Genomic DNA, 57,671 nt, shown 5'->3' on the forward strand with positions numbered 1-57,671 from the left:
TCGTGGTGAGTCGTCCGCAGCCGAAAGCACGACATAAAGTCCCGAGCTTCCTTGACAATCCGGCGGGTGCGGCGTTAAGAGCGCCACCCCGTTTCCATCGTCGTAACCTGTTCGCTGGAGTACTCCATGGCCGTCGTCCTCCGTCTTGCCCGCGCGGGCGCCAAGAAGAAGCCCTACTACCACGTGGTCGCCACCGACTCCCGCAACCCGCGGGATGGCAAGTTCATCGAGGCCGTTGGCGCGTACGACCCGAACATCACCCCCCCGAAGGTGGAGTTCAACGAGGAGCGGCTGAACTACTGGCTGAAGACGGGCGCGACGCCGTCGGAGACCGTGGCGGACCTCATCAAGGTCGCCGCGAAGGCTCCCAAGTCCACCCCCGCGGCTTGATCCGCGACCGCCTGTACTGAGCGGACGTGGAGCAACTCCTCACGTATCTGGCGCGGGCCCTGGTCGATCAACCGGACCAGGTGGGCCTGCGCATCTCCGAGGTGGACGGCACGCGGCTCTATGAGCTGAAGGTCGCCCCCGAGGATGTTGGCAAGGTCATCGGCCGTGATGGGCGTACCGTGAATGCCCTCCGGACGCTGCTCAATGCCGCGGCCCAGAAGTCAGGCCAGAAGGTTCGTCTGGAGATCCTCGACGACCGGCGCAATGCGGCCAGCGGTCAGCCCGCCGCCGCACCGGACACGTCACGGTGACTCCGAACCCCTTGCTTGAGCTGGGCTTCATCTCGCGCGCGCACGGACTGCGCGGCGAGGTGGCCGTGCGTCCGTTTGATCCAGGATCGGAGACGCTCGCCACCGTCGAGCGGGTTCGCATCCGCACCCGGGCGGGCGTGGAACGCGACCTCAAGATGGAGGAGCTGCGGCCCACGCCGAAAGAGGACATCGTCGCCTTCGAGGGCGTGGAGACGCGCACGGAGGCCGAGTCGCTCGTGGGCTCGACCGTGTTCGTCTTCCGCGAGGACCTGGAGCCGCCCGAAGAGGGCCAGTTCTTCCAGGGCGATCTGGTGGGCCTGTCCGCCGTGGACGAGGCCGGCACGCCCCTGGGCACGGTGGAGGAGATCTGGGCCACCGGCGAGGTGCCGAACCTGGTGATCCGCGCCGCGGGGCGGCAGGAAATGGTGGTGCCGTTCGCGGATGAGTTCGTCCCCACCGTGGACATCGCCGCGCGGCGCATCGTGATCCGCCCTCCCGAGTACGTGGAAGTCGGCCGCCGCGACGCGGACAAGGATGCGCCCGACGGGTCCGAGCAGTGAGTCCGCCGTATCCGGTGGAGCTGCTCACGCTGTTCCCCGGCATGGTGACCGGCTACCTGGGGGCCAGCATCCTCGGCAAGGCCCAGGAGAAGGGCCTGCTCTCCACCACCATCACCGACATCCGCGAGTACGCGGAGGGCAAGCATCGCGTCACGGACGACGCTCCCTACGGGGGCGGGGCCGGGATGGTGATGAAGCCCGAGCCGCTGATCGCCGCGATTGAAGCCGCGCGGGCGCGACTGCCCGGCGCGAAGGTGCTGCTGATGAGCCCTCGCGGCGTGACGTTCACCCAGGCCGCCGCGCGTGAGCTTGTCTCCCACACCGCGGGGTTGATCCTCGTCTGTGGTCGCTACGAGGGCGTGGACGAGCGGGTGATGAGCTACCTGGATGGGGAGCTGTCCCTGGGAGACTTCGTCCTCACCGGTGGGGAGGTCGCCGCGATGGCGGTGGTGGACGCCGTGGCGCGGCTGGTCCCCGGGGTGCTGGGGAATGTGGCGTCCTCGGTGTCGGAGAGCTTCGAGGAGGGCACGCTGGAGCATCCCCAGTACACGCGCCCGCCTGTCTTCCGGGAGGTCGAGGTGCCCGCCGCCCTCCAGTCGGGAGACCATGCCCGCATCGCCCGGTGGCGCCGTTGGAAATCGCTGGTGCTCACACGAGAGCGCCGGCCCGACTTGTTCTCCCGCCTGACGTTGTCCAAGGCGGATCAAAAACTGCTGGCTCGCCGCGAGGAAGACCTGTAACCCTGGGGGTTCTCAGTGGATTGGGCTTCAGCGGGCTTGTCCGACACCATTCTCTCTGGTAGTACGGCCCGCTCTTTCACGCGTTCATCGTCGCGTTAGCTTCCGCTTTACTGGAGTCTGTCATGCGTAACAGCGCCATTCAGCACGTCGAGGCCAAGTACCTGCGCCAGGACGTCACCTCGTTCCGTTCTGGTGACTCCGTGCGCGTCTTCTGGAAGGTGAAGGAGGGCGAGAAGGAGCGCGTCCAGGCGTTCGAGGGCACCGTCATCCGGAAGACCTCGGGCAGCCACAGGGCCACCTTCACGGTCCGCAAGGTGTCCTTCGGCGTCGGCGTGGAGCGCATCTTCCCGCTGCACAGCCCCCGCTACGAGAAGATCGAGGTCCTCTCGCGTGGCCGCGTGAACCGCAGCCGCCTGTTCTACCTCCGCGACCTCAAGGGCAAGGCGGCCCGCGTGGACGTGCAGGAAGATCCCGACAGGGCCCCCAAGGCCGCCAAGGCCTCCTGAGCGCCTGAGTCCTCGTCGGCCCACGGGCCGTCGTGAGAAGGAGCGTCCGATCCCGGGCGCTCCTTTTTTCATTCGCGGTAACATGCGCCGGCCATGCAATTCGTCGAGGTCGCCGTCCAGAATGTCCGGGGCTTTACTCCCGCGGGCCGCTTCTCGCTGAAGTCCGGGTACCTTGTCCTCAAGCCGCCCTCGGCCGAGGCGAGCCCGTTCGCGGGAGTCCTGCTCGCGCTGCTCTTTGCGGACGGTCGGGGCGGAGACGCCTCCTTCATCGCGCCCGGTGCGAAGTCCGGCAAGGCCGCGCTGACCTTCCAGGGCGTGGATGGTGCGACGTACCGGGTCCTGCGGGAGCTGGGCGGCTCGGGGACGCTGCACCGCTTGAACAAGGCGACGCAGCAGCCGGAGCTGGTGTCTTCGGATGCCTCGGAGATGAACCAGTTCATGCGCGGGCAGGTGGGGCTGCCTCCGCGGACGACCTTCGAGCAGCTCTACTGCCTCCAGGTGGGGCAGCTTCCATCCCGGCGTCCGCGCAAGGCCGCGGCCAAGGCCGTGGATCCCAAGGCGTCCGGCAAGTTCCCCTCGCTGGCGTCCGCCTCCACCGTGGCGCCCTCCGACGACATCGCCGCATCCGAGGCGAAGGCGCGCGCGTTGGAGGCGGAGTTCATCTCCGCGCGCGAGGTGGATGGGCTCCAGTTCAAGGTGGACGGGCTGTCCTCGCAGATCTTCGACGCGGATCAGCGCCTGAAGGGCACCGAGGGGCTGAAGGTGGCCATCCACGACGCGGAGAATGCGTGGCGGGCCGCGCCGACGCCGCAGACGCTGGGGCTTCCCCAGGACATCCTCAACCGGGTGCAGCGCTATTCCAAGGTGGTGGCGAAGCGGGACGATGCGCTGGTCCGGCTCGGCGCGGACCGGGATGCGGACGCGGCGGACGTGCCGGACTCGGTGGATCCGCTGACGGAGGACCGTGGCTTCTGGGTCGGCATCGCCGTGGGCGTGCTGTTTCTCGGGCTGGGGTTGGGTCTGGGGCTCGGCATCGACAGCACGTTCCGCTACCTGGCGCTGCTGGACATCCCCGCCTTCGGCTTCTCCGCGTTCGTCGCGCTGCGCTACGTGGATGAACTCCAGAAGTCCTCGCAGCGAGGCAGCAAGGAAGGTCGCTTCGACGCACGCGAGAAGAAGATCCACGAGGAGTTCGAGGCCGAGGCCGCGCCGGTGCGCATGGCGCAGAAGGCACTCGGCGTGGAGAGCCTGGACGAGATTCCCGCCGCGCTGGAGCGCAAGGAGCTGCTGGCCGCTCGCGTGGTGGAGCTGAAGGATCAGCTTGCGGCGGTGGAGGCGGACCCCGAGTTCGTGGCCGCGTCCACGCAGCGCCAGGCGCTGAAGGACCAGCTCGAGGCGCTCAACGCGGAGCTCATCCAGAAGGGCTCCTACGTGCGCGACATTCGCGAGGTGGAGCGGGAACTCGGCCGGGTGAAGGAGTCCATCGCGCTGGCGAAGGCGCCACCTCCGCCGGCCGCCGCCGGGCCGGATGGTGCCCCCGCGCCCGCGGAGCCGCTGGAAGATCCTTCCCCCGCGCTGCTGGCACAGGCTGCGGACATCTTCACCACGGACGTGCTGAGCGTGCAGGCCATGCTCAAGGATCGCTGCGTCCAGTACCTCACCGCGCTCACGGACCGCCGCTACCAGGGCGTCGAGTGGGACAAGGAGGGTCGGGCCTTCGCGCTCGCGGGCGGGCGACGGGTACCGGTGGGCGAGATTCCGCCGAAGGACCTGGACCTGTATTACCTGGCGCTGCGGATGACGGTGGTGGAGAAGGGGAGCGCGCGCGTGAAGCGACCCTTCGTCCTCGAGGATGTCTTCGCCGGCGTCGAGGAAGTGAAGCTGCCGCTCATCGCCCGGATGCTGAAGCACCTGGGCACGCTGACGCAGGTGCTCCACGTCACCCCGCACCCTGGCTTCGCCCAGATGTCGGACGGCACGGTTAACGTGTAGTCCGATGTGGAAGGTGTCCTCCGTGGGGGAGGACGGTGGGGGTATGGGGATGGGGCGTGGGGTGCGGCGGGAGTTCGGGGATGAGGCGGAATCGGTGGCGGTGCGGTACCTGGAGGAGCGGGGCTGGCGGGTGAGGGCGCGGAACTGGCCGTGTCGTTACGGCGAATTGGATGTGGTGGCCGAGCGAGAGGACACCGTGTGCTTCGTCGAGGTGCGGATGCGCTCCTCGGCCGTATGGGGAGACCCGGCGCACACCGTGTCGTTCGCCAAGCAGCGTCGGGTGGTGAAGGCGGCGCTGCACTATCTCTTCGCTCATGACCTGCGTGAGCGGATGATGCGCTTCGACGTGATTTCCGTGGTGGGGCGTGGAGCGCGCGCCACCGTGGAGCACATTCCCGGCGCCTTCGATGCGGGCATGTAAGGGGAAGGCATGGCTGGAACGCTGTACCTGGTGGCCACGCCCATCGGGAACCTGGGTGACATCTCTACGCGCGCGCTGGAGACCCTCCGCGCGGTGCGCTTCATCGCCTGCGAGGACACGCGGCACTCCCGTGTGCTGCTCGACCACTTCGGCATTGGCGGCAAGGACCTTGTCAGCCTGCCCGCCTTTGCGGAGGGGCAGCGGGCCGGGCGAATCCTCGATCGAATCGCAGAAGGGGATGACTGCGCGCTCGTCACGGACGCGGGCAGTCCGGCCATCAGCGACCCCGGAGAGCGACTGGTGGCGGAGGCGCTGGAACGAGGGCTGACGGTGGTTCCAATCCCGGGCGCCACAGCTCTCATCGCGGCCCTGAGCGCGTCCGGGCTGCCCACGGGGCGCTTCCACTTCCTGGGGTTCCTGCCCCGCAAGGGCGCCGAGCGGCGCGCCATGCTGGAAGAGGTGGCCGCGCTGTCCGCGACGCTGGTGCTCTACGAGTCTCCGCGCCGTCTGGGAGAAACGCTCCCGGACCTGCAGGAGGCCTGGGGGGATCGCCGTGCGTGCGTCGCCCGCGAGCTGACCAAGCTGCACGAGGAGTTCGTGCGAGGGCCGCTGTCAGAGCTGTCCGCGCGCTACGCGACGGAAGAGGCCCGGGGTGAGGTCGTGGTGCTCGTGGAAGGCCGCACCGGAGAGCGCCGCTGGTCCGAGGAGGAGCTGCGGCGCGGGCTCGAAGAGGGGCTTGCTCGCGGCGAGAAGCTCAAGCCCCTGAGCACCGAGCTGGCGCGTCGTGCGGGCTGGTCGGGACAGGACGTCTACCGACTCGGGCTGTCGCTGAAGCGGTGAGTCGAAGCGGGTCCCAGGAGGAGCGTACTCCCTCCTGGCGTCCGCGTTGCTGCTGCCCGCGACACCGGGAGGCAGGCGGTGGATGCCGCGCCTCCCGGGTGTCACCTGCCGCTAGAAGTTGAACGAAGCGCTCAGGTCGAAGCGGAACGTCGTGCTGCCGATGGCGCGGAAGCGGCGGGAGACCAGGTCGTAGCGCCAGTCGAACGTCGGGTTGAGCTCGGGCGAGCCCACCGCCGTGTCGACCTGACCATCACCGTTGAGGTCCTGGCCCATCTCCTCGTTCGTCAGCGTGTGGTCCGTGTTGTAGAGGAACGTGCCCGACGCGCGAATCTTGAAGGTGTCCGACGCGCTCGCGGTGGCGCCGAGCATGCCGCCGACCTGGAAGTACTCCTCGGAGGTGAGCAGCTTGCGAAGCGCCGCGCTCAGCTCGTTGTTGTACCGGCCCGCGCCCACGTAGTTGCCGATGGCCCGCAGGTCCAGGGTGAACTTCTGGTGCTTCTGAGGCCTGTCGAACGGCACCAGCTCCACACCGGCGACCATCCCCAGCATCTCCGGCGACTTGATGCCCGTCTCCTTGCGGTTCCACGGACCTTCACCGCAGTTGCCAGGAGCACCCAGGTTCGTCGGGTTCGACGTGCGCTGGTCGCAGTTCGAATAGAAGAGGGGGCCTCGGACGGGGATGGTGTAGCTGGCCTTGAAGTACGGCTCGGCCACGCCCATGCGACGCGAGAACGCCGTGTAGAGCTGGTACTTGTGGACCCGGTCGCCGATGTTGCCGCGCTCGTCCGAGTTCGTGGTGTCCACGCTCGGGTCCCTCACCTTCGCGGTGGGGGCCTCGTAGTCGATGCCGACAATCCAGGTGGGCTTGGTCTCGTCCTTCGCCTGGTTGAAGAAGGCGTAGGCCAGGCCGAAGTGGAGGTTGCCCAGTCCGCCCCGGAAGCTCTCCTGCGGCACGCCGAAGAGCGGCACACCGTTGGTCTGCGGGTCCGAGAGGCATCCCGCGATGGTCGAGCCATCCGCGTTGATGCAGTTGTTGGTGATGGTGGAAGACTCCTGGGACGACTGGGAGGTGAAGTCCCATCGCTCGTTCTGCTGGAACACCAGCGGGAGCGTGAAGGACAGCTCCAAGTCCCTGTAGAGACCCACCGCCAGCCTCAGGTTGAGGCGGGCATCGACGCCCTTGTACCAGAGCTCCGCGGCGTCACCGCGCGTGGCTGGTGAGCCATCCTCGTTGGGCGGCGTGCCCGCGGGCGCGAGCTGCTCGCGGACAATCTTCGCGCGAGTCTGCGTACGTTCGAACCCGACGTCGATGAACAGGTCGAACGGATCGTCATCCTCGAAGGAGGAAGCGATCCGGGTGATATCTGCCGCGCTGGCGGCGAACGGCGCGCCCAGCGTCAGCGCGGCGAGTACGACGCGAAGCCTGTGCATCCGACCTCCGACGGCGAAACGAGCGGGCCTTCCGGCAAGCCCGGGGGCTTCCAGCTAGCCGCGCCGTCGAAGGAGTGTCAAGAATCGGGTTGCTTTTACTTCCCCGCGACGGAGGTTCCGAGCAGCCCTTCCAGGCGCCGGACCTCGTCATCGAAGCCCGTCTTGTGGCCGGCCGCCATGGTGCGGCGGTAGGTCTTGTGCTGGTCGAAGGGGTCCAGCACCCGGTCGTCCTGGGTCATCAGCTGGTAGTGGAGGTGGGGCGCGAAGGAGCGGCCCGTGTTGCCGCTCCGGGCGATGACCTGGCCCACGTTGAAGCGCGAGCCCGGGTGGATGTCCTTGGACACCTCGTCCAGATGCAGGAAGAGGGCGCGGCGGCCACGGCCGCCCGTCTCCACCAGCTCCAGGCAGTTGCCGTTGCTGCCCCAGTTCCAGTTCTTGCGCTTCACCACGCCGGCGAAGGGCGCCTTGACGGGCGTGCCCACCGGGGTGCGGAAGTCCACGCCCTTGTGGCGGCGACCGTCGCGCAGCAGGGACGTCACCTGCTCGTAGTCGTCCAGCGGCGACTTCTCCAGGCGAAGCTCCAGCTCCTCGCCCGTGGACAGGTAGTAGCGCGCTGCGCCCTCGGTTCCGGCCTGGTAGCGGTACGCACTCAGCGTCTTGCCCAGCTTGGCGCTGGTGAAGCGCACCGCGTGGACCAGGGGCTCCTCGTTGGGGCGGCGCTGGAAGAGCACGTCAAGGGTGTCGCCGCGCAGGATTTCACCCGGAACCTCCACCCACCACACCAGCGTGCGCGTCACCACCTGCGCCAGGGCCGGGCCCACGTCCGCGCCAGCGGAGTTGTTGAGGGCCGTCTCCAGCGGGCCCTCGATGCGCATCGACGCGCGCTCCAGGCCCGCGGCCTTCACCGGGTCCACGGGAACAGGCGCGGCGAGAGGGGCCGCCGCGAGGGCGCCCGCATCCGCGGGGCCGGTGGCCTCGGCGACAGGCTGGTGGATGGCGGCCTCGCCCGTGGCGTTCGCCATCCGTTGCTTCCACCACCACACGCCCCCGGCGGCTCCGCCAAGGATGAGTGACACGGCGACCACGGGCCCGATGGGGCTGCGCTTTGGAGGTGCACCGAGGGTGGGAAGGTTCGGCCGCATACAGGCTCCCTGGTTTGGAAAGAGTGGGCGGGCGCGAAAACCAGCGCCCGCAACGAGGAATTCCGCCAGCCGAGGGTCAATCCTCGGGGCCGTCCTCTTGCTCGTCTGGCGTGGTGTCGCGCAGACCGAATTCCTTCATCTTCGTTTGCAGGGACTTGCGGCTGATCTGCAAGAGCCGCGCGGCCCGGGTGACGTTGCCGCCCGTCTCATCGAGCTTCTTGACGATGAGGTCCCGTTCCAGCTCCGCCGCCTTCATCCGGACGATGTCCTTCAGGCCCACCTCACCCGTGGGAACTTCCAGGGTCGGTGCGCTGGGGGGCGGAGCGGGGCTTGCCTGGACGCCCGCTCCCTGCCGAACGGGCTCTGGCAGGTCCTTGGCGGTGATGAGCGGCCCGTCCGCGAACAGCAACGCGCGCTCGATGAGGTTCTCCAGCTCGCGGATGTTGCCCGGCCACGCGTAGCCCTGCAGCAGCGCCAGCGCGTCGTCGGTGATGCCTTCAATCTTCTTGTTGAGGCGCCGGTTGTACTTGTCCACGAAGTGCCGCGCGAGCATCAGGATGTCGCTGCGGCGCTCTCGCAGGGGGGGCAGGGTGAGCGGCACCACCGCCAGCCGGTAGTACAGGTCCTTGCGGAAGCGGCCGGCTTCGATCTCCGCCTGGAGGTCGCGGTTGGTGGCGGCAACGAGGCGCACATCCACGCGCGTCGTCTTGATGCCACCCACGCGCTCGAACTCGCCTTCCTGGAGCGCGCGCAGCAGCTTCACCTGCATCTCGACGGGAATCTCCCCGATTTCGTCCAGGAAGAGGGTGCCGCCATCGGCCAGTTCGAACCGGCCGGGCTTGGAGGTGACGGCGCCGGTGAAGGCTCCGCGCTCGTAGCCGAACAGCTCGCTCTCCAGCAGCGTGGCGGGGATGGCCGCGCAGTTGATCTTGATGAACGGCTTGTCGCGACGGCTGGAGGCGCCGTGCAGCGCGGTGGCGATGAGCTCCTTGCCGGTGCCGCTCTCGCCGGTGATGAGCACCGTGGAGGGCGTGTCCGCCACCTTGTCGATGACCTTGTAGACGTCCTGCATCTGGGGCGACTCGCCGATGATGGCGGCGCGCGCCTTGAGGTCCGGACGGACGGAGCGACGGGCGCTCTCGTTCGTCTTGGCGGCCTTGGCGACCACGGCGGACAGCTCCGTCTGGTCGAAGGGCTTGGTGATGTAGTCGAACGCGCCCGCCTTGATGGCGTCCACGGCCGAGTCCACGGTGCCGTGCGCGGTGATGATGATGACCGGCACGTCGGGGTTGGCGGAGCGGATGGTGCTCAGCACCTCCATGCCGCCCACCTTGGGCATCACCAGGTCCGTCACGATGATGTCGGCGCCGTTCTTGTGGAACTCCGCCAGCCCCTGCTCACCGTTCTCCGCGACGGTGACGTCGAAGCCATCCCGGCGCAGCATCGCGGCGAGCACCTTGCGGAGATTCGCCTCGTCGTCAATCACCAGGACTTTTGCCATGGGAGCAGGGCGCGGAGGGGCCGGACTAACGACGGGCCGACGCCGCGGTGGGGCCCTCAAGGGTGCAAATGGCGTCCGGGTGCTTGATGCGCAAGAGGAGCGCCTCCAGCACGCGGAACGGATGGTTCATCCTCGAGGCACCCAGGTAGGCCGCCACCATGTCCATGGCCACGGCCAGGTCCATGTTCTCCCGGCCGGTGGACACGACCACGCCCGAGTCACCGCGCAGGCGGTTGGACTGGTAGACGCCATCCGAGGCCAACTGCTTGAGGGTCTCGATCTCCAGCACGCCCGTCTTCTCGTAGATGCGGTGCAGCGCCGAGTACAGCCGGGGCGACAGCACGACGGCATAGGGGCCGAAGTGGCCGTGCTCGTTGAGCGTGCGCGTGGCCTCGACGACGGCCTGGAAGCCGCCGCCCGCCACCGTCCAGTCACCCAGCGGCACGGTGAGCCGGCCGTTGGCCGTCATCAGGCCCTCGTAGCCCAGCTTCGCGTCACCGTAGAAGATGAGCTCGTCTTCCTGCTGCGCGCACAGCGCCGCGGCGCCCGCGGCGGCGGACACGTCCAGCGGCATGTTGTGCGTCCGGGCCGCCTCGATGTCGCGCCAGTGCAGCAGGAAGTCCTTGTAGATGATGGGGATGGTCTTGAACTTGCGCGCGTCGGTGAAGACCATCGCGGTCTCCTGCTCGCCGACGATGTCCACCGCGCCCGGGGACACGCCTTGGAACTCGTCGTAGGGCACCGTCTGCACGCCCGCGCCCAGCGGACCGTAGATGTCGAGGATGCGGCGGCCCACGAGCGAGCGCCGCGCGACCTGGATGACGGTTTCATTCAGGCGCGCCCACTCCTCTTCACGGAGCGGGTTCTCGGCATGTCCAAGGAAGTCAGGCATCGAACAGTCTCCAGATACTCAACAAGGAGAAAAGAAAAGGAACGTCTTCAGCGATTGCCGCCACCACCGCCACCACTCCGGCGGAGCGAGCCCACCGTGAGGGGATGGGACTCCACGGCGGGCGGCGGAGCGGGCAGGCCGTACATCAGGCGCTGCGGGGGAAGGGCGGTGAGCGGCTCCACCGGGGACCGGCCGTTGATGACGTTCGGCGCCGGTGGGGTGGGGGAGGGCGAATGGGCCGCGACGGGTGTGCCCGCATCGGCGACGGCCTGCTGGAAGTGCCCGGCCGCGATGGGACTGGTGAAGCGGGCGTCCTGGTTGGCGTCGAGCATGCGCAGCATGTGAACCGCCTCGGACACGTGTTCCTTCTCCTCTGTCGCCAGGTGGAGGAAGAACGCCTTCACTTCCGGGTGGGAAGCGGCCCGGGCGAAGGACTCGTATTCGTTGATGGTCTCCAGCTCGCGCGCCAGCACGCGGCGAATGCGCGCCACGTCGTCCAGGTCGCTGTCCGGGGTTTCGGCCATTGGGAATGGACCCTTGCAATCCGCCGGGGGCACCGTCAAGAGAAACAGGGCCCGGTGGGTTTCCTGCTTCATGCCACTTGACGTCACGCATAGAGTCCGGCGCTCGTGACCGCCTCCGTGCCCGAGCCTTCTCCGCCGCCTCTCACCGCCCCGTCTCCTCGGTCCGAGCGCTCCAGCGGCCGAGGCGCGTTGCTCGTGGCCACGGGTATCCTCGCCTCGAAGCTCGTGGGGCTCGTGCGCGAGCGCGTCTTCGCGCACTACCTGGGCAACGAGGCGGCGGCGGCCATCTTCAAGGCGGCGCTGCGCATCCCCAACTTCCTGCAGAACCTGTTTGGCGAGGGAGTGCTCTCCGGCTCGTTCATTCCGGTGTACGCCCAGCTGCTCGGCCGCAAGGACACGGAGGAGGCGGACCGGGTGGCGGGCGCGGTGTTCGGCCTGCTGTCGCTGGCCACCGCGCTGCTCGTGGGCGCGGGCATGCTCTTCACGCCGCTCTTCGTGGACCTCATCGCCCCGGGCTTCGAGGGCCACGCGCGCGAGCTGGCCATCCGCGTGGTGCGCGTCCTCTTCCCGGGCACTGGCTTCCTGGTGCTGAGCGCCTGGTGTCTGGGCATCCTCAACAGCCACCGCCGCTTCCTGCTGTCGTACCTGGCGCCGGTGGTGTGGAACGGCGCCATCATCCTCACGCTGCTGGTGCTGGGCGGCCGCTATGGCGAGGAGCGCCTGGTGGAGCTGCTCGCCTACGGCGTCGTGGCGGGCAGCTTCCTCCAGTTCGCGGTGCAGGTACCAAGTGTCCTCAAGTTGCTGGGGCGCTTCAGGCCCTCGCTCTCCACCGCGGCGGCGCCGGTGCGCCAGGTGCTCAAGAGCTTCGGGCCCGTCGTCCTGGGGCGCGGCGTGGTGCAGTTCAGCGCGTGGGTGGACACCGCCTTCGCCACGCTCATCTCCGAGCGGGCCATGTCCTCGCTCGTCTATGCGCAGACCATCTACCTCATCCCGGTGAGCCTCTTCGGCATGGCGGTGTCCGCGGCGGAGCTGCCGGAGATGGCGCGCGCGGCGGATGGCGAGCGGGAGGAGGTCGTCGCGAAGCTGCGGACGCGCATCGACGCGGGCGCGCGGCGCATCGCCTTCTGGGTGGTGCCCTCGGCCGCGGCCTTCTTCTTCCTGGGAGACATGGTCGCCGCGGCGCTGCTGCAGACGGGCCGCTTCGGCGCGGCGGACTCGCGCTACCTCTGGTACCTGCTCATCGGCGCGTCCGTGGGGCTGGTGGCCGCCACCGTGGGCCGGCTTTATGCCTCCGCGTTCTACGCGCTGAAGGATCCGAAGACGCCGCTGCGCTTCGCCATCGTCCGCGTGGCGCTGGGCTCGCTGGGGGCCTGGGTCCTGGGCCTTCACGGGCCCGAGTGGCTGGGGCTCCCCCCTGAACTGGGCGCGCTCGGCCTCACGCTCTCCAGCGGCATGGTGGCCTGGCTGGAGTCGACCCTTCTGCGCCGCAAGCTCTCCAGGCAGCTGGGCCGCGTGGGCGTGCCTTCGGGGTTGCTGCCCCGACTGTGGGGCGCGGCGGTGATCGCCGGAACGGTGGCCCTGGGGGTGAAGCTGGGGCTCGCCTCGGTGCTGGGTCCCATGCCCGGAGTGCAAGCGGAGTGGGGTGGGGCCTTCCTCGCCCCCCCCGCGATGCATCCCATCCTGGGATTCATCGCCGTCGCCCTCCCAATGGGAGTAATCTATTTCGCGGTGGCCGCGGCGCTCGGCGTGCCGGAGGCCAGCGCGGTGTTCCGCAAGGTTTCTGGCCGCCTGCGTCGCAAGCGCTAAGTCCGCGCCATGGCTCGGCTCCTGACGGAGCAGGCAGGCTTTGATTGGGGGTGCAATCAGGTGTCGGAAGGGATGGCGTAAAGGGCTCTCGTCGTTAGGGTCCTGGCGGTGGTGTGGACCACGTGCGCGTCATCGGGGCTTCCTCCCGACAGGGCGCGCGTGTAGAGTGCGCCGCCTTTTTCATGGGCTCCGGCTTCACGGGAAGTCTGGGCTGACTTCGTCTCAGGAAGGTCTCGGCAGTGAGCGACGAGAAGAACGGTTCCAATGCGGGCGGTCCTGGCGGAATGGGCCCCAAGAAGCCGAAGGCGACCTTCGGCGACGTGATGCTCGGCATTCCTTCGGGCGGCGCAAGCCGTGGCGAGGGAGGTCGTGGCGGCGGCGGCGGTCGCGGAGGCGAGCGCGGCGGTCCCGGTCAGGGCCGCGATGCGCAGCCGCGTCCCGAAGGAGGAGCTCCTCGCGAGGAGCGCCGCCCGCGGGGCGGTGGCAGCCCAGGGGGTGAGCGCCGCGGTGGTGGCGGCGAGCGCCGTCCGTCCGGCCCCATGGTCGTCGTGAAGCGTGCGTCGGGTGCCATCGAAACGCGGGGTCCGGTGGGTGAGCAGCCCTCCGAGGCGACCGCGACGGCGGAGGCCACCACGGCCGCCGCCGAGGCCTCCGGCGCCACTCCGACTCCCACGCCGCGCGCTGTCGCGCCGACGCCGGCGCCTTCCACGGCGCTGTACGAGGAGGTCCCCGAGTCTGAGTCCTTCGCCGAGATGTTCGAGGTGCAGGTGAAGGAGGGGGGCGCTCCCGGTCGTCGAGGCGTCCGCCTGGGCGAGAAGGTCAAGGGCACCATCTTCCAGCTCGGCGCGGACACCGCGTTCGTGTCGCTGGAGGGTTCGTCCAAGAGCGAGGCGATGATCGAGCTTCGCGAGCTCAAGGACGACGAGGGCATCCTGCGCTTCGGCGTCGGCGACAGCCTGGAGGCGCACGTCATCGAGGTGGGCGCCAAGGGCATCGTGCTGAGCCGCGCGCTGGCCAAGGGCAGCGCGTCCATGGCGATGCTGGCCGAGGCCCGCGCTTCCGGCATGCCCGTCGAGGGCATGGTGCTGAGCGTGAACAAGGGCGGTGTCGAGGTCGCCATCGGTGACCAGCGCGCCTTCTGCCCGATCAGCCAGCTGGATCTGCGCTACGTGGAGAAGCCGGATCAGTTCATCGGCGAGAAGCTCAAGTTCCGCGTCACGGAGGTTCGTGACCGCAACGTGGTGCTGTCGCGCCGCTCGCTGCTCGAGGACGAGCAGCGCACGCTCGCCGCGGAGACGCGCAAGACCCTGTCCGAGGGCAGCATCGTCAAGGGGAAGGTCTCTGGCGTGCGCGACTTCGGCGTGTTCGTGGACCTGGGCGGCGTGGAGGGGATGATCCCCGTCTCCGAGCTCTCGTACACGCGCGTGGGTCACCCCAGCGACGTGGTGAAGTCCGGCGACGAGGTGGAGGTGGAGATCCTGCGCATGGAGCCCGCGCAGCCCAACTCGCCCGACAAGACCAAGCAGAAGGAGCGCATCACGCTGTCCATGCGCTCGCGGCAGGAAGATCCCTTCAAGAAGGCGATCTCCGAGATCAAGGAGGGCGACCGCCTGCAGGGCAAGGTCGTCCGCCTCCAGCAGTTCGGCGCGTTCGTGGAGCTGCGTCCGGGCGTGGATGGCCTGGTGCACATCTCCGCGCTGAGTGATCGTCGCATCGCGCACCCGCGCGACGTCGTGAAGGAAGGCGAGACCATCTGGGTCGCCGTCGAGAAGATCGACGCGAACGAAAAGCGCATCGGCCTGCGCCGCATCACCGAGGACGAGGCGCAGCGTCCTCCCGAGGAGCGCACGGCTCCGGTGGCCGCGGAGAAGACCGCGCCTTCGGCTCCGGCCACGCCGCGTCCCAAGGCGGGGCAGGTGGTGGTGGGCAAGGTGGACCGCATCGAGCCCTACGGCGTGTTCCTCCAGTTCCCGGGTGGCAAGGGTCTGCTGCCGGCCAGCGAGACGGGCACCGAGCGCGGCACGGATCTGCGCAAGCACTACGCGCTCGGCCAGGAGGTGAAGGTGGCGATTCTCGACATCGACGCCTCCGGCAAGATTCGTCTGTCCGTCACCGCCGCGGTGCGCGCCGAGGAGCGTGCCGAGGTGGAGGAGTGGCAGAAGACGCAGCAGCCGCAGGGCGCCGCCGCTGGCAAGAAGGGCTTCGGCACGCTCGCCGATCTCTTCAGCAAGTTCGGCAAGTGATTCACCGGACTCGAGCACGTGTGACGCGTGTTCGAGTTCGCGGGAAATAGATGTTGCAGTCCACGGCGAGGGGCGGTACTACCTCCCTCGCCGCTGACGCGGGGTGGAGCAGCCTGGTAGCTCGTCGGGCTCATAACCCGAAGGTCGCAGGTTCAAATCCTGCCCCCGCAATTAGGAATGCCAGAGGCCCGGAGAATAGAAAGCCGGGCCTCTGGTGTTTATAGGCAAACACAACATGTCGCGGGGTGGAGCAGCCTGGTAGCTCGTCGGGCTCATAACCCGAAGGTCGCAGGTTCAAATCCTGCCCCCGCAACTTGGTGTCTTTCGAGGGCCTGTCTGGATTCGGAAGAAACCGCAAGGTTGAAGACCCCGGTCGCCAGAGATGGTGGCCGGGGTTTTCTCTTTGGTGCGCTTGGATGCCTTCGCGTCAGCGCGCCGTCCCGCCCCTCAGCCCAATGGCAGATCAACCCGGGGGCAGGGGAGTGTCCGTGCCCCGACGACCGCCGGGACTCCCCGTCGCGTCTGGCTTGACACGGGAGAAACTGGGTAGGTCCGTCAGCACTGGAATGTTGGCCCTGGACATTGCAGCCCCTTGAAATGACTGGGGATTTTTCAGACGAGGTCTCTCGTGGATACGGAAATCTCCCGCCATCATAGAAAAAACCGCAATGTCGCCTTTCAACCTACACCAGTAAAGGCACTAATCTCTCCAACAGGTGACAATTTGTCACCTGGGAGCCAATCAGAACAGACCTGAGCTTCCGGCAAGGCTGTCGGAACGCGACGTATCGGGTCTCCCGGGCGGCTCCCACCCCGCGCAATCCCATGGGAGCACCCCCACGTGAGAAGGTTGGTTGCCAAGCTGTCCGGCCTGGCGCTGGTACTTTCAGGTACTGGCTCCTTCGCCCGGACGCTGCCGAACTACGACGCATTCCTGGAAGCCAAGCCCGCGGGCCGCACCGCCGCGAGCTTCAAGCCGGTGGACGCCGACACGGATGTCCGTGTCACCCACCGGGATGAGCACACCGGCGCCCCTCGCTTCCTGTGGGCCACTGGTGGTGCACAGAACAAGCTGAAGGCGCAGTACGCCAGCATGGCGCCGGCGCAGGCGGCCCTCACCCAGCTCAACGACTACGCGGCGATGTACGGCGTGAAGTCGTTCGAGGTGGCCGGTGCCCGCGTCTCCGCCGTCAAGCAGCTGCCCCAGGGTGTCAAGGTCGTCACCGTGGCGCAGGAGGTTTCCGGCGTCGAGGTGTTCCGCCAGAGCCTCCGGCTGCTGTTGAACAAGAACAACGAGCTGGTGTCGGTCTCCGGCACCATCTCCGAGCACGTGACGGCGCGGGCCGCGCCGGAGCGGATGCGTTTCAAGCTGTCGGCGAAGTCCGCCATCGCCGCCGCCTTTCAGGACGTCACGGGCTCCGCGCTCGACGGCAGCCTGCTGAACCAGGTGAAGAGCGCGAAGCCCACGGGCCGCTATACGCGCTACGCCCTGGCCTCGTACGCGCGACCGCAGGAAGAGAGTCTTCGCGAGCCCGCCCGCGCCAAGCAGGTCTACTACGCGCTTCCGAACGCGCTGGTGCCCGCGTACTACGTGGAGGTCATCACCGGCCGCGAGAACAGCGTCGATTCGGACGCCTACGCGTACGTCATCTCCGCGTTGGATGGTCGCGTGCTGTCTCGCAAGGACATGCGCGAGCAGGCCGCCTTCAGCTACCGCGTCTTCGCGGACACCACACCCCCGTATACGCCTCACGACGGTCCCGCTGGCACGAACGCCACGCCGCACCCGGACGGTGCGCCGACGGGCTTCCGGCCCGCGTTCGTTCCTCCCTCGCTCGTCACCCTGCAGAACGCGCCCTACAGCCAGAATGACCCGTGGCTCGCGGCGGGTGCGACGGTGACCGCCGGCAACAACGTGGACGCGTACGCGGACCTCTTTGCGCCGGACTTCTTCAGCGCGGGCGACCTTCGCCCCACCGTCACGGCTCCCGGCGTGTTCGACCGGACGATGCTGTTCGACATCCAGCCGAACGCCAATGCGGAGCAGATCGCCGCGGCGACGACCAGCTTGTTCTACCTGAACAACTGGCTGCACGACTGGTACTACGACTCCGGGTTCGACGAGCTCTCGGGCAACGCGCAGCTCGACAACTTCGAGCGCGGTGGCGAGGACGGCGACCCCATCCAGGCGCAGGCGCAGGACTACAGCGGCACCGACAACGCCAACATGCTGACGCCGGCGGATGGTGCCTCACCGCGCATGCAGATGTACCGCTTCTCCGGCCCGCGCGATGCGCGCCTGACGGTGAATGCTCCGGCCCATGTCGCGGGTAACTATGCCGTCGGAATCGCATCCGGCATGGGTGCCCAGGCGTTCGACGTGGTGGGCAATGTCGTCATCGCGCTGGACGAAGTCACCGCGGGTGGGCCCTCCACCACGGACGGTTGCACCGCCCTGACCAACGCGGCGGCGGTGGCTGGGAACATCGCCCTCATTGACCGCGGTGGCTGCGGCTTCGTCGACAAGCTCACCAGCGCGCAGGCCGCTGGGGCGACGGGTGTCATCATCGCGGACAACGCCGCGGGGCCGGTCGTGGACATGGGCGGCACCTCGACCACGCTCACCATCCCCGCGCTGCGCATCACCCTGGCGAATGGCAACCTGCTCCGCAACGAGCCGGGCCTCAACGTGCGCCTGTTCCGTGCGCCGAGCATCGGCCCGGACGGCACCGTCGACAACATCATCGTCGCGCACGAGTGGGGGCACTACATCAGCAACCGCCTCATCCTCGATGCGGGCGGCCTCGTCAACCAACAGGGCCGTTCCATGGGCGAGGGCTGGGCTGACTTCCACGCGCTGCTCATGGTGACCCGGGCGGAGGACATCAACGTCCCCTCCAACCCTGACTGGACGGGTGCGTACGGCGCGGCGGAGTTCGCCCCCCGCTACGGCTCTCCCGACAGCGCCTTCTTCGGCATCCGCCGCGTGACGTACTCGTCCGACATGGCGAAGAACGCGCTGACGTTCCGCCACATCGCGAACTCGTCCGCCCTGCCCACCACCGCGCCCATCATTACGAACACCCTCCCGAACTCGCAGTTCCACAACTCGGGTGAGGTGTGGGCCACCATGCTCTGGGAGGCCTATACGTCGCTGCTGCGCGTCCACCCGTTCCAGGTGGCTCAGGACCGGATGAAGCAGTACATCGTCCTGGGGTACATGCAGACGCCCTACGCGCCCACCTTCCTGGAGGCGCGTGACGCCATCCTCGCGGGTGCCTATGCCATCGACCCCGCGGATGCGGAGCGGATGTGGACGGCCTTCGCCAAGCGTGGCGCCGGTGTCGGCGCCGTGGCCCCGTCCTATGTCTCCACCACCCACGAGGGTCTGGTCGAAAGCTTCCGCACCGGTCCCGCGCTGGGGCTCGTGAGCGCGACGCTCTCCGACGACCTGCCCACCGGTTCGTGTGATCGCGACGGTGTGCTCGACAACGGTGAGACGGGTCGCATCGTCGTCACCATCGCGAACACCGGCTCGCACCCCGCGCGCAACGCCTCGGTGACGGTGTTCTCGCCGTCCCGCGGTGTCGTCATCGGCAACGCGGGCGTGGTCCGCCTGCCTGAGATTCCCGTGTTCGGCCAGGTGACGGTGGCGCTGCCGGTGACCCTGACGGGCGCCGCGACGGCCTCCGTCGCGGAGTTCATCATCGCCTTCCGCGATGAGAACCAGGCGGTTCCGGGAGACGTCATCGCCGCGCTGAACGCGGTGACGAACTACGACGAGGCTCCGGAGACCAGCCGGACGGAGAACGTCCAGTCCAACCCCGCGACGCTCCCATGGGAGCTCGAGTCCAGCGAAGCGCCTGAAATCAACGAGTACTTCTTCGGGCTCGTCTACGTCGATGAAGCGTTCATCGACCGCGCGTTCTTCGGCGAGAACCGGGAGTTCCCCACGGACTTCTGGCTGAAGACCCCGCCGCTCAACGTGAGCGCCACCGCGCCGTTCATCGTCAGCTTCGACCACACCCACGACTTCGAGGCCGACGCGAACGCCAACTACGACGGCGCCGTCATCGAGCTCACCGAGGACAATGGTCAGACGTGGATCGACATCGGCGTCCCCCTGTACGGTGGCGTGCTGGATACGGCTCCGGGCGTGCTGAACCCCCTGCAGGGCCGTCAGGCCATCGTCGGCACGAGCGCGAACTTCCCCACGCTCGATCCCGCGACGCTGGACCTGGGCACCACGTACGCTGGCAAGACGGTCCAGATCCGCTTCCGCATCGGCACCGACAACTTCGTCGGCGCGACGGGCTGGGCGCTGGACAACCTGTCCTTCAGCGGCATCGACAACACGCCGTTCACCTCCCTGGCGGCGGACAACAACGTGTGTCTGAACCGTCCTCCGGTCGCCAACGCCGGTCCGGACCAGACGGTGCCCGAGCGCACCGCGGTGACGGTGGCGGGCAGCGCGACGGACGCAGACGGCAATCCGCTCACGTACACCTGGACGCAGTTCTCCGGCACGGCGGTGACGCTGTCCGGCGCCGACACGGCCACCGTGACCTTCACGTCCCCTGAAGTGGCGTCGGACCGCGACATCGTGCTGCGGCTGAGCGTCAGCGACGGCAGCCTGACGTCCACGGACTTCGTGACGGTGCGCGTGCTCAACGTCAACCGCGCTCCCACCGTGAACGCGGGTCTGGATGGCTCGGCGAATGAGCGTGGCAGCTTCACCCTGTCCGGCTCCGCGAGCGACGCGGATGGCGACAGCGTCACCTACCTCTGGACGCAGGTGTCCGGCACTCCGGTGGCGCTGACGGGCTACACGGCGGCCTCCGCCACGTTCGCGACCCCCGAGGTGGACTTCGACACGATGCTCACGTTCCGCCTCACCGTCTCCGACGGCAAGGTCAGCGTGAACGACACCGTGGACGTGGTCATCCACGACGTGAACCGCGCCCCGGTGGTCACCGCTTCGTCGGTGACGGTCGATGAGCGCAGCACCGCCAACCTCACGGCCACGGCCTCGGATGCGGACGGTGACACGCTGACGTACGCCTGGACGCAGCTGTCCGGTGCCCCGGTGACGCTGTCGGGCGCGGACACCGCGACGGCCTCCTTCGCGACGGGCGAAGTGGCCGCCAACGCCGTCCTCACCTTCCGGGTGACGGTGTCTGACGGTACGGCGACCGCCACGCAGGACGTGACGGTGAACGTGCTTCACATCAACCGCGCGCCGACGGTGAACGCGGGCCTGGATGGCTCCGTGAACGAGCGCGCCGTGGCCACGCTGAGCGGCTCGGCGAGCGACGTGGATGGCGACGCCCTGACGTACACCTGGGTGCAGACGGCCGGTACTCCGGTGGGCATCACCAACGCCACCTCGGCCATCGCCACCTTCACCGCGCCGGAGACGGCGACCGGTGAGACGCTGACGTTCCGCCTGACGGTGAGCGACGGCAGCTCCACCGCGAGCGACACGGTGAACGTGCAGGTCAATCCGGTGAACCGCACGCCGGCGGTGACGGCCTCGCCCGTCACGGTCAACGAGCGCACCACCGCGACCCTCATCGCCACCGGGACGGACCCGGACGGTGACACGCTGACGTACGCCTGGACGCAGCTGTCCGGCGCCGCGGTGACGCTGTCTGGTGCGAACACCGCGACGGCCACCTTCACGGCCGCCGAGGTCGTCACCACCGCCACCCTGACGTTCCGGGTGACGGTGTCGGATGGCACGGCGACCGCCAGCCACGACGTGACGGTGACGGTGCTCAACGCCAACCGCGCGCCGACGGCGAACGCGGGTGCCGACGGCACCGTGGGTGCTCGTTCCGAGTACACGCTGAGCGGCGTGGGCGGTGACGCCGACGGCGACGTCCTGACGTACACCTGGGTGCAGACGGCTGGTACGCCCGTGGGCATCACCCACGCCACCACCTCTACCGCCCGCTTCACCGCTCCCGACAGTGTGGAGACGCTGACGTTCCGCCTGACCGTGAGCGACGGGACGTCCGTCGCGAGCGACTCGGTGAACGTGGCTGTCACGAGGGTCAACCGGGCTCCGTCGGTGACGGCGTCCGCGGTGACGGCCGACGAGCGGAGCACTGTCTCCCTCGTGGCCCAGGGCGTCGACCCGGATGGCGACGCGCTGACCTACGCGTGGGCGCAGCTGTCCGGCACTCCGACGGTGACGTTGGAGAACGCCAACACGGCGACCGCGACGTTCGACGCGGGTGACGTGGACGACGCCGCGGAGCTCACGTTCCGCGTGACGGTGTCCGATGGTGGCGCCACCGCGAACCAAACGGTGACGGTGACGCTACGCAATGTGAACCGTGCTCCCACGGCGAACGCGGGTGCGGCGGCTTCGGCCGTGTCCGGTACCTCCGTGACGTTGGACGGCAGCGCGAGCAGCGACCCGGATGGCACCTCGCTGTCCTACACGTGGACGCAGATCAGCGGCCCGTCCGTGGCGCTGTCCAACGCGGTCTCCGCCCAGCCGTCCTTCACCGCTCCGTCGGTGGAGGCGCAGCGCGACCTGGTGTTCAGCCTGGTGGTGAACGACGGTGCGGCCAGCAGCGCGGCCTCCCTGGTGGTCATCACCATCAACCCGGCGGCCATCCCCAACCGGTCTCCGGTGGTGACGGCGTCCGCGGTGACTGCCGACGAGCGGAGCACCGTCTCCCTCGTGTCGCAGGCCTCCGATCCGGATGGCGACACGCTGACCTACGCGTGGACCCAGCTGACGGGCGCTACCGTGGAGCTGCAGAATGCCGACGCGGCGACCGCGACGTTCGATGCGGGTAACGTGGACGACGACGCGGTGCTCACGTTCCGTGTGACGGTGTCCGACGGCACCTTCGATGCGACCCAGGACGTGACGGTGACGGTGCGCAACGTGAACCGTGCTCCCACGGCGAACGCGGGTACGGCGGCCTCCGCCGTGTCCGGTGCCACCGTGTCGCTGAACGGCGGCGCGAGCAGCGACCCCGACGGCGCCACGCTGACGTACCAGTGGACGCAGGTCAGCGGGCCGGCGGTGACGCTGTCCAACGCCACGGCCGCCCAGCCGACGTTCACCGCTCCGACGGTGACGGCCGAGCGCGACCTGGTCTTCGCCCTGGTGGTGAGCGACGGCGCGGCCAGCAGCACGGCCTCCCTGGTCGTCATCACCATCACCGCGCCGCCGGTTCCGAACCGTGCGCCCGTGGTGACGGCGTCCGCGGTGACGGCCGACGAGCGGAGCACTGTCTCCCTCGTGGCCCATGCCACGGATGCGGACGGCGACACGCTGACCTACGCGTGGACCCAGCTGACGGGCACCACCGTGACGCTGCAGAACGCCAACACGGCGACCGCGTCGTTCAGCGCGGGCGAAGTGGATGACGACGCGGCGCTCTCGTTCCGCGTGACGGTGTCCGACGGTGACGCCAACGTGAACGCGACGGTGACGGTGACGGTGCGCAACGTGAACCGTGCTCCCACGGCGAACGCGGGTGCGGCGGCTTCCGCCGTGTCCGGTGCCACCGTGACGTTGGACGGCAGCGCGAGCAGCGACCCCGATAGCACCACGGTGACGTACCTGTGGACGCAGATCAGCGGTCCGGCCGTGACGCTGTCCGAGGCCACGGCGGCTCAGCCGACCTTCACCGCTCCGACGGTGACGGCCGAGCGCGACCTGGTGTTCAGCCTGGTGGTGAACGACGGGGCGGCCAACAGCGCGGCCTCCCTCGTCGTCATCACCATCACCGCGGCGCCGGTGGAGAATGTCGCTCCGGTGGCCAAGGCCCGCATCATCCTCAATGGCAGCCAGACGTCGATGACCCTCGACGGCTCGGCTTCCTCCGACGCGAATGGCGATGCCCTGACCTACAAGTGGGAGCAGACGGGCGGCCCGAGCGTGACGCTCAACGAGTCGACCAAGGCGGTGCTCAACGTGGACGTTCCGGAGCTGGATGACGACAGCGCCACGTTCACGTTCAAGCTGACGGTGAAGGACAGCCACAACGCCACCCACAGCGTCACGGTGGCGGCCACGGCCACCCCGGATGATGGGGGTGGTTGCTCGTCCACGGGCGCGGGTGCTCCGGCGGGCATGCTCGCCCTGGCGCTGCTCAGCCTGCTGCACCGTCGTCGTCGCGTGAACTGAGCCGGAAGCCGCCTCCTCTCGGGGAGGCGGTCTCCTCCGGGGACGGGAGCCTGACAGGCCCGGACCCGGAGGCTCTCCAGCGGTTCGAGCATTCTTGAAGTCCGACGGCCGGCATCCTCTCGCGAGGGTGTCGGCCGTTGTTCATTCCGGCGTCGTTCGCGGGACAACGTTCGTGGGGGCGAAGTGACGAGCCCCTGCCGCGTGACGGTGACTGGTGCACGAATCCGCCGCGCGGCGCACGGGTGGCCATGCGCGCTGGGGCAGGCTCGGCTCCCGTGTGGCTCGACCGGGCCGCCGCCTTCCGTCCATGTTCCCACTCGCCTCGGCCGCGCCGCCGTTCCTGCAAGAGATTGTCATCCTGATCGCCGCGGGCGCGGTGATGGCCTACGTGGGCCATCGCTTCAGGCTGGTGCCCATCGTCGGCTTCCTCCTCGCGGGCGCGCTGATTGGACCCAACTCCCTGGCCCTGGTGAAGGACCTGGAGCTGGTGAACTCCGCCGCTGAACTCGGCGTCATCCTCCTGCTGTTCAGCATCGGCCTGGAGTTCAGCCTGGAGAAGCTGGCCCGGCTCAAGCTGCTCCTCTTCGGCGGCGGAGGGCTCCAGGTGGGGCTGGCGTCCGTGGGGATGATGGGCTTGCTCATGCTGTTCGGCGTGGCGTGGCGGCCCGCGCTGTTCACCGGCTTCCTGGTCGCGCTGTCCTCCACCGCCATCGTCCTCAAGCTGCTCGGAGACAGGGGAGGGACCTCGTCCGACGTGGGGCAGGTGTCCCTGGGGCTGCTCATCTTCCAGGACCTCGCCGTGGTGATGATGGTGCTGCTCGTCCCCATCCTGGCGGGGAAGGGCGACTCACCGCTCCACTTCGTGTGGGCCTTCGCCAAGGCGCTCGGCATCATCGTCGCGGTGCTGGTGGTGGCGCGGCGGCTGATGCCCCGGCTGCTGGAGGTGGTGGCGCGCACGTGCTCACCGGAGCTGTTCCTGCTCACCGTCATCGCAGTGTGCTTCGGCACGGCGTTCCTCACCAGCCTCGCGGGCGTGAGTGTGTCCCTGGGTGCCTTCCTCGCGGGCCTGGTCGTCAGCGAGAGCCGCTTCAGCGAGCACGCCTTCGGAGAAATCCTCCCGCTCCAGATTCTCTTCAGTGCGACGTTCTTCGTCTCCGTCGGCATGTTGCTGGACGTGGGCTTCCTCGTGGCGCACCTGCCCGTGGTGTTGCTGGCCATCGTCGCGGTACTCGTCGTGAAGGCCGTGACGACGGCCATCAGCGTGCTGGCGCTCGGCTATCGCGCGCCGGTGGTGGTGGAGAGCGCGCTGCTCCTGGCTCAGGTGGGGGAGTTCTCCTTCGTGCTGGAGCGCAGCGGCCGGCGCCTGGGGTTGTTTCCCGCGGGCCTCCCCGAGGGCTCCCAGGCGTTCATCGCGGCCACGGTGATGTTGATGGTGCTCACTCCGCTGCTGTCCCGGCTGGGCATCTGGGCGGGTGGACGCCTCACCCGCAGAGGTCACAACGCGATGGCGCAGGAGGGCCCTTCCACGGACGAGTCCGAAGCCCTCGCGGCCGAGTCCTTCGCCCGCTTCGAGAACCACGTCATCGTCGCCGGCTACGGAGATGGCGCGCGCCGACTCACGCGCGTGCTGCGCGGCTCGGGCATTCCGTTCCTGGTGGCCACCTTGAGTCCCCAGGGCGCGAATGAAGCGGAGGCCGAGGGCATGGCGGTGCTTCGCGGCGACTATGCGCGTCAGCGCACGCTGCGCGTGGCAGGCGTCCAACGCGCGAAGCTGTTGATGGTCGTCGACGACGAGGTCGCCATGGCCCACCGCGTGGTGGCGGTGGCGCGGATGGAGAATCCGACGCTGCGACTGGTGGCTCGCGTGCGCACGGTCGCGGACGTGGAGCCGATGAACGAGGCTGGCGCGGACGTCGTCGTGTGCGAGGAGCTGGAGAGTCTGGTCGCCGTGCTGACCTCGCTTCTCGAGGACTATCAACAGTCCCCCGAGGAGATCGAGGGCCATGAGGACGCCGTGCGGCGCTCCGGCTACGCGGCGCTGCGACTGGCGGGCTCGCTGGAGAAGCCGCTGCTCGTCTGCGCCCTGGAAGAAGACTGCCTGGGCTCTCGCCGCGTGACGGTCCGCCCGGGTGCGCCCATCGCCGGACAGACGGTGGAGGCGCTGGTCCAGCGAGCCGGTGGGGCGCTCAAGGTCCTGGAGCTGCGAAGGGAAGGGGTGCCGCTGTCGCGAGTGGAGCCGCACACGCGGTTCGAGGTCGGTGACGAACTCGTCCTCAAGGGCTCGGTCACGGCCTTCGAGCGCGGCGCGGAGTTGTTCCGCTCACCGCCTCCCGAAGGACTCGAGGTGGAGGCCGGGCCACCGGAGAACGTCGCACCCCCCACGGCGGCGGAGCTCATCGACACGCAGGCCACCATCGAGTTCCATCCGAGCGCGGGCACGGGGCCTTGTGCCCACCTGGACCAGCTCCGTCCCGTACGGCCCCGGACGCGCGGGTGCGAGGAGTGTCTCAAGCTCCATGACACCTGGGTCCATCTGCGGCTGTGCATGACGTGCGGCCACGTGGGCTGCTGCGACGACTCCAAGAACAAGCACGCGACGGGGCACTTCCACGAGACGACACATCCCCTCATCCGTTCGCTGGAGCCCGGTGAGAGCTGGGGCTGGTGCTACCTCGACGAGGTCCAGCTCGAAAGCGAGCCCGCGCCGGCAGGGAAGTGAGCGCCGCGCGGCTCCAGGCTCAGAGCGGCCTCACGTGCTCGGCGAGTCGTCCCGTGGCGATGAGCTCCTGGAGTTCGTCTCCCATCCGCTCGCTCTCGGAGACCACCTGGTTCCAGGCGCGGATTCGCGCGGTGTCGGTCATCCGCTCGAAGTCGACACGGTCCGGAATCTTTCCACCGGGCAGCCTTGCCACCAGCTCGGGGGACGGGGAGATGAGCAGCGCCCTGCGGAAGTTCTCCGGCCGCGCCCGTCGCCAGCGCAGGGCCTTGTCGAACCAGCCAGGCACCACATACGGATAGAAGTGCGGGTACAGCACCAGTCCCTCACCAGGACCGAAGTCCAGGTCCAGGTGGTAGTCGATGACGCCACCATCCCGGTACACCCCTGGATGCGCACCGGGGATGCGCACGCCGCTCAACACGAGCGGAATCGAGCCCGAGGCGATGAGCGCCGGCTTCAGGTTCTCCGCCGTCAGGGGCAGGTGGACGGACGGCAAATCCTTCTGTCCCGCGAAGGGCGTCGTGTCGCCGGCCGTGTCGAAGATGACGCGGCGCAAGTGGAGGCTCAGGCTCTTGCGGCTCACCACATTGCCCATCGCGCACAGCGCCAGGCCCAGGAGCTGGACGCGCGGATGCTCGACACCCAGGGGACCCCGACACAGCGCCGTGACGATGTGCAGCCGCGCCCACGGATGGTTGAGGATCTCCTTCAGGCCATCATCTCCCAGGAGCGCATCGAGGATGCGCTCGCTCGTCTCGCTCACCAGGGAGGGCGAAGGCTTGGGCGGATAGCGCTGGTCGATGTACGCCGCCTCGAAGCGCCGCAGCGCGGACACCGGGTCGTTCTGGGCCAGACACGCCAGTCGCCAGCTGCCGATGGAGCTGCCAATCAAGTGCAGGGGGCGGGTGCGTCCCTTGAAGAGCTCGCCGAACAGGGCGCGGTCCAGCCCGGCCAGCACCAACCACTTGGGGCCACCGGAGGCTCCAGGCACCACATCCACGTCGTCACCGCGCAGCCCCCGCGCACGCAGCAGCCGCAGCGCGTCAGGTCCCGCCAGAAGCGTCAGATTCGAGGCCATGTCGGGGTTGCACCGTAACAGGAGCGGGTGGGTTGCGCGGGACTTCCGTGCTCGGGCCCGCATGGCTTGCGACAATCCATGCGCCACTGCTGTACTGCGCGCGCCCCCATGAAAAAGCCCACGCCTTCCGGACATCGCTCCTGGGAAATGAGTCGGCGCGCCTTCCTCGGTGGCTCGGCCGCTGTCACGGCCCTGGCCACGGTGGACGCCACCGCGAACCCTCGGGGGCACGCTGCTCCTTCCTCCAGTCCGTTCGAACTGGAGGAGGCCACCATCGTCGACCTCCAGGCCGGCCTGCGCGAAGGGAAGTACACCGCGCACGGCCTCACGGAGCGCTACCTGGCGCGCATCGCGGCCATGGACCGCACCGGCTCGCTGCCGCTCCTGTCCGTCATCGAGCTGAATCCCGACGCGCTCGCCATCGCCCAAGCGTTGGACTTGGAGCGGAAGGAGAAGGGCGCTCGCGGTCCGCTGCATGGCATCCCCGTGCTCATCAAGGACAACATCGCGACGGCGGATCGGATGCAGACCACCGCGGGCTCGCTCGCGCTCGTCGGCGCCGTGCCCTCGCGAGATGCGTTCGTCGTCGAGCGCCTGCGCGCCGCGGGCGCTGTCATCCTCGGCAAGACAAACCTCAGCGAGTGGGCCAACTTCCGCTCCACGCGCTCCGCCAGCGGCTGGAGTGGACGCGGCGGCCAGTGCCGCAATCCGTATGCGCTGGACAGGTCGCCGTCGGGCTCCAGCTCGGGCTCGGGCGCCGCGACGGCCGCGAACCTCTGTGTCGTGTCCGTGGGCACGGAGACGGATGGCTCCATCGTGTCGCCCGCCGCGGCGTGCTCGCTCGTGGGACTCAAGCCGACGGTGGGACTCGTCAGCCGCTCGGGAATCATCCCCATCTCTCACAGTCAGGACACCGCGGGCCCGATGACGCGCACGGTGGCGGATGCCGCCGCGCTGCTCACCGTGCTCGCCGGCGTCGATGCCTCCGACGTGGCGACCGCCGCGAGCCAGGGCCGCACGGGACTGGATTACACGAAGTTCCTCGACGCCGACGGGCTGAAGGGCGCGCGCATCGGCGTCCCTCGCGAGCGCTTCTTCGGCTACCACGCCGCCACCGACGCGCTGGTGGAGCAGGCCCTGGAGGTCATGAAGTCGAAGGGCGCCATCCTCGTCGACCCGGCCTCCATCCCCAACGCGGCGAAGCTGGACGAGCCCGAGTTCGAGGTGCTGCTCCACGAGTTCAAGGCAGGCGTGGAGTCGTGGCTCGCGAGCCTGGGCGGCACGACGAAGCTGCGCACCATCGCGGACCTCATCCGCTTCAACGAGGAGCACCAGGACTCGGAGATGCCGTACTTCGGGCAGGAGCTGCTGCGTCAGGCGCAGGCCCGCGGACCGCTCTCCGATGCGAAGTACCTCAAGGCCCTGGCCTCCAGTCGCAGGCTGTCACGCGCGCAGGGCATCGACGAGGTGATGCGCAAGCACCAACTGGACGCGCTCGTCGCGCCCACGCAGGCGCCTCCAGGGCTCATCGACCTGGTGAACGGCGACCACTGGCTGGGCAGCAGCTCCACCCCCGCCGCCGTCTCCGGCTACGCCACCCTCACCGTGCCCGCGGGCTACGTGCGCGGGCTGCCCGTGGGGCTGTCGTTCATCGGTCGCGCATGGAGCGAGCCCACGCTGCTCAAGCTCGCCCATGCCTACGAACAGGCCACGCGGCACCGACGTCCGCCTGGCTTCGTTCCCACCGCGGACCTGCGCCTCGTCGCCGGGCGCTGAGTCCTCGCCACGCTCAGGGCGACGCAGCCCAGGGAAGCGTCGCCTGCATCACCGCCTCGTGCAGCGCGGCCGTGCGCAGATGGCTGAAGCGCTGGTAGTCCGGGTCGTTCACCATCTCCAGGAACGCCGCGCGGCTCGGGTAGCGCACCAGCATCACCGCGTCCCAGGTCTGCCCGGGCTCCGCCACCAGCGCGGTGGAGCCGTCGCCCGCGTAGAGGGGCTGCGCGCCTGCCTTGATCATGAACGGCATGATGGCGTTCGCATACTCCGCGAACGAGGCCCGTCCCCCCTCCTTGAACCGCACCAGGTTCATCATCACCAGCGGCCCCCCGGGGTCTTCCTGGATGAAGCGCTGAACGTCGGTGCCCTGCGGATCGACAGCCACGGTGCCTCCTGAAATCGAATCGGTCCGCCCCCCATCGAGACGGCGTGTCATTGTCGCTCAGTCTCACCGTACGGTGAACCCGGAACAGGACAGACCCGGGAGCCCCAGAAACTGGGGCCCACGCCACCCACGGCACGCGCGCCACGGAAGCCAGGCTCCGTCTCGACGCGCCCGCCGCCCGCCTCACGCGGGATGCCGAAGCGATTCGGGCCCGCCGTGTCGGGTCCAGCCGGAGGGCTCCGCGCGGGCCGTTGAAGGCTCGTTCAGGTGTTTCCGGTGTCGGTGCGCTCGCGCTGCGCATCCAGGTAGGCGGCGAAGCCCGCCTTGGACTGGATGCGGAAGGGTGGCAGTCGCGCGAGCGCGTCAGGCGCGAAGACGTATTGCTCGCAGACGAGGCTCGCGCGCTGCGAGTCGTCCCGCGCGCCGAGGAAGGGCTGCACCTCGTGCTGGAGATGTCCCTGGAAGTGCACCAGCAGCCCGGGCCGTGGCCGCACCTCGCCCACGTCGCGATTGTCATGCAGCAGGCGAAGCGCGCCGCCGCGCGCGCCCGCGGGCATCTGGAGATACAGGACGCTCACGTGTCGAGGCGTGGCCTCCGGGACGCCGCTGGGCCCCTGCAACGTCGCGTCGATGTGTCGGCCCACGCCCTTGCCCGCGTCGAGCAACAGCAGGTTCAGATAGAACGCGTTGGGCATTGGCTGGCGCGAGCCGAACAGCCGCTCCCTCCACGGTCTCAAGCCGCGCGCGCTCTCCGGCGCCAGCACCCGCGCGAGATACGCGCGCAGGAACGGGAAGCGCGCCTCCAGGGTGCTCCTTCCTTCATGTGTGAAGATGAAGGCGAAGCCCCGACTCGCCTGGAACGTGCCCATCAGCGGGCTGCGGGCCACGAAGCGAGAGCCCAGCAGTGCGTCTCGCAGGGACTCCAGCTCCACGGGGGGGAGGGCTTGACGGTGGGTGATGTAGGGGCGCACGACAAAAGGCGGGGATTGCGAGGGAAGAGACGAAGAAGTGCTTTTACAGCCTACCTTTTAGGTTCCAGAATTGCCGTGTCTCACTCCCCCCGCGCAAGGTCCCCCCCTGCATGAGCCAGCAACCTCGTCCCGTCAACGCCGCCCCCGCCGCCCCCAGCTCACCTCCGCCCGCGGTCGTGATGACCCAGATGGTCTACGGCTTCTGGGTCTCTCGCAGCCTGCAGATCATGGCGGAGCTGGGTATCGCGGACACCATCGGTGATGAGCCGAAGAGCGTGGAGGAGCTCGCGCAGGCGAGCGGCACCCATGCTCCGGCGTTGAGACGCATGCTCCGACTCCTGACCGGCCTGGGGGTGCTGGTCAAGGACGAGCAGAGCCAGCGTTTCGGTCTCACGGAGCTGGGCAGGATGCTTCAGAAGGACAGCCCGGGCTCGGTGTATGGCTCACTGCGCGCGCATGGCCACCTGCTGTCCTGGCAGGCGTGGGGAGACCTGGTGTCGTCGCTGAAGACGGGGCAACCCTCCGTGGAGAAGTTCATGGGGGACAGCTTCTTTGGCTACATGTCCAAGCACCCCGAGGACGCGGCCATCTTCAACGGCAGCATGGCCGCGTATCAGAGTCTCAACGCTCCGGCGGTGGTGGGCGCGTATGACTTCTCCACCGCGAAGTCCGTGGTGGACGTGGGCGGTGGAACGGGCACGCTGCTGGCTCACATCCTCCAGTCCCATCCGAACCTCCGGGGCGCGCTCTTCGAGCTGCCGCACGTCAAGGCGGAGGCCACCGCGCGCCTGTCGAACCTGGGCATGGCGTCGCGCAGCGAGGTGCTGGAGGGCAACTTCTTCGAGAAGATTCCGTCGGGCTACGACATCTACATCCTGTCGCAGATCCTCCACGACTGGGACGACGAGCGCAGCCTGAAGATCCTCACCAACGTGCGCGAGGCGATGCATCCGGGCGCGAAGCTGCTCATCGTGGAGACGGTGCTGCCGGGCGACAACGTGTCGCACTTCGGAAACCTCTACGACATGGCCATGCTCGTGCTGGTGGGCGGCCAGGAGCGCACGGGGACGGAGTACACCGCGCTGTTGGAGAAGGCCGGGCTGCGCATCCATCGCGTGCTGCCGACGTACATGCCGCCCAGCGTGGTGGAGGTCGTTCCCGCCTGAGTCGCGCATTCCCACGGCCCGGCGTCGCAGCTCACGCCGGGCCCGTGCTCCCATGTCCGGGTGGGGGTGGACCCCGGACGCCCGCCGCGGCCGGGCCCTCCAGGAGTCGTGAAGCCCGGGGCTGCTTGACGATGCGGGCTTCGCTCGGAGGCTCGGCGAGCGTCCGTCCAGGAAATCGACGGGGGCGGTTTTCGGAGGGAATCAGGCTCGATTAGAGTCCCGGGCGACGATGACGCCCTTCTTCGACGCCATCCTCGCGTTCCCGACCGCGATCTTCACCACCGCCATGGGCGTGGTGCTCACATATTGGCTGTTCGTCATCATCGGGGCAGTGGGTATCGACCTGCTCGATGGCGGCCACGTCGACTTCGAATCGGGTGGAAAGGCACTGGGTGCGGCGTTCGAGGGCGGGGGCAAGGCCCTGGCCGGGACGCTGGAAGGTGGAGCGAAGGCTGCGGGCGAGGCCATCCAGGGCGGCGGCAAGGCGATGGGCGCGCACGACCACGACGCGCACGTGGACGGCGGCATCCTCTCCACGCTGGGTTTCGCGGGCATCCCGCTCACGGTGTCCGTGAGCCTCGTCTCGTTCTTCTCGTGGTTCCTGTCGCTCGTGGCGACCCCGCCCGCGCACGCGGCGCTTGGAGGCGTGCTTCCCTCGTGGTTGATCAGCAGCGCGGTGGGGCTCTTGTGCTTCGTCGCGGGGCTGGTGATTTCGGGCATCGCCGTGCGGCCGCTCAAGCCCGTCTTCGTGGCGCGCAAGGCGCCCGGGCGTGACTCGCTGATGGGCCGGGTGTGCACCATCTCCAGCGGCGGTGTCACGGACCGCAACGGCCACGCGACGTTCGAGGACGGCGAGGCGGGCTTCATCTTGAACGTGGTCTGCTCGAAGAAGAACGGGCTCAAGCGGGGAGATCCCGCGCTGGTGCTGTCGTACGACGCCCAGCGGGATGTCTACGAGGTGGAGCCCGTGGACTGGCTGTTGCCGGAAGAGATGGATCAGCTTCGCGACCCCGCTCGGGCCGCGGCGCTGGCCCGCGCGCGAGCGCGTACATGACTTGAGTCGAGGCGCGGTCCGCTCAGGGGGGCGGACCGTGTGTGGATTCGACGCCAGAGGGCTTTCGCGGGGGATCTCTGGCGCCTGATACAAGGCCCGCTGTCAATACTTCACAGGAAAAAGGCCATGGATCCCATCACCTTGGTAGCCGCCGTCGGCGGAGGCGTCATCCTCCTCACGGGCATCGTCCTCACCATCGTTCGCCTGTACCGGCAGGTGGATCAGGGCAAGGTGCTCATCGTCAACACGCTGAAGACCGAGCCGCTCGTGACCTTCACCGGCGCGGTGGTCTTCCCCATCATCAACCGGGCCGAGGTGATGGACATCGCGCTGAAGACGGTGGAGATCGACCGTCGCGGCAAGGAAGGCCTCATCTGCCAGGACAACATCCGGGCGGACATCAAGGTCACCTTCTTCGTGCGCGTGAACAAGACGCGTGAGGACGTGCTCAAGGTCGCCCAGTCCATCGGCTGCGTGCGCGCCAGCGACCAGGAGACGCTCGAGAAGCTCTTCGAGGCCAAGTTCTCCGAAGCCCTCAAGACGGTGGGCAAGAACTTCAACTTCGTGGACCTCTACACCAAGCGCGCGGAGATCAAGGACAACGTGGTGGAGGTGATTGGCCGGGACCTCAACGGCTACATGCTGGAGGACTGCGCCATCGACTATCTGGAGCAGACCCCGGTCGAGATGCTCGACAAGGACAACATCCTCGACGCCGAGGGCATCCGGAAGATCACCAAGCTGACCACCGAGCAGAACATCGTCACCAACGAGCTGCGCCAGACGGAGCGCCAGGCGGTGACGAAGCGCAACGTGGAAGCCGACCAGAGCATCTTCGAGCTGGAGCGTCAGCGTGAAGAGGCCTCCGCGAAGCAGCGGCGCGCCATCGAGACGGTGCAGGCCGAGGAGTCCGCGGAGACCGAGCGCGTGAAGCAGGAGCAGTACTCCAAGGCGCAGCTCGCCCGCATCAAGGCGGAGCAGGAGATCCTCGTCCAGGAGCAGAACAAGTCGCGCGACGTGGAAGTGGCCCAGAAGCACCGCGAGCGCGAAGTGGGAGTCGAGGCGGAGAACGTGGAGCGCGCCCGCTCGCTGGCGGCCATCAGCCGGGAGCGTGAGACGGAGCTGGAGCGCATCGACAAGGAGAAGGCGCTCGAGGAGCAGAAGAAGAACATCGCCGACGTGGTGCGCGCTCGCATCGCCGTGGAGAAGACGGTGGCGCAGGAGGAGGAGCGCATCAAGGACCTGCGCGTGGAGTCCGACGCCCTTCGCAAGAAGCAGGCGATCATCATCAACGCCGAGGCCCAGGCGCAGGAGAAGACCGTCAAGGACGTGAACGCCGCCAAGGCCAACAGCGAGATGGCGGTGTTCATGGCGAAGGAGAAGCTCACCCTCGCCGAGGCGGACCTCGAGGCCGCCGACAAGACGGCGAAGGCGAAGATGCGCCTGGCCGACGGCATCCAGGCCGAGTCCGCCGCCGAGGGCCTGGCGGGCATCCGTGTGAAGGAAGCGGACGCCGCGGCCACGGAGAAGCTGGGCATGGCGCAGGTGCGCGTGAAGGAGGCGGAGGCCGGCGCGATCGAGAAGCAGGGCCACGCGCAGGCGCAGGTCGTCCGTGAGCGGCTGCTGGCGGAGGCCGCGGGTGAGCAGGAGAAGGGCATCGCCCGGGCTCGCGTGCAGGAGGCCGAGGCGGTGGCCATCCACAAGCGCGGCGAGGCGGAGGCGTTCGCCACGAAGGAGATGCAGCTCGCCGAGGCCTCGTCCATCCAGGAGAAGCTGTTCGCCGAGGCCCGGGGCCTCGCGGAGAAGGCGGCGTCCATGAAGTTGATGGACGGCGTGGGCCGCGAGCACGAGGAGTTCCGCCTCAAGCTCAACAAGGAGCGCGACATCGAGCTGGAGACGATCCGCGTTCGCAAGGACATCGCCCATGCCCAGGCCGAGGTGCTGGCCAAGGCGTTCGCCAACGCGAAGTTCAACATCGTCGGTGGCGACGGCCAGTTCTTCGAGCGCTTCGTCAAGGCGGTGTCGTTCGGCACCGCGGTGGACGGCGCGTTGGACCACGGCGAGGCCCTGAAGACGGCGCTGGGGGGCTACCTCAACGGCCAGAAGGACCTGCCGGCGGACCTCAAGGAGATCCTCTCCAAGCCGGGTCTGAGCAATGACGCGCAGAACCTGGCGGTGGCGGCGCTGCTGCACCGCATGACGCCCGGCCCGACGGACCCGGCGGCGAACCTGAAGGCGCTCCTGGGCGCCGAGGGCAAGCCGGCCGCCTCCGACAAGCAGGGCTGATTCGGGCAGCAGAAGGGTCCGCCCTCGCCGAGCGCGAGGGCGGGCATGGCGTCACGACGACCTCGCCCCCAAGCCTTCCGGGGTGGCGTCCCTCCCATCCGGGCGGGACGGGGGCGGGGTCCCCGCGAAACTTTCCGGTGAGCACTCATGGCAACTGACGGTGGCAAGGGCGCGGCGCCCACGGGCGAGGCGGCGCTAGAGGGGGGCAGCTACGAGGTCATCCGGACGCGCCTGCTGGCACAGGCGGACGTGCTGGGCGCGAAGGCGAACGACCTCAATGCGCGGCGCAAGGCGTTCTTCGGCGGCTCGGAGCTGGCGGTCACCGGCAACGAGCGGGTGCGCACCGAGAACAACTGCGTGGCGCGCGACATCGTCAGCGTCGGCAAGTACCTGCTCTTTGGCTACAACGTCTTCATCGGGTTGAAGAAGGAGACGTCCGTCGCGGATGTCTTCTCGCTGCACCGGTTCGAGAAGACGGCCGACGGGTTTGATTTGTCCGCCGTGCCGCACACGGAGGCCGGCGGGTTCCTGGCCGACCCGCGCTTCGTCAAGGACTTCAGCGAGCTGTACCGGTACTACAAGGACGCGAAGCTCCTGCAGCTGAGGCGCAAGGACGCGCGGCTCCTGGCCATCTTCCAGACGGGCCAGACGGCGCGAGACCTCAAGGTGTTCCGCTTCAACCTGGACACCGAGGGCCGCGCCACCTACCTGGACAACCAGGGCGAGAAGGACCACGTCTTCCCCCCGTCCCACGACTTCGAGTGGACGGTGGCCACGCGCGAGAACTACGTGCTGGGCCAGCACCCGCACGTCAACGTGTTGGATCAGGTGTTCGTGGAGACGGTGAAGGGCGACCTCACCGTCAAGGTGGAGAACAACACCTCGTCGGGCCTGGGCATCTACAGCGAGCCGGTGGAGGACGCGAACCAGTCGCTGGACGACGCGCGGTTCGCCTGGGCCCGGGTGGGAACGCTCATCCTCATCCGGGTGCTGCCCTTCCGCGAGAAGGCCTGGCGCTACCTGGTGTTCAACTCGCGCACGCAGCACGTGGTGCGAATCGACGCCATCGGCCAGGCCTGCATCCGGCTGCCCGAGGACCAGGGCATCATCTTCCCCGGGGGCTATTACCTCCAGACGGGCGACTACAAGGTCTTCGACGGTGACGCCACCGGCTCGGGGATGGAGTTCAAGCACGTCATCCGCTCACCCAACGGCGAAGACGTCCTCTACATCTTCCACCAGCGCGAGGAGGGCCGGTACCTGCTCTTCCCGTACAACCTGGTGCGCAAGGAGGTGCAGAACCCGCTGGTGTGCAATGGCTACAGCCTCTTCGCGGACGGCGGGCTGGTGGTGTTCCGCGAGACGTCTCAGGAGCCCACGCGGGTTCACCCGATGCAGGTGTGGCAGACGCCCTTCGTGTCGGACGAGCACGCGGCGGCGGCACCCACGGCGCCCGGCTATCTGGGCAAGGTGGGCAACGCGGAGCTGGTGCGAGGCATCTCCGATTCGCTGACGCTCCAGCGCATCGCGAAGACCGACAAGCCCAACCGCCGCACGTACGAGGACCTGGTCGCCGCCGCCACGCGCGCGCTGGATGCGTACTACTGGCTGGGCCACGCGGAGACGGGCCTGCAGGAGCCCGTGGAGCTGTTGCGCCGCACGTCCGAGCTCATCATCGATGAGTTCGAGAAGGTGCTCGCCCTCCAGAAGCGCGCGTCCGAGTCGCTGGCCGAGGCGGAGAAGGCGCAGACGAAGTTGCTGGGACGCGTGCAGCCGGAGTTGCTCACCTCGGCCGAGGAGTTCATGCACGTGCTGGCGGAGCTGCGTCAGCAGCGCGGGCACCTCATCACGCTGAAGGACATCCGCTACATGGACCTGGGGCGCGTGGATGCCCTGGAGAAGGCGGTGGTGGAGGCGTCCGACAACACCAGCTCCGGCTGCGTGGACTTCCTCCAGAAGGGAGAGGCGCTTCAGCCCCTGGCCGCGCGCCTGGACGAACTGCTCGCGAAGCTGGAGCCGGTGAAGACGACGGTGGAGCTGGCGCCGCTGGGCGAGGACATCGAGAAGACGGCCCAGGGCCTCACGGTGCTGGGTGAGGTCGTCGGCGGACTCCAGGTGGGAGACCCGCTGGCCCGCGCCCGCATCCTGGAGGGCATCTCCGAGCTGTTCGGCCGGCTCAACCGCGTGCGCGCGAGCCTCGCGGCCAAGCGCAAGGAGCTGTCCAGCCGGGAGAAGCGCGCGGAGTTCGGCGCCCAGTTCAAGCTGCTGGGGCAGGCCATCGAGAACGCGCTGGCCCAGGCGGACCTGCCGGAGAAGTGCGACGAGGGGCTGTCGCGTCTCACGGTGCAGTTGGAGGAGCTGGAAGGGCGCTTCGGTGAGTTCGACGAGTTCCTGGGGCAGATCACCCAGAAGCGCGAGGAGCTGCTGGAGGCGTTCGGCGCTCGCAAGCAGACGCTGGTGGATGAGCGGCAGCGCCGGGCCCAGAGCCTCTTCGGCGCCGCGGAGCGAATCCTCCAGGGCGTGCAGCGCCGGTCCAAGTCGTTCAAGTCGGATGACGAGCTCAACGGGTACTTCGCCACCGACGCGATGATCCTCAAGCTGCGGCAGCTCTCCGAGCAGCTCCTGGGCCTCCAGGACAGCGTTCGCTCGGACGAGGTGTTGTCGCGGCTCAAGTCCGCCAAGCAGGACGCGCTGCGGGCGCTGCGCGACAAGCAGGACCTGTTCGCGGACGGCGATTCGCTCATCAAGCTGGGCACCTACCGCTTCAACGTCAACACGCAGCCGTTGGACCTGACGCTGGTTCCGAGAGACGGCGCGCTCTATCTCCAGCTCACTGGCTCCGACTACGCGCAGAAGTTGGAAGACCCGGAGCTGCTCAAGCACCAGGGCCTCTGGGAGCAGCACCTGGTCTCCGAGACGCGGGACGTGTACCGCGTGGAGTACCTGGCCTCCTGCATCCTCTCCGACGCGGAGGACGGCAAGGGCGGCCTGACGCTGTCCGCGCTGCATGAGGCGGTGATCGCCGGCACGCTGCTGGAGCGGGTGCGCACCTACGCGGCGGATCGCTTCGATGAAGGCTACGAGCGCGGCGTGCATGACGTGGACGCGGCGGCGGTGCTGGAGAAGCTGCTGACGCTGCACCAGGGCGCGGGTCTCTTGCGCTTCGCGCCGGTGCCTCGCGCGTGGGCCTCGCTGTATTGGGCCTTCGACTCCGACGAGGGCGCGCGGACGCTGTTGCACCGTCGGGCGCGGAGCCTCGCTCGGCTGCGTCAGACGTTCTCCTCGGTCGGAAGCCTGTCCGAGCTGGGGCTCGCGTTGGGGGAGGCCGTGGAGGCGTTCCTCAAGGCGCAGGGGCTTGCGCACTCGCCGGCGGAGGCTCGTCAGGCGGGGCGTTACCTCGTGGAGGAGCTGGCGGTGGACCGGCCCCGCTTCACCACGAGCGGCGAGGCGGTGGTGCTGCGCGACGCGTTCCTGGCGCAGTTGGAGCGCCAGGGCACCCGGACCGCCTTCGAGGAGGACCTGCGCGGACTGGAGAAGGACCTGTCCTCGCGGCTGCTCATCGCCAAGGCGTGGGTGGAGGCGTATCTGGCCCAGCGCGATGGGGGCCCCGGTGACGCGGGCTACTTCGCACTGGAGACGGCGGTGTTGCTGCTCACCGAGCGCAAGCTGGACCGCGAGCCCGCGGGCGCGCTGACGGCGGCCGAGGTGACGGGGCTTCTGGGCAGTCACCCGCGCGTGCACGACCGGAAGCTGTCCTTGCGCCTGGACGAGTTCCTGGCGCGGCTGGGCGAGTTCCGTCAGCTCCGCGTGCCGCAATACCAGACGTACCGTGGACTGCTGCGGGATTTGCTGGAGCGTGAGCGCCGCAAGCTGCGCCTGGAGGAGTTGACGCCGAAGGTGCTGTCGTCGTTCGTGCGCAACCGCCTCATCGACGAGGTGTACCTGCCGCTCATCGGCGCCAACCTCGCCAAGCAGCTCGGCGCGGCGGGCGAGGGCAAGCGCACGGACCGCATGGGCATGCTGCTGCTCATGTCTCCGCCGGGCTACGGCAAGACGACGTTGATGGAGTACGTGGCGAGCCGGCTGGGCCTCACCTTCGTCAAGGTGAACGGCCCCGCGCTGGGCCACTCGGTGAAGTCGTTGGACCCGGCGGAGGCGCCCAACGCCACGTCGCGGCAGGAGGTCGAGCGCATCAACCTGTCCTTCGAGATGGGCAACAACGTGATGCTCTACCTCGACGACATCCAGCACACGGACCCGGAGCTGCTCCAGAAGTTCATCTCGCTCTGCGACGGCCAGCGCCGCGTGGAGGGCGTGTGGAACGGCCGGACGCGCACCTATGACTTGCGCGGCAAGAAGTTCTGCGTGGTCATGGCCGGCAATCCCTACACGGAGACGGGGGAGCGCTTCCGCATTCCGGACATGCTCGCCAACCGCGCGGACACCTACAACCTGGGTGAGATTCTCGACGGCAAGGAGCACCTGTTCGCGCTGAGCTATCTGGAGAACGCGCTGACCTCCAACCCGGTGACGGCGCCGCTGGCCACTCGCGACGCGGCGGACACGCACCGACTGCTTCGCATGGCGCAGGGCGAGGAGGTGCCCGCGGGCGAGCTGAAGCACGGCTACGCGGCGGCGGAGCTGCAGGAGATCATCGCCATCTTCCAGCGGATGTTCCGGGTGCAGTCGGTGCTGCTGAAGGTGAACATGCAGTACATCGCCTCGGCGGCGCAGGACGAGCGCTTCCGCGCGGAGCCCGCCTTCAAGCTCCAGGGCTCCTACCGCAACATGAACAAGCTGTCGGAGAAGCTGGTCGCGGCCATGACGGACGCGGAGTTGGAGCGGCTCGTCGACGACCACTACCAGGGCGAATCCCAGACGCTCACCACGGCGGCGGAGCAGAACCTGCTCAAGCTGGCGGAGATGCGTGGCCGCCTGACGCCGGAGAAGGCGAAGCGGTGGGAGGACATCAAGCAGGGCTTCGCGCGCGTCAAGCGCATGGGGGGCAAGGAGGACGACCCCGTGGCGCGCGTCACCGGTCAGCTCAGTGGAATCGAAGAGCAGCTCGGCGCGGTGCGCGATGCGGTGGCGAACGCGGCCACCCAGGTGCAGCAGGCCTCCGCGGACCGGAACGAGGACCCGACGGCCGAGGCGCTGCCCTACCTGGAGGCCCTGCGCGACGCGGTGCTGGAAGTGGCGAAGGTGGGACGCGAGGCGAAGGACAGTCCGCCGCCTCTGCCGGTGGCCGCGCCCGCGCCGGCGACGGACCTGGCGCCATACCTCAAGCACATGGCGCAGCTCCTCAAGGCGCTGACTGAACGGGTGGCGACGTCCGCCCAGGCGCCCGTGGTGCAGCAGGCTCCGGCCCAGGACTTCGGGCCGTACATGGAGCAGCTCTCCAGGGCGCTCTCCGCGCTCGCGGACCGACCGGTGAACGTGTCCGCGCAGATGCCGGCGGAGGCGCTCCAGCGGGCCGCCGTGGCAGGGCCGTCTCCGGCGGAGCTGAGCCGGCAGATAGAGCTGGTGGAGGGCGTGCTGCTGCCTCTGGAGCGGGCTTCCCGTCGCGCCGTGCAGGGCGAGGGTGAGAACGTCAAGTCGCTCCAGGTCTGGCAGAACGTCACCGAGGCGCTGGAGCTGCTGCGCTCCATGCTGCGTCGGTAGTCGCTCGGAGCTTTCGCGGCCGGGGCTCGATGGTGTGTCGAGCCTCGGCCGGTGCGAAAGCGGCCCCGCGTCAGCGGAACTGGGCGGAGCCCTCGAAGGTGTCGTTGTCCAGCACGCGGGGCAGGGTGTCCTCCACCTGCTCGCCGGTGGTCGACGTCACGCGCACGGTGAAGGAGCCTTCGCCCATGCCGTCGCCGTTGACGAAGTAGTTGTAGTCCTCGCGCGGGACGTCCTTCCACGCGCCGTCGCCGCGACGCCACTCCAGCTTGGAGATGGGCACCCGGTGGTTGCGCACCTGGATGGCGGTCCACCACGGGTTGCTGCCGTTCTTGAAGTGGTACTCCAGGCCGCCGGCCACGTCGCAGGAGACCACCTTCCAGGTGATGTCCACGCGGCCCAGCCGCATCTCGGCGATCTTCGCGAAGGCCTGCCGGCTGAGGTCCAGGTGACCGGCCTCGCACTCCGGGCACCTGTCCACGATTCGCACCCGCACGTTGCCGCTGGGCCCCTGGATGTCCACGCACTGGCCACATGCGGCGCTGTTGGCGTACTGCGGGGTGTTCATCGCCGCGACCATCAAGTCGTCCGGGCTGGCGTCGTAGCTGCAGTTCCCCGCGCCGGTGGCGTCGTAGTACGTGGCGATGCCCTTCTGCTCCTCGCCCAGGGGGACGCCTCCTCCGCTGGGGTCATCACCGCATCCTCCACACGCGAGGAAGAGGGTGGCCATGGGAACGAGCAGGAGGCGGGAGGGCAGGTGGGATGGGCGCATACGGCCCGAAGGATACCGCAACGTGTCCGCGCCGTGCCCACCCCACACTCACGGAAATGTCGCTGCAATGACTTGCAGGGCTGTTAGCGTGTCGCCGCTTTCAAACGAACAAGGGGGTCGTCACGTCATGAAATTCTTCAGGCGCGCTGTCTGTCTTTGTGTGGCGGTGGTCCTTTCCGCGTGTGGTGGAGAGCCCTCCCCGGGAGCGACGGAAGACGTCTTCGCCTCGAGTGAAGCCGCCGCGACTTCCGTGACGTACGACGGCTGTCTCCTCATCCTCACGGCGGTGTCGACGGGAGGGTTCCCGCCGAACTATCGAATCGTCTTGAGGCGGCAGGTGATTGAGTTCTGCTACCTGCCACCCTCCGAAATCAATCTCGACACGTCTGTCAACTACCTCCCCGCCCTGTCACTGGTGGCCAACGACCAGGGGGTGGTCGCCACCTACGTGAAGAAGCAGAGTGTCAGTGGCAGCTCTCCCAGCACGCTTGGCATCAGCCATGTCGACCCGGCGACGATGACTGTTGTCCGGAAGACAGGGCTGGCCGTGTACCTGGGCACCGGCAACATCACCTCGGGAGTCCCATTCCTCGAAGCCGACGGGACGACGCTCACCGTGAGCGGAGGCAAGACGGGTCGCATCGGGGGAGAAACGGGCAGCGGTAGTCACTACATCGCCACGTTCCCGGACTTCTTCACCAGCACCACGCCGCCCACCGTCGTCGCGTACTGAGCGCGTCCGGGAGGCTCGCCGGAAAAAATAATGGGGTGGAAGGCGCCCCCCGGGCCTTCCACCCCATTCCCCCTGCAACCTGCTTGGGTCTGCTTACTCGCCGCGGGCGGACGCGCCGGACAGGGCGCGGGCCTGCGACACCAGCTTCACGAACTCGTTGCGGTCAGCGTCTCCAGCGGCGGCGCCCTCGGCGAGCTTCTGCGCGGTGGCCAGGCTCCAGCCCTCGGCGGCCGGGTTGCCTCGGAGGATGTCCGCGGTGGAGGCGACGGCCACGGCGAAGCGGAAGTCGGGCGAGGCGGCCTCCAGCGACGCGCGCAGCAGGGAGCGCGTGAAGGGGAAGGACTGCTCGGCGGCCTCGGTGCCGTTGGGCGCCTTGGCACGCACGCGCACGGTGGCGAGCGACTCCTTGGCGTCCTTCACCAGCTCCACCTCGTACAGCGCGGTGACGTTGTGGCCCGCGCCAATCTCACCCGCGTCCACCTTGTCGTTGCGGAAGTCGTTGTCCGCCACGTCCCGGTTCTCGTAGCCCAACAGGCGGTAGCGACGCACCGCGAGCGGGTTGAACTCCACCTGGAGCTTCACGTCCTTGGCGATGACCTCCAGCGTGCCGGTGAGCTGCGTCTCGAAGACCTTCTTCGCTTCCTTGTAGCTGTCCACGTAGAAGCAGTTGCCGTTGCCCTTGTCCGCGAGCTTCTCCATCATGTCGTCGCGGTAGTTGCCCATGCCGAAGCCCACGGCGGTGAGGGTGACTCCCTCGGCCACGTACTTGTGGATGCTCTCCAGCATCGCCTGCGGGCTCAGCGTGGGGCCGATGTTGGCGTCGCCGTCGGTGAGGACAATGACGCGGGAGACCACCTTGCCGGAGGCCTTCTTCACCGCGTGCTTGTAGGCCATCTCCATGCCGGAGCCCATGGCGGTGCCGCCCCCGGACTGGAGCGCGTCCAGCGCGGCGTGGATGCTCTTGACGTCCGTGGCCGGCGTGGGCGCCAGCACGTCCCGCGTGGAGCCCGCGTAGGTGACGATGGCCACCGTGTCGTTCTCGTTGAGGTTCTTCACGGCGATCTTGATGGCTTCCTTGGCGAGCGGCAGCTTGTCCTGGGACGCCATGGAGCCGCTGGTGTCGACCAGGAACACCAGGTGCGCCGGCTTGCGCTGCGAGCGCGAGACGACCTTGCCCTGCACGCCCACGCGCACGAAGTGGCGCTTCGAGTCGAAGGGCGACGGCGCGGCCTCCAGATGCACGGTGAAGGCCCCCGTCTCCGGCGGGGCGTAGCGGTACTTGAAGTAGTTGACGAACTCCTCGACGCGCACGGCGGAGGAGGGCGGCAGGTTGCCGTTCTGGAGGTAGCGGCGGGCCACCGTATACGACGCGGTGTCGACGTCCGCGGCGAAGGTGGACAGCGGGTCCTTGCTCGTCTCGGTGAAGGTGTTGGGCTTCCAGGCCTCGAAGGTGTTGCCCTGCGGACCCGCGTGGGCGTCCGAGCCGTCCACGTCCTTCTCCGTGAGGCGGGCGCTGGCCTCGAGCTTCTTGGGAGCCATCCGGGACGGCTTCGCCATCTCCGCGCCCTGGGCACGGCCGATGACGCCATTGGCCACCGCGCCGCCCATCGCACCCGTGGCGGGCGCGACCATGAGGGGCTCGGGAGCAGGCTCTTCACGCAGCTCCGCGTCGATGCCTCGCGGCGCCTTCCTGGCCCGGTCCTCGCGAGGCGCCGGGGACTCGGCCGTGGCCCTGGCGTCGTCGCCCTCGGCGGCGGCGAAGTCCTGGGGCGCGGCGCTCGGAGGCGGGGCCGGCTTCGCGGTGGCGTGGGTTCGTGGGGTGGAGCGCGTTTCGGGGGCCGTCAGGGTCTGGCGCTCGTCCATGGACATGCAGGCGGGCAGGACACAGGCGACGAGCAGGGCACTTCCCCACTGGCTCAAACGGCGCTTTAGGAAGGTCTGGGACATGTGTTCTCCGGGGGACGGAATCAACAGGCGCCGCATCGAAACGCACGACCTGACAAATGGGTCTATTCCCGCGATTTTTCCCGGTAGGTTCCGGGCCCATGCAGACCTCGAGACCCTTCCGAATCCTGGGCATCCAGCAGATCGCCATCGGCGGCGCCGACAAGGGCCCGCTCCGCAAACTCTGGGTGGACCTGCTGGGCTTGACGCCTCACGGCACCTACCGCAGCGAGCGGGAGAACGTGGACGAGGACATCGTCACCGCCGGTGCGGGGCCCTTCAAGGTGGAGGTGGACCTGATGCAGCCCATCAACCCGGAGGGCAAGCCCCGGGTCCACGAGACGCCGCTCAACCACGTGGGCCTGTGGGTGGATGACCTGCCCGTCGCGGTGAAGTGGCTGGAGCAGCAGGGCCTGCGCTTCGCCCCCGGAGGCATCCGCAAGGGCGCCGCGGGCTTCGACATCTGCTTCGTCCACCCCAAGGGCAACGAGCAGTTCCCCTACGGTGGCGAGGGGGTCCTCATCGAACTGGTCCAGGCGCCGCCGGAGGTCATCGCCGCGTTCGAGCGTCTGTCCACCGACGCTCACTGAGGAACGGCGGGGCGCAGCCTCCTGCTCAGGGCCTGGAGCGCCGTCCTCACCCGGTGCTCCAGCCGGTCCCACGCCAGGCACAAGAGCCATGTGGCGACGATGAGCACCGCGGTGAGCAGCCAGTACTGGCCCCAGCCGCTGCGGTCTCCCCAGAAGCGCTGGAAGGAGAAGACGCCTCCAAGCCGGTAGAACAGCAGCATCTCGTGGAAGAAGTAGGCGGAGAGCGACGAGGTCCCGAAGACCTCGATGAACCGCCGCAGCCGTGAGGGCGCGTGGCCCGCGGGCACCCGGGACTCCAGCCCCATCAACCCGAGCAGCACGGCGCACACCCACGCGAAGCGCGCCGCGGAGTTCGACGGGTTGGCGACGAAGAAGCGGTGGTGCGGGTAGAGCTGGAAGAGGAAGTCTCCCGACGCCGCGCCGATGGCACCCACCGCGACGAGCAGGAGCAGCGCCAGGGCCAGCGGACGTCGGCCCCAGGCGCCCGCGAGTGTTCCCGCGAACGCGCCCAACCACGCGAAGCCCATCCACGGCAGCAGGGGGAAGGGCGCGAAGGAGGACTTCTTCGTCAGCGTGGCCCAGGGCTCGGGCACGTGTTCACCCAGGGGCGACACGGCGAAGACGATGAAGGCCAGGGACAGGCTCACGCCGGCGAGCACGCGAGGCCGGGGCGCCAGCGCGGCGGCCACCGGCAGCATGAGGAGCAGGCACACGCCCACGCACTGGAGGATGTCCATGCGGAAGAGCCACTTGGGCTCGCTCAGCAGCGGGAACCACGCCCAGTTGACCAGGGAGGCCACCAGGAGGACCTCGCAGGTGCGGCGGAAGTTCTTGGGCACGCGCTCGCGCAACTGGCCACTGGCGGCGCTGCGCACCATGACGAGCGCGAGCGCGAAGCCTGCGGAGAAGATGAACGCGGGGGCGACCAGGCCGTCGACCTTGAGCAGGCGGCCCACCCAGGCGCTCTTGCGCAGCTCCGGGGTGAGCAGGGCCAGCGAGTGTGTCTGCACCATGAACAGGACGGCGATGCCGCGCAGCCAGTCGATGGCACGCACGCGCTCGTGGGACACGGGAAGGGGCGAGGAGGGGCTCAAGGCGGCGCACCCTACGGCAAGTCCGGGTCGGCGTGTATGGGGAGGACGGCTCGGCGGGCGGGCGGGCCCCGGGCATGAAAGGATGCGCCCCGTCCATGCCAGGATTACAGCCTGGAGACGGCGTCATGCGTGAGGTGGCCCTTGGGTGATGAGGTCAGTCGGAGAGCGGCGCTGAAGGTGCTCGCGGTGGCGGGGGCCACGTCGGCCGCGAGCTGCTCTCGGAGCACGGGAAAGTCATCAGAGGAGCAGGGGATGAGTCAGCAGCAGGGAAGTGAGCAACCCGCCGTCATCGGCCTGAGCCCGCTCAGGGGGATGCCCTGGCCCACGCCAGACCCGTTCCTGTTCTGCGTGCACCACGTGGACGCCTACCCGGCGGGCAACGAGCGGATGGGGCCCACCGCGTCGCTGGCGGGCCGGCAGCTCGGCCAGGACTTCGACGGTCGGGACGGCTGGAACATGTACCACGGCACCGTGGTGCCCGGCTTCCCGCAGCACCCGCACCGGGGCTTCGAGACCGTGACGGTCGTCCGCAGTGGGCTGTTGGACCACTCGGACTCGCTGGGCGCGGCGGCGCGCTTCGGCGGCGGGGACGTGCAGTGGCTCACCGCGGGCAGCGGCGTGCTGCACTCGGAGATGTTCCCGCTCTTGAAGAAGGACCAGCCCAATCCGGTGGAGTTGTTCCAGATCTGGCTCAACCTGCCGAGCGCGGACAAGCTGGTGACGCCGCACTTCTCCATGCTGTGGGACCACGTCATCCCCCGGCACGTCGCGAGGGATGAAGCGGGGCGCACCACCGAGGTCACCGTCGTCGCCGGAACGCTGGGCGACGTGAAGGCCCCGCCGCCGCCGCCGAAGTCCTGGGCCGCGCGGGCGGACTCGGACGTGGCCATCTGGACGCTCAAGCTGGCGCCGGGGGCGCGCTGGACGCTGCCCGCCGCCGCGCGTGGGAGCAATCGCTTCCTGTACTTCTTCAAGGGCTCCGCGCTGAAGGTGGGAGGCCGCGCCATCCCCGCATCACACGTCCTCCAGTTGCGCCCCGACGTGGACGCGGTGCTGGAGAACGGCCCCGACGAGGCGGAGTTGCTGATGCTCCAGGGCCGGCCCATCAACGAGCCCGTGGTGCAGCACGGCCCCTTCGTCATGAACTCCCGCCAGGAGATCCAACAGGCGTTCAGCGACTACCAGCGCACGGGCTTCGGCGGCTGGCCCTGGAAGAGTGACGACCCGGTGCACGCCCGGGAGGAAGGGCGCTTCGCGCGCCACGCGGATGGCCGCCTGGAGCGACCGACCTGACGAGCCAGGGCACCGATGCTCGGCTCCCTGGCTCCTTCGCGGGCAGGGGAGCCCCCGGATGGAGTGTCGTCGAGCGTGACATGCACGTGGGCTCCCGTGCATAGAAGAGAGGTGTCCGACTCTCCTGGCTCCTCTCCACCTGGATCGCCGCCCGCGTCCGCCAACAGAGGCTCCCGGCTCGCGTCCATCGCGGTGGCGAGCGCGCTGTTCATGGAGTTCGTCGACTCGACGGCGCTGTCCACCGCGCTACCGACGCTGTCCGTGGCCTTCGACACGGACCCCATCCACCTCAAGCTCGCGCTGACGTCCTACATCCTGGCGCTGGCGGTGCTCGCGCCCGCGAGTGGCTGGGTGGCCGACCGCTTCGGTCCTCGTCGCGTCTTCATGCTGGCGATGGGCGTGTTCCTCATCGCGTCGGTGTTGTGCGGCTTCTCGCGGACGCTGCCCCAGCTCGTCGTCTTCCGCACGCTCCAGGGGTTGGGGGGCGCGCTGATGACGCCGGTGGGCCGGCTCATCGTGGTGGGCTCGGCGCCCCGGGACAAGCTGGTGTCGGCGCTGAGTTGGTTCACGATGCCGGCGCTGGTGGGACCGCTCATCGGTCCGCCGCTGGCGGGCCTCATCCTCGGCGTGGCGGACTGGCCGTGGATCTTCTTCATCAACGTCCCCGTGGGGCTGCTCGGGATGCTCGCGGTGTCGCGCTACGTGCCGGAGCTGCCCCAGCCGCACCCGGGCCCGTTCGACTGGAAGGGCTATGCCATCGCGGCGGTGGCCATCATCCTGACGATTGGCGCGGCGGAGACGCTGGGCGTCGGCCTGGTGCCCGTGCACATCCAGATGGGCATGGCGCTGGTGGCCGTGGGGGCCATCGCGCTCTACGTGGCGCACGCGCTGCGGATGAAGAAGCCGGTGTTGGACCTGCGGCTCCTGAAGCTGTCGACGTTCCGGGCCAGCACGGCGGGCGGTGGGCTGGTGCGGATGGGCCTGGGGGCGACGCCGTTCCTCTTGCCGCTCATGCTCCAGGTGGGCCTGGGGTGGGGGCCGTTCGAGGCGGGCATGGTGACCATTGGCACGGGGCTGGGGGCCATGTCCTGCAAGCCCGTGGCGCCGTGGGTCATCAAGCGGCTGGGCTTCCGGACGACGCTTGTCGGTTCCAATCTGGCCGCGGCGGTGCTGACGGCGCTCCCGGCGTTCTTCCGCAACTCCACGCCCATTCCGCTCATCGTCGCCACGTTGATGGTCAGCGGCTTCGTGCGCTCGCTGCAGTTCACCGCCATCAACGCCGTGGCGTACGCGGACATCCCTCCGGAGAAGATGAGTCAGGCCTCCACGGTGGCGGTGGTGACGCAGCAGATGGCGCTGAGCGTGGGCATCAGCCTGGGCGCGCTCATGCTTCACCTGGCGCGAGGCAGCGGGGATTTGCCGCTGACCCCGGACCGCTTCTTGTTGCCGTTCCTCGCCGTGGGCGTGGTGTCTTCGCTGGCGGGGCCGCTGTTCAGGCGGTTGCCAGAAGACGCGGGCTCGCGCATCGGTGGGCGCGCGGTGAGCTGAGCGGAGGCGCCGCGGCCCGGGCTGGAGGGGACCCGGACAGCGAACGCCCCCGCTCACTTCCCTTAGCGACCGTCGTGGTAGCAGAAGCCGTAGGTGCGGTCGAAGCCGCCGCCGGAGCGGCCGTAGTTCATGTAGCCCAGCTCCTCGCCCGGGCCGCAGTTGCTGCGCGCGCGCTCATAGGCGTAGCAGGTGCCCTTGCCCGTGCGGGCCAGGTCCAGACACGCGCCGCGCGCGCCCTCGGTGCCGCAGAACTCCGCGTAGCCCACGTTGCACTGCTCGCCAATCTGCGCGGGGTCGAAGTCGAAGCCGAGCGGCTGGAGCACGGACTGCTCGATGCACAGGCCGTAGACGCCGCACACGGTGCCCGTGGGGCAGCCCGGGTTCGCCGCCATGAAGTCACACGTCTTGAGGCACTGGGCGTTCGCGGAGAGCAGGTCCGTGCAGGTGAAGCCCTGCTCGCAGTCCGTGGAGTCCAGCTCGTACTCGCTCACCGCCGGGGTGGTGGTGCACGCCTGGCCGTGCGTCTTGGTGCCCAGCGCGCGCTCCAGCGTGCCGTCGCTGGCGGCGTAGTTGGTGGGCACGCAGGTGGTGTCCGGCAGGTTCGCCGTCAGCGAGCCCTCGCGCGGATCGCAGCCACCCGGGCGCACGGTGTTCCACGTCGCGAAGCGGATCCACTTGCACTCGCCGCCCGGCACCACGGCGCTGCCCCAGTACGGGGCGTTGAGCGGCGCGGCGTCCACGGACTCGCGGAGCACCACGTTCGCCAGCGCTCCAATCGTCTGGTCCGGCGAGACCTTCAGCGCGACGAGCATCGTCCCGGAGTCGGCGACGAGGTACTTCTCCGTTGGCGCACCGGAGTCCTGGTAGCCCATCACGCAGCGATCACACGTGAAGGTGTTGCCTCCGCCCACGGACAAGTCATACAGCCCGGGCGCGGTATTCACGTCCAGCCGGAGGTACGCCAGGTTCGTGGCGGTGGGGGCGGCCGGGTTGGTGAACGTGCCCCGGTACGTCGGCTGCTGCGAGTACCTCACCGGCGTCAGCTCCACGCCGTTGCTCAGCTCTCCCAGCGTGATTTCGGTACAGCCCGGGGGAGGCGTCAGTGCCTTGGACTGCTCCTCGATGGAGCGCACTTCCTCCTGGTTCGTCGCGGGCTCCTTCGTCGTGGTGGGGCCACAGCCCACCAGCCCCGCCAGCAACACCGCACCCCAACGCAAACCCTTCGCAGACGTATCACCGAGACGGGACGCCATGTTTCCACCAATCCTTGTCATGCACGCACGCGTGCCGCCAGCCGGGAAGTCCCGGGGGCTCTGGAAATACTTGTAGTGTTGATACTGATGCAACTTCATTTCGACAAAGGTCGAGATGGAGCGAGATGACCTTCAAATGGCAAGTAAGTCCGCCCGCGCAGGGATGGAACGGAGCGCGCGCTGGAAGGTCGCATCTGTTTCCCTTGGTTTGCTCGGAGTTCTGAAAAGGGATGTTTCGTGCGGACTGCGCGTGTGATTGGCGCAAGTGGCGGAAGGGGACTGGCCGCGCGGTCCACTCCGATGAGCGGCGCCCAATGACTACGTGGGATCCACAGGGTCCTGGATGCCCCGGACGGGTGTGACGCCTCGGGCCGAGGAGGAGGGCGCTTCCTCGCACCGAGGTCCGCGAGGGAATGTGCTCTCCTGCAGGCCTCCCTTTGGAAGGAGTGTCACCATGAAGAGCACCCTGAGTGGTTTCGCCGTGCTGGCCGCGGGCTTCCTGATGGCGTGTGGCGGGGAGCCCCCGCCGCTCTCGGAGCAGCCCGTTCCGTCGACTGTCCTGGAAGGCGCGCCCACGGAAGGCACCGCTGGGGAGGTGTCCGCCCAGGCCTGTGTGCAGCTCTACCGCCCTCGGTACAGCGCCTGGTACAGCTCGCTCCCCTACAGCGAGGAGGGGCTGGTGGCATCCTGCTATACGAACGATGACTGCACCACGGAGTGTTCAGGCTCGGGGGATGGGCCGTACGCCTCGCACTCCGGCTTCTTCTACTGCACCTACTGCCCCTGAGGCCGACGTTGGGTGCGTAGGGCTTGGGTCCGCCCCGGAGTTCTGGGGCGGCCCATGCGTCTTTCAATCGCAGGGAAGCGTCGAAGGCACCGTCGACGACAAGCGCGGAGCGGCGCCCCTCACGGGGGGGCTCAACGGACTTGCATCGACGTGGTGATGCTTTCGACCGCGCGCAGCTCCTCCGGCGAGAGCGCACGCAATGCCTTCAGGGTCTGCTCATGCGCTGCTTTATACGCGGTCTCATCCGAGCGCAGCATCGCGGTCTCTCCCGCGCGCACGGCTGTCGTCAGCGCCATCACGGTGCGAGTGTTGACGAGCTTCGCCGCGAGTGCTCGCTCGAAGTGGTCCGCATTGCCAGCCACGGTTTCAAAGCCAGAACCGTTCGTGAGTCCTGTCCCTTCAGGGACTGTCGGTTCCTGCGGAGTTGGGGCGTCGGTGCAGATCGCTGCCCCGTCAGGGGAGCACGTGCACGACCTCGTCCCTGAACATGCGCCGCCCGAGCATTGCGCACTACATGCCGAGGCGGTGGTTGGAGTCATGAGCCCAAACATCAACGTTGAAGTGATGATCGATGCGCGCAAGAACACGATAGCCCCTCGCTGGAGTTTCTGTATGGGATGCGATTCTAAAGTATATGGAATGGTTGGGATGTAAAGGTGGGTCGGTTTTGAGCCGCAAGTGCCCCCACGGGACTGCGTCGCGGATTGGGATGCCCTTTGGGCTCGCTTCTCCTCTGCGGTAGACGTGGCGGAAGCCGCGCATTCGATGCCGGCCAGGTCCAGGGTTCGGTCATGGTAGACACCGGGACGCAATCACCGGAGAGGAGACACAGGACCATGGCCGCGAAGCGCGCTGTGACGCCCCCGCAAGACGGCTCGAAGGAGGTCACCGCGCTCCTCGACGAGCGAGCGCACCCGCTGCGCAAGGACATCGACCAGGTCCGAAAGCTCATCCTCGGTGTCGACCCCTCCATCTCCGAGGCGGTGAAGTGGAACACCGCGAGCTTCCGCACCACCGAGTTCTTCGCGGCCGTGCACCTTCGCTCCGAGGACCGCGTGCAGCTCGTCTTCCACACCGGCGCGAAGGTGAAGCAGAGCGCGAAGAGTGGAGTCGAGCTCGACGATCCGGAGGGACTCTGCCGGTGGCTCGCGAAAGACCGCTGTCTCGTCACGCTCGAGTCCGTACGGAGCCAGCGCAAGGCGCTCGAGGCGCTCGTGCGTCAGTGGATTCGACAGGTGGAATGAACCCAGGGTGAAGACGCAGTCCGTGCGGGACCTCGGCGAACGGCATGGGGTCCTGCGTGCTGTGATCCTGGGTCGTCTCGCCGGTCCAGATTCCCGCGCTTCGTCATGCCCGAAAAAGCTAGAATCCGTCCACCATTCGCCTCGCGACGTCCCTCGCGGCGCAGACTGGACGGAGCTGTTTCAGAATGATTCTCCGCATCGTCACGGATGAGGACCTTCCCATCTTCTTCGAGCACCAGTGCGACCCGGAAGCGCTGCGCATGGCCGCGTTTCCATCGCGGGAGCGCGACGCGTTCATGACTCACTGGCGCACGAATGTTCTCCGCCCTGAAAACGTCAACCGCACCATCGTTGTGGGTGGCGTGGTCGTTGGGAACATCGGCAGTTGGGAACAGGATGGAAAGCGCCTCATCGGCTATTGGGTGGGGCGCGAGCACTGGGGCAAAGGCATCGCCACCCAGGCCCTCTCTGAGTTTCTCGCGCTCGTGCCCGCCCGGCCGCTTCATGCGTGGGTCGCTCTCCACAACGCCGCGTCGATCCGCGTCCTCGAAAAGTGTGGCTTCCAGACCATCACCGATGAGCATCAGGAACACCCGGATGGAGTCGCCGAAGTCCTCATGAGGCTGGGTTCGACGTAGCGAAGGTCGTCTGGATTTCCCTTCGAGGCATCACCGCGTGCCGTGAAGACAAGAACCACGGGTGGGGCAGCTGGGCGCGAGGTGTGGACGTGGCGCCGCATCTTCTCGACGTATCCCTTCCGTCGGCAGGCGGCCTGTGCTCGCCCTCCTCGAAATCAGCGATGGCTCCCGTGGTTTCGAAAGCATGCCGAGAAGGTGGGTCGGTTCTGAATCACAAGCACCAGATGACGCGAGGTGTTGTTGGTGGCGTGGAGCCGATTCGCACCGGGTGGCCCTGGGAGGAGGTGCTACTCTTGCAATGTCTTTCAATCCAGAAAGGCGCTCGAGGAGGCGTACATGCGGATCAAGTCCTTTATCACCAAGGCGCTGCTGACCGTGGGCTTGCTGTCGGGATGTGGTGGCGTTGACGCGGAACAGGACCCCTCGGTCGAGGCTCTTGCGTGCGGGGGCGTGTGCGACCGCCTCTATAACCGCTGCCTGTTTCTTGAAAACAGGCCGGCTGATGAATGCGTCGCGGATTGGGATGCCTGTATGGCTCGCTTCTGCCCCGCGGTAGACGCGGTTGAAGCTGAGTAGCAGGTCCTTGAGCAAGAGCGGCCCGCCCAGGCATTTCCTGGGCCGGGCCGTTGTACGGCGGTGGCTCCACGCGCCAGCCTCCGACGGCTACGTCACCCGCCGCACCTCGAGGATGGTGCCTTCCAGCTCCGGCGTCCCCAGTGAGATGAGCTGCTCCAGCTCTCCCCGGACGATGAAGTTCGCCTGAGCACGGCTGAAGAACGTCTCACCCACGGGCTCCATGGCGCGCTGGATGTCCAGGAGGCTCGCCGCGGGCTGGAGCAGCCGCAGCCTCACGCCCGACTCGTCGGGATACGTGTCCTCGTCCTCAAGGTTCCCCATGTCCGCGGAGGCGGCCAATGCAGCGGCCAGGGCACGCGAGAGCAGGGGCGCGGCGTTGCCCGGGGCCTTCACCCACGCGCGGATGGACAGCGACAGCTCGCACCGGCGCCGCTCCAGGAAGCCGTCGGCGCGGTCTCCTCGCAGGAAGGCGACCACGGCCTCGTTGGCCACGGCGGGCGCGCGATAGAGGCGCAGCGTGGTGTCCTCGAGCGTGTAGTCATCGCCCCTGCGCAGCGGGTGCCCGGGCGGTGACTCCACTTCGCTCACCTGTCCGCGCGCATTCGCGGGGAGCGTGAAGTCCTTCGTCGTCCCGTTGCCCGCCCAGCGGTGCACCTGGGCGAAATAGGACGGCTGTCGTTGCGCCGCCAGGTCATCGCCTTCAGGGAGCGCCAGCTTCAGTCGGGAGGCATAGACCTCGACGAGCGCCTCCGCGTCGGCGGCGGGTCCTCGTGAGGGGCCGGTCGCGACCTCCACCGTCTCGGGGACGGCGGGGCGCAGGGCATCGTGGAAGTAGGACTCGATGGCGAGGAGCATGGGGTGGGGGTCTCGCTACCTCGGGAAGAGTGGGTAGGTCTCCCGCTGGGGGATGACCACCTGGAGCCCGGAGAGGGTGATGTCACCGGCCACGCGCGACTGGACGAGGACTTCCAGCGGCGGCGGGCTTCCGGTGCCCCCGGGCGGCGTGAGGGTGGCCAGGGCCTTGGCATCCAGCGCGACGGAACCGTCCTCGCGAGCCGTCACGTCGAGCACCTTCGTGCCCCAGCGGAGCTGAAGACGGGGCGGGAGCGGAGGCACGGCGGTGAGTGGACGCAGGCGTGGACGCGAGCATGCCCAGAGCGCCTCCGCGTCCTCTTCCTCTCCCGGAAGGCCATTCTCCCGAGGCAGCCACGGGCCCATGGCCTCGGTGCGATGCAGCGCGGTGCCAGGCGTCAACGCGCCCGGCGTGGGAGCGGTCTCCGCATGGTCCGTGAGGCTCCAGAGGACATCTCCTTCGTCCACCGTGAGGACGGCCCACCACGGGCCCGTTCCGAGCGCGAGCGGCTTGCCAGGAGTGAAGGCGACCCAGCGCGAGGCCCACGGAGCCGAACCCTCCTGCTCCAGCAGCAGGGGAATGGAACCGCCAGCCAGGGGCGCATCATCGGGCCGGTCATGCACGTCGGCATGAAAGGCGAGGGTTCCCACCACGCGCCGGGTCAGCGGCCGCAAGTGGAGGTCCAGGGCCGCGAGCGGGCCCGTGGCGCGCGTCGCACGGAAGGCCTGCGCGGCGGAGTACCCGGAGCCGCAGTGGTGAGACAGCGCGGGCATCGAGGGCGGGCGCGGCGCGAGGGGAAGGTCCTCATCGTGCAGTTGATGCTGGACGTGGAACCGCACCTCGGAGAGCGCGCGGTCCCTGGGCACGGTGACTCGCGCGGACACGCTGCTGTCCGTGTTCACCGCCAGCGTCTGGCTCTCCGCGCCGTCGCTCCAGCGCTGGATGACCTCCAGCGTGTCCATGACGAGCTGGACGCGGTCGAACATGCCCAGCCCCGACGAGCGCAGCGCCACCGCCACCGCGCCGGACTTGAGGTCCACCGGCCACGCGCGCTGGAGCGCGTCGCTCAACGCATCCTCCAGCACCAGCTCCTGCCGGGGCAGCAGGGGCAGCGCATGGTGGAAGAACAGCGCGCCCGCGCCTACGCCCACGGTCGCGGTGAGGTCGGGAGGCCGCGCGGGCGCGCGCAGGGCGATGCTTGCCACCTGGGTCGCCGCCAGCGTCTTCGGCGTCCCCACCGGAGGCGGCGCGCTGCTCGCCTCCACGAACTCCACCAGCAAGCGGCTGGCGAGGATGCCCGGCAGTGGCGCTGGCGCCACGGCGTTCACCGACACCGTGTCCGACGGCGTCGGGGGATACCAGGCGCCCCCCTCCGCGACGCTCAGGCGCCCCTTCTTCTCCGTCTGCATGGGAGAGGCCGGCAGCCGCACGTCCACGGAGGACAGGGGACGACGAGCCCCCCAGTCCAGGCTGAGCCAGGTGATGGGCTGCGCGGGGTCCAGGACGGTCTGCCCCCCGCTGGTGGCCAGCGTGGCGGTGGGCGACAGGTTCACCGTCACGTCATCCGACGGCGCGCGGACGGTGAGTGCCGCGCGCACCAACGCCACGCCCGCCGGCACGTCCAGGGCGACGACGAGACCGGCGGTGTCCACCGGAATCTGTGCGGCCGTGGGAGGGGTGGCCGTCCCGGTATAGGTCAGCGTGGCGCCGACGCGCGTATCACTCATGGCGGAGTCCTGACGTCGTGCGGGGAATCAGCGAGCGGCTTCCTTGATGTCCGTCACGGTGGCGGTGCCGCCCTCGGCCTTCGCGGGCAGCAACTCCTGGAGCACCTGCATGGCGCCCTCGATGCGAAGCATCGTCTGCACCAGGTGCGAGCGCTTCGCCTCCAGCTCCGCCATCATCTTCTGACCTGCTTCGTGCTCGGCCCGGAGGTCCGTGAGGCGCTTCTCGATGGCATCCATCATGACTTCAGCTCCTGGTTCTGGAGACGCTGCTCGAGCGCCGCCAATCGTTCGTCGTATTGCTGCTTGAGTTCCTTGAGGGCCGCGATGGCGAGCACGCTGAAGGCCTGGTGTGCCAATCCCTTGATGACCTTGCCGCCCGCGGATTCGAGCTTCAGCTCGCTGACGAGCTCCGGGAAGACGGTCTCCACTTCCTGCGCCACCAGGCCCAGGTTGAGGTCACCGGTGTTCTTCCAGTTGAAGCTCACGGGCCTGAGCGCCAGCACTCGCGGGAGGATGTCCTGGAGCGAGGTGATGTTGTCCTTCAGCGACGCGTCCGAGGGGCCGCGCCAGATGCCGTCCTGCTGCATCCACTGGCCGTTGCCGTTGCTGTGGAACAGGTGGAAGGTGCCCTGGCCCTCGTAGCAGAGGTCCATGAAGCGGCCAGACGTGTTCTCCTGGATGCGCAGGCCCGCGTTGGCCGCCTGCTGGACGACGTGCAAGGGCGTGGACGGGCGGGGCGTCCCCATGCCAATGAACCCATTGACGAGCGTCAGCCGCTCGGCGCCGGCCTGGTGGAAGATGATGGAGTCGCCCGGCTCGTTCGTGCAGGCGATGACCAGACGGCCGTTCTCCTCTTCACCGGGCAGCGGGTTGGGCACGCGGTAGTAGCGGATGAAGGCCGCGTCTCCGGTGCCACCCCACGAGTCCTCGGGGAACTGGATGCCATTGCCGGACGCGTTGCCGATGGAGGGCATGATGGCGCCGCTGACGCGCAGGCCGCCGCCCTGAATGTCCAGCCGCGCGCCCGGCGTCACCGTGCCGATGCCGACGCTGCCGTCCGCGCCCATCCACATCGTCTGGGTGCCATTCACCGTGAAGGAGAATGCGTTGCCAACCCGGGCGCCCACGTCCCAGAACAGGCCCGTGGCGACGCCGCCGCTCAGGCCGTAGCGGATGGACGCGCGGTTCTCCGTCTTGTGCCAGATGACGTGGGGGTTGTTGATCATCAGGCCCGCGCCACCGCCGGCGCCGATGGTCACCTGTGCCGTGCCGCTGCCCCAGTCCGTCGTCGTGTTCACCACGAACCTGTCGAACCCGGCGGCGGCCCCCGAGAGGCGGATGTCCAGCGCGCCCTGCGGGTCCGTCGTGTTGAGGCCCACGCCGCCGCCGGACTTGATGTGGATGCGCGGCGTGCCCAGGCCCGAGCCCGTGTCCGCGTCGCCTCCGTCCTCGGTGATCTGCAGGCCGGTGGCGGTGGCGCCCTGCTCACCGCGGAGCTGCCAGCTCTTGGCGCGGCTTCTCAGCACCAGCCCCGCGCCCTCCGTGCCGCCGGTGGTCCGGATGACGGCGCCAATACCCCAGCCCGTATCGCCACCGCTCCGCAGCTCCAGGGGGGCGTTCTGGTTGCCACTGCCCGGCGCCACGACGAGCAGTCGCTTGGTCCCCGCCGCCGCTCCGATGCCTACGTTGGCCGTCGCGACAGACAGCGGGCCCGTGAGGCTGCCACCGCCGATGGACAGCTTCTGGGTGTCCAGGGTGGTCAGTCGGGTGGCCAGGTCCACGCCGCCCACCGACATCGACACGGTGGCGTCCACCCGGCTCACCTTCAGCACGGCGGTGGCGGAGATGCTTTCGCCATCCAGTTGCCGGCCGTCGTCGGAGCCATGGTGGGTGTGGGCGCGGATCTCATCCCGCGTCTTGATCTGCATGTTGTTCCAGGTGTCCGCCAGGATGGGGTCACCGGACTTCGCGGTGTAGAAGGGATCACTCATGACTGGAACCTCGAGGTATCGAAGCGGGTCGCGGAGAAGACGCCGTCCCAGGCGAGCTTCTCCTGGGGATCTGGGAACTGT

Annotated in this window: 44 protein-coding genes and 2 tRNA genes (2 of these 46 cut by a window edge); 28 read left to right on the forward strand and 18 right to left on the reverse strand. The window is 68.5% G+C overall.

What is annotated here, in order from left to right; translation table 11 throughout:
- The 9 genes from rlmN to rsmI all read left to right on the forward strand — a co-directional run.
- Positions 1-37 carry the 3' portion of a 23S rRNA (adenine(2503)-C(2))-methyltransferase RlmN gene (rlmN, locus tag HUA74_RS16990; RefSeq protein WP_174455344.1) on the forward strand. 1,100 nt of this gene lie to the left of the window's left edge, so 37 of the gene's 1,137 nt are visible here — the last part of the coding sequence; its start codon lies off the left edge, out of view; the stop codon is at positions 35-37.
- A gap of 89 nt (positions 38-126) precedes the next feature.
- Positions 127-390, forward strand: coding sequence for a 30S ribosomal protein S16 (rpsP, locus tag HUA74_RS16995; protein WP_141645903.1), 264 nt, complete (start codon positions 127-129; stop codon positions 388-390).
- A gap of 26 nt (positions 391-416) precedes the next feature.
- Complete coding sequence (locus HUA74_RS17000; RefSeq protein ID WP_174455345.1) at positions 417-701, forward strand: KH domain-containing protein; 285 nt, start codon at positions 417-419, stop codon at positions 699-701.
- A complete protein-coding gene (gene rimM, locus HUA74_RS17005; RefSeq protein ID WP_174455346.1) occupies positions 698-1,261 on the forward strand; it encodes a ribosome maturation factor RimM in 564 nt (187 codons plus the stop codon). The genes HUA74_RS17000 and rimM overlap by 4 nt, the downstream gene beginning before the upstream one ends.
- Complete coding sequence (trmD, locus tag HUA74_RS17010) at positions 1,258-2,001, forward strand: tRNA (guanosine(37)-N1)-methyltransferase TrmD (RefSeq protein WP_141645906.1); 744 nt, start codon at positions 1,258-1,260, stop codon at positions 1,999-2,001. The genes rimM and trmD overlap by 4 nt, the downstream gene beginning before the upstream one ends.
- 122 nt (positions 2,002-2,123) lie before the next feature.
- Complete coding sequence (gene rplS / locus HUA74_RS17015; RefSeq protein ID WP_141645907.1) at positions 2,124-2,507, forward strand: 50S ribosomal protein L19; 384 nt, start codon at positions 2,124-2,126, stop codon at positions 2,505-2,507.
- Positions 2,508-2,600: 93 nt separating this feature from the next.
- Positions 2,601-4,499, forward strand: coding sequence for a chromosome segregation protein SMC (locus HUA74_RS17020; protein ID WP_174455347.1), 1,899 nt, complete (start codon positions 2,601-2,603; stop codon positions 4,497-4,499).
- Positions 4,500-4,542: 43 nt separating this feature from the next.
- Positions 4,543-4,920, forward strand: a complete 378-nt coding sequence (locus HUA74_RS17025; protein WP_174455348.1) for a YraN family protein — start codon at positions 4,543-4,545, stop codon at positions 4,918-4,920.
- A gap of 9 nt (positions 4,921-4,929) precedes the next feature.
- The gene (rsmI, locus tag HUA74_RS17030) at positions 4,930-5,760 is read left to right on the forward strand and encodes a 16S rRNA (cytidine(1402)-2'-O)-methyltransferase (RefSeq protein WP_174455349.1); all 831 of its coding nucleotides are present in this window, start codon (positions 4,930-4,932) and stop codon (positions 5,758-5,760) included.
- Positions 5,761-5,871: 111 nt separating this feature from the next.
- Here rsmI and HUA74_RS17035 read toward each other — a convergent pair whose 3' ends face one another.
- The 5 genes from HUA74_RS17035 to HUA74_RS17055 form a co-directional block, all read right to left on the reverse strand.
- Positions 5,872-7,191, reverse strand: coding sequence for a hypothetical protein (locus tag HUA74_RS17035; protein WP_174455350.1), 1,320 nt, complete (start codon positions 7,189-7,191; stop codon positions 5,872-5,874).
- A 95-nt stretch (positions 7,192-7,286) separates the two neighbouring features.
- The gene (locus HUA74_RS17040; RefSeq protein ID WP_371746259.1) at positions 7,287-8,213 is read right to left on the reverse strand and encodes a M23 family metallopeptidase; all 927 of its coding nucleotides are present in this window, start codon (positions 8,211-8,213) and stop codon (positions 7,287-7,289) included.
- Between the two features lie 196 nt (positions 8,214-8,409).
- The gene (locus HUA74_RS17045; protein ID WP_141646340.1) at positions 8,410-9,834 is read right to left on the reverse strand and encodes a sigma-54 dependent transcriptional regulator; all 1,425 of its coding nucleotides are present in this window, start codon (positions 9,832-9,834) and stop codon (positions 8,410-8,412) included.
- 25 nt (positions 9,835-9,859) lie between these two features.
- Positions 9,860-10,726, reverse strand: a complete 867-nt coding sequence (gene encA, locus HUA74_RS17050; RefSeq protein WP_141646339.1) for an encapsulin nanocompartment shell protein EncA — start codon at positions 10,724-10,726, stop codon at positions 9,860-9,862.
- Between the two features lie 47 nt (positions 10,727-10,773).
- The gene (locus HUA74_RS17055) at positions 10,774-11,250 is read right to left on the reverse strand and encodes a ferritin (RefSeq protein WP_174455352.1); all 477 of its coding nucleotides are present in this window, start codon (positions 11,248-11,250) and stop codon (positions 10,774-10,776) included.
- Positions 11,251-11,355: 105 nt separating this feature from the next.
- Between HUA74_RS17055 and murJ the strand changes: the two genes are divergently transcribed.
- The 6 genes from murJ to HUA74_RS45640 all read left to right on the forward strand — a co-directional run bounded on the left by murJ (position 11,356) and on the right by HUA74_RS45640 (position 26,173).
- A complete protein-coding gene (gene murJ, locus HUA74_RS17060; RefSeq protein WP_174455353.1) occupies positions 11,356-13,056 on the forward strand; it encodes a murein biosynthesis integral membrane protein MurJ in 1,701 nt (566 codons plus the stop codon).
- Between the two features lie 284 nt (positions 13,057-13,340).
- Positions 13,341-15,299, forward strand: a complete 1,959-nt coding sequence (locus tag HUA74_RS17065) for a S1 RNA-binding domain-containing protein (RefSeq protein WP_174455551.1) — start codon at positions 13,341-13,343, stop codon at positions 15,297-15,299.
- Positions 15,300-15,396: 97 nt separating this feature from the next.
- Positions 15,397-15,470, forward strand: a tRNA-Met gene (locus HUA74_RS17070).
- A gap of 68 nt (positions 15,471-15,538) precedes the next feature.
- Positions 15,539-15,612, forward strand: a tRNA-Met gene (locus tag HUA74_RS17075).
- A gap of 528 nt (positions 15,613-16,140) precedes the next feature.
- Positions 16,141-23,454, forward strand: coding sequence for a myxosortase-dependent M36 family metallopeptidase (locus HUA74_RS45630; RefSeq protein ID WP_174455354.1), 7,314 nt, complete (start codon positions 16,141-16,143; stop codon positions 23,452-23,454).
- Between the two features lie 307 nt (positions 23,455-23,761).
- Positions 23,762-26,173 (forward strand): cation:proton antiporter, encoded by a 2,412-nt coding sequence (locus tag HUA74_RS45640; RefSeq protein WP_217443480.1) that lies wholly within the window; start codon positions 23,762-23,764, stop codon positions 26,171-26,173.
- Positions 26,174-26,192: 19 nt separating this feature from the next.
- Here HUA74_RS45640 and HUA74_RS17095 read toward each other — a convergent pair whose 3' ends face one another.
- A complete protein-coding gene (locus HUA74_RS17095) occupies positions 26,193-27,251 on the reverse strand; it encodes a patatin-like phospholipase family protein (RefSeq protein ID WP_174455355.1) in 1,059 nt (352 codons plus the stop codon).
- 108 nt (positions 27,252-27,359) lie between these two features.
- Between HUA74_RS17095 and HUA74_RS17100 the strand changes: the two genes are divergently transcribed.
- Complete coding sequence (locus HUA74_RS17100; RefSeq protein WP_174455356.1) at positions 27,360-29,027, forward strand: amidase; 1,668 nt, start codon at positions 27,360-27,362, stop codon at positions 29,025-29,027.
- A gap of 13 nt (positions 29,028-29,040) precedes the next feature.
- Here the strand turns inward: HUA74_RS17100 and HUA74_RS17105 are convergent, their stop codons facing one another.
- Complete coding sequence (locus HUA74_RS17105; protein WP_141646334.1) at positions 29,041-29,412, reverse strand: DUF1330 domain-containing protein; 372 nt, start codon at positions 29,410-29,412, stop codon at positions 29,041-29,043.
- A 263-nt stretch (positions 29,413-29,675) separates the two neighbouring features.
- Positions 29,676-30,383, reverse strand: a complete 708-nt coding sequence (locus tag HUA74_RS17110; RefSeq protein WP_174455357.1) for a 2OG-Fe(II) oxygenase — start codon at positions 30,381-30,383, stop codon at positions 29,676-29,678.
- A gap of 110 nt (positions 30,384-30,493) precedes the next feature.
- On the opposite strand from HUA74_RS17110, the gene HUA74_RS17115 reads away from it, so the two are divergent.
- From HUA74_RS17115 to HUA74_RS17130, 4 genes are all read left to right on the forward strand, one after another.
- Positions 30,494-31,549, forward strand: coding sequence for an acetylserotonin O-methyltransferase (locus tag HUA74_RS17115; RefSeq protein WP_254625098.1), 1,056 nt, complete (start codon positions 30,494-30,496; stop codon positions 31,547-31,549).
- Between the two features lie 229 nt (positions 31,550-31,778).
- Positions 31,779-32,603 carry a hypothetical protein gene (locus HUA74_RS17120; protein ID WP_174455358.1) on the forward strand — a complete coding sequence of 275 codons (825 nt, stop codon included), beginning with the start codon at positions 31,779-31,781 and terminating at the stop codon, positions 32,601-32,603.
- A 126-nt stretch (positions 32,604-32,729) separates the two neighbouring features.
- Positions 32,730-34,889 (forward strand): flotillin family protein, encoded by a 2,160-nt coding sequence (locus HUA74_RS17125; RefSeq protein WP_141647542.1) that lies wholly within the window; start codon positions 32,730-32,732, stop codon positions 34,887-34,889.
- Between the two features lie 147 nt (positions 34,890-35,036).
- A complete protein-coding gene (locus HUA74_RS17130) occupies positions 35,037-40,550 on the forward strand; it encodes a DNA repair ATPase (protein ID WP_174455359.1) in 5,514 nt (1,837 codons plus the stop codon).
- Between the two features lie 70 nt (positions 40,551-40,620).
- On the opposite strand, the gene HUA74_RS17135 is transcribed toward HUA74_RS17130, so the two are convergent.
- Positions 40,621-41,319: an expansin EXLX1 family cellulose-binding protein gene (locus HUA74_RS17135; protein ID WP_141647540.1), complete on the reverse strand. Its 699-nt coding sequence runs from the start codon at positions 41,317-41,319 to the stop codon at positions 40,621-40,623.
- A gap of 127 nt (positions 41,320-41,446) precedes the next feature.
- On the opposite strand from HUA74_RS17135, the gene HUA74_RS17140 reads away from it, so the two are divergent.
- The gene (locus HUA74_RS17140) at positions 41,447-42,052 is read left to right on the forward strand and encodes a hypothetical protein (protein ID WP_217440069.1); all 606 of its coding nucleotides are present in this window, start codon (positions 41,447-41,449) and stop codon (positions 42,050-42,052) included.
- Positions 42,053-42,145: 93 nt separating this feature from the next.
- On the opposite strand, the gene HUA74_RS17145 is transcribed toward HUA74_RS17140, so the two are convergent.
- A complete protein-coding gene (locus HUA74_RS17145; protein ID WP_174455360.1) occupies positions 42,146-43,999 on the reverse strand; it encodes a von Willebrand factor type A domain-containing protein in 1,854 nt (617 codons plus the stop codon).
- Positions 44,000-44,097: 98 nt separating this feature from the next.
- On the opposite strand from HUA74_RS17145, the gene HUA74_RS17150 reads away from it, so the two are divergent.
- A complete protein-coding gene (locus tag HUA74_RS17150; protein WP_174455361.1) occupies positions 44,098-44,586 on the forward strand; it encodes a VOC family protein in 489 nt (162 codons plus the stop codon).
- Here HUA74_RS17150 and HUA74_RS17155 read toward each other — a convergent pair.
- Positions 44,580-45,680, reverse strand: coding sequence for a heparan-alpha-glucosaminide N-acetyltransferase domain-containing protein (locus HUA74_RS17155; RefSeq protein WP_174455362.1), 1,101 nt, complete (start codon positions 45,678-45,680; stop codon positions 44,580-44,582). The two genes, HUA74_RS17150 and HUA74_RS17155, sit on opposite strands and share 7 nt — an antisense overlap.
- Positions 45,681-45,932: 252 nt before the next feature.
- On the opposite strand from HUA74_RS17155, the gene HUA74_RS17160 reads away from it, so the two are divergent.
- Both HUA74_RS17160 and HUA74_RS17165 read left to right on the forward strand, forming a co-directional pair.
- Positions 45,933-46,973, forward strand: coding sequence for a pirin family protein (locus HUA74_RS17160; RefSeq protein ID WP_174455363.1), 1,041 nt, complete (start codon positions 45,933-45,935; stop codon positions 46,971-46,973).
- A gap of 192 nt (positions 46,974-47,165) precedes the next feature.
- Positions 47,166-48,521: an MFS transporter gene (locus tag HUA74_RS17165; RefSeq protein WP_371817259.1), complete on the forward strand. Its 1,356-nt coding sequence runs from the start codon at positions 47,166-47,168 to the stop codon at positions 48,519-48,521.
- Between the two features lie 62 nt (positions 48,522-48,583).
- On the opposite strand, the gene HUA74_RS17170 is transcribed toward HUA74_RS17165, so the two are convergent.
- Positions 48,584-49,774: a hypothetical protein gene (locus HUA74_RS17170; protein WP_174455364.1), complete on the reverse strand. Its 1,191-nt coding sequence runs from the start codon at positions 49,772-49,774 to the stop codon at positions 48,584-48,586.
- A 454-nt stretch (positions 49,775-50,228) separates the two neighbouring features.
- Here HUA74_RS17170 and HUA74_RS17175 point away from each other — a divergent pair, with 454 nt between their 5' ends.
- Positions 50,229-50,561, forward strand: a complete 333-nt coding sequence (locus HUA74_RS17175) for a hypothetical protein (RefSeq protein ID WP_174455365.1) — start codon at positions 50,229-50,231, stop codon at positions 50,559-50,561.
- A 131-nt stretch (positions 50,562-50,692) separates the two neighbouring features.
- Here HUA74_RS17175 and HUA74_RS17180 read toward each other — a convergent pair whose 3' ends face one another.
- Entirely contained in the window at positions 50,693-50,923 is a 231-nt protein-coding gene (locus HUA74_RS17180; RefSeq protein WP_174455366.1) for a hypothetical protein, read from the reverse strand.
- A gap of 474 nt (positions 50,924-51,397) precedes the next feature.
- Between HUA74_RS17180 and HUA74_RS17185 the strand changes: the two genes are divergently transcribed.
- From HUA74_RS17185 to HUA74_RS17195, 3 genes are all read left to right on the forward strand, one after another.
- Complete coding sequence (locus HUA74_RS17185; RefSeq protein WP_174455367.1) at positions 51,398-51,805, forward strand: DUF1801 domain-containing protein; 408 nt, start codon at positions 51,398-51,400, stop codon at positions 51,803-51,805.
- 185 nt (positions 51,806-51,990) lie between these two features.
- A complete protein-coding gene (locus HUA74_RS17190; RefSeq protein ID WP_174455368.1) occupies positions 51,991-52,443 on the forward strand; it encodes a GNAT family N-acetyltransferase in 453 nt (150 codons plus the stop codon).
- 336 nt (positions 52,444-52,779) lie between these two features.
- Positions 52,780-53,019 (forward strand): hypothetical protein, encoded by a 240-nt coding sequence (locus HUA74_RS17195; protein ID WP_174455369.1) that lies wholly within the window; start codon positions 52,780-52,782, stop codon positions 53,017-53,019.
- Between the two features lie 87 nt (positions 53,020-53,106).
- Here the strand turns inward: HUA74_RS17195 and HUA74_RS17200 are convergent, their stop codons facing one another.
- The 5 genes in view from HUA74_RS17200 to HUA74_RS17220 are tightly spaced (at most 27 nt apart) and all read right to left on the reverse strand, a layout consistent with a single transcriptional unit that may run on beyond the window.
- Positions 53,107-53,874, reverse strand: a complete 768-nt coding sequence (locus HUA74_RS17200; protein ID WP_141640588.1) for a hypothetical protein — start codon at positions 53,872-53,874, stop codon at positions 53,107-53,109.
- Between the two features lie 15 nt (positions 53,875-53,889).
- Entirely contained in the window at positions 53,890-55,599 is a 1,710-nt protein-coding gene (locus HUA74_RS17205) for a hypothetical protein (RefSeq protein ID WP_174455370.1), read from the reverse strand.
- Positions 55,600-55,626: 27 nt separating this feature from the next.
- Positions 55,627-55,839, reverse strand: coding sequence for a hypothetical protein (locus HUA74_RS17210; RefSeq protein ID WP_174455371.1), 213 nt, complete (start codon positions 55,837-55,839; stop codon positions 55,627-55,629).
- Complete coding sequence (locus tag HUA74_RS17215; RefSeq protein ID WP_174455372.1) at positions 55,836-57,590, reverse strand: tail fiber domain-containing protein; 1,755 nt, start codon at positions 57,588-57,590, stop codon at positions 55,836-55,838. Before HUA74_RS17215 ends, HUA74_RS17210 begins: the two co-directional genes overlap by 4 nt.
- Positions 57,587-57,671, reverse strand: the 3' end of a protein-coding gene (locus HUA74_RS17220; RefSeq protein ID WP_174455373.1) for a hypothetical protein. 1,319 nt of this gene lie beyond the right edge of the window; 85 of the gene's 1,404 nt are visible here — the last part of the coding sequence; its start codon lies off the right edge, out of view; the stop codon is at positions 57,587-57,589. Before HUA74_RS17220 ends, HUA74_RS17215 begins: the two co-directional genes overlap by 4 nt.

The sequence above is a fragment of the Myxococcus sp. CA051A genome (assembly GCF_013336705.1).
Taxonomy (GTDB): domain Bacteria; phylum Myxococcota; class Myxococcia; order Myxococcales; family Myxococcaceae; genus Myxococcus; species Myxococcus llanfairpwllgwyngyllgogerychwyrndrobwllllantysiliogogogochensis.

Bases quoted from the DNA above. Each gene is read 5' to 3' on its own strand.
- rpsP (WP_141645903.1), top strand. From the start codon at position 127: ATGGCCGTCGTCCTCCGTCTTGCCCGCGCGGGCGCCAAGAAGAAGCCC.
- rplS (WP_141645907.1), top strand. From the start codon at position 2,124: ATGCGTAACAGCGCCATTCAGCACGTCGAGGCCAAGTACCTGCGCCAG.
- HUA74_RS17020 (WP_174455347.1), top strand. From the start codon at position 2,601: ATGCAATTCGTCGAGGTCGCCGTCCAGAATGTCCGGGGCTTTACTCCC.
- HUA74_RS17025 (WP_174455348.1), top strand. From the start codon at position 4,543: ATGGGGATGGGGCGTGGGGTGCGGCGGGAGTTCGGGGATGAGGCGGAA.
- rsmI (WP_174455349.1), top strand. From the start codon at position 4,930: ATGGCTGGAACGCTGTACCTGGTGGCCACGCCCATCGGGAACCTGGGT.
- HUA74_RS17035 (WP_174455350.1), bottom strand. From the start codon at position 7,191: ATGCACAGGCTTCGCGTCGTACTCGCCGCGCTGACGCTGGGCGCGCCG.
- HUA74_RS17040 (WP_371746259.1), bottom strand. From the start codon at position 8,213: ATGGCGAACGCCACGGGCGAGGCCGCCATCCACCAGCCTGTCGCCGAG.
- HUA74_RS17045 (WP_141646340.1), bottom strand. From the start codon at position 9,834: ATGGCAAAAGTCCTGGTGATTGACGACGAGGCGAATCTCCGCAAGGTG.
- encA (WP_141646339.1), bottom strand. From the start codon at position 10,726: ATGCCTGACTTCCTTGGACATGCCGAGAACCCGCTCCGTGAAGAGGAG.
- HUA74_RS17055 (WP_174455352.1), bottom strand. From the start codon at position 11,250: ATGGCCGAAACCCCGGACAGCGACCTGGACGACGTGGCGCGCATTCGC.
- HUA74_RS17065 (WP_174455551.1), top strand. From the start codon at position 13,341: ATGGGCCCCAAGAAGCCGAAGGCGACCTTCGGCGACGTGATGCTCGGC.
- HUA74_RS45640 (WP_217443480.1), top strand. From the start codon at position 23,762: ATGTTCCCACTCGCCTCGGCCGCGCCGCCGTTCCTGCAAGAGATTGTC.
- HUA74_RS17095 (WP_174455355.1), bottom strand. From the start codon at position 27,251: ATGGCCTCGAATCTGACGCTTCTGGCGGGACCTGACGCGCTGCGGCTG.
- HUA74_RS17100 (WP_174455356.1), top strand. From the start codon at position 27,360: ATGAAAAAGCCCACGCCTTCCGGACATCGCTCCTGGGAAATGAGTCGG.
- HUA74_RS17115 (WP_254625098.1), top strand. From the start codon at position 30,494: ATGAGCCAGCAACCTCGTCCCGTCAACGCCGCCCCCGCCGCCCCCAGC.
- HUA74_RS17120 (WP_174455358.1), top strand. From the start codon at position 31,779: ATGACGCCCTTCTTCGACGCCATCCTCGCGTTCCCGACCGCGATCTTC.
- HUA74_RS17125 (WP_141647542.1), top strand. From the start codon at position 32,730: ATGGATCCCATCACCTTGGTAGCCGCCGTCGGCGGAGGCGTCATCCTC.
- HUA74_RS17130 (WP_174455359.1), top strand. From the start codon at position 35,037: ATGGCAACTGACGGTGGCAAGGGCGCGGCGCCCACGGGCGAGGCGGCG.
- HUA74_RS17135 (WP_141647540.1), bottom strand. From the start codon at position 41,319: ATGCGCCCATCCCACCTGCCCTCCCGCCTCCTGCTCGTTCCCATGGCC.
- HUA74_RS17140 (WP_217440069.1), top strand. From the start codon at position 41,447: ATGAAATTCTTCAGGCGCGCTGTCTGTCTTTGTGTGGCGGTGGTCCTT.
- HUA74_RS17145 (WP_174455360.1), bottom strand. From the start codon at position 43,999: ATGTCCCAGACCTTCCTAAAGCGCCGTTTGAGCCAGTGGGGAAGTGCC.
- HUA74_RS17150 (WP_174455361.1), top strand. From the start codon at position 44,098: ATGCAGACCTCGAGACCCTTCCGAATCCTGGGCATCCAGCAGATCGCC.
- HUA74_RS17160 (WP_174455363.1), top strand. From the start codon at position 45,933: ATGAGTCAGCAGCAGGGAAGTGAGCAACCCGCCGTCATCGGCCTGAGC.
- HUA74_RS17170 (WP_174455364.1), bottom strand. From the start codon at position 49,774: ATGGCGTCCCGTCTCGGTGATACGTCTGCGAAGGGTTTGCGTTGGGGT.
- HUA74_RS17175 (WP_174455365.1), top strand. From the start codon at position 50,229: ATGAAGAGCACCCTGAGTGGTTTCGCCGTGCTGGCCGCGGGCTTCCTG.
- HUA74_RS17185 (WP_174455367.1), top strand. From the start codon at position 51,398: ATGGCCGCGAAGCGCGCTGTGACGCCCCCGCAAGACGGCTCGAAGGAG.
- HUA74_RS17190 (WP_174455368.1), top strand. From the start codon at position 51,991: ATGATTCTCCGCATCGTCACGGATGAGGACCTTCCCATCTTCTTCGAG.
- HUA74_RS17195 (WP_174455369.1), top strand. From the start codon at position 52,780: ATGCGGATCAAGTCCTTTATCACCAAGGCGCTGCTGACCGTGGGCTTG.
- HUA74_RS17200 (WP_141640588.1), bottom strand. From the start codon at position 53,874: ATGCTCCTCGCCATCGAGTCCTACTTCCACGATGCCCTGCGCCCCGCC.
- HUA74_RS17205 (WP_174455370.1), bottom strand. From the start codon at position 55,599: ATGAGTGATACGCGCGTCGGCGCCACGCTGACCTATACCGGGACGGCC.
- HUA74_RS17210 (WP_174455371.1), bottom strand. From the start codon at position 55,839: ATGATGGATGCCATCGAGAAGCGCCTCACGGACCTCCGGGCCGAGCAC.
- HUA74_RS17215 (WP_174455372.1), bottom strand. From the start codon at position 57,590: ATGAGTGATCCCTTCTACACCGCGAAGTCCGGTGACCCCATCCTGGCG.